The 57671-nt window shown below is 41.3% G+C and carries 49 protein-coding genes (2 of these 49 cut by a window edge); 23 read left to right on the plus strand and 26 right to left on the minus strand.

Annotated elements, in window-relative coordinates:
- A protein-coding gene (locus QTN47_RS00585) for a hypothetical protein (protein ID WP_369327354.1) crosses the window boundary here: on the minus strand, positions 1 to 262 show its 5' portion. It extends 257 nt beyond the left edge of the window; only the first 262 of its 519 coding nucleotides appear in the window; it begins with the start codon at positions 260 to 262; its stop codon lies off the left edge, out of view.
- Between the two features lie 513 nt (positions 263 to 775).
- Between QTN47_RS00585 and QTN47_RS00590 the strand changes: the two genes are divergently transcribed.
- Complete coding sequence (locus tag QTN47_RS00590; RefSeq protein WP_369327355.1) at positions 776 to 1819, plus strand: NAD(P)-dependent alcohol dehydrogenase; 1044 nt, start codon at positions 776 to 778, stop codon at positions 1817 to 1819.
- 69 nt (positions 1820 to 1888) lie between these two features.
- Here QTN47_RS00590 and QTN47_RS00595 read toward each other — a convergent pair whose 3' ends face one another.
- Both QTN47_RS00595 and QTN47_RS00600 read right to left on the minus strand, forming a co-directional pair.
- The gene (locus tag QTN47_RS00595; protein ID WP_369327356.1) at positions 1889 to 2287 is read right to left on the minus strand and encodes a hypothetical protein; all 399 of its coding nucleotides are present in this window, start codon (positions 2285 to 2287) and stop codon (positions 1889 to 1891) included.
- 102 nt (positions 2288 to 2389) lie between these two features.
- The gene (locus QTN47_RS00600) at positions 2390 to 2917 is read right to left on the minus strand and encodes a DUF8685 domain-containing protein (protein WP_369327357.1); all 528 of its coding nucleotides are present in this window, start codon (positions 2915 to 2917) and stop codon (positions 2390 to 2392) included.
- 298 nt (positions 2918 to 3215) lie between these two features.
- On the opposite strand from QTN47_RS00600, the gene htpG reads away from it, so the two are divergent.
- Entirely contained in the window at positions 3216 to 5030 is a 1815-nt protein-coding gene (gene htpG, locus QTN47_RS00605) for a molecular chaperone HtpG (RefSeq protein ID WP_369327358.1), read from the plus strand.
- Between the two features lie 96 nt (positions 5031 to 5126).
- Here the strand turns inward: htpG and QTN47_RS00610 are convergent, their stop codons facing one another.
- The 3 genes from QTN47_RS00610 to purU form a co-directional block, all read right to left on the minus strand.
- The gene (locus tag QTN47_RS00610; RefSeq protein WP_369327359.1) at positions 5127 to 5507 is read right to left on the minus strand and encodes a DUF6496 domain-containing protein; all 381 of its coding nucleotides are present in this window, start codon (positions 5505 to 5507) and stop codon (positions 5127 to 5129) included.
- Positions 5508 to 5718: 211 nt separating this feature from the next.
- Entirely contained in the window at positions 5719 to 6114 is a 396-nt protein-coding gene (locus tag QTN47_RS00615) for a cupin domain-containing protein (protein WP_369327360.1), read from the minus strand.
- A 302-nt stretch (positions 6115 to 6416) separates the two neighbouring features.
- The gene (purU, locus tag QTN47_RS00620; protein ID WP_369327361.1) at positions 6417 to 7256 is read right to left on the minus strand and encodes a formyltetrahydrofolate deformylase; all 840 of its coding nucleotides are present in this window, start codon (positions 7254 to 7256) and stop codon (positions 6417 to 6419) included.
- A 410-nt stretch (positions 7257 to 7666) separates the two neighbouring features.
- Here purU and QTN47_RS00625 point away from each other — a divergent pair, with 410 nt between their 5' ends.
- Positions 7667 to 12502, plus strand: coding sequence for an MBG domain-containing protein (locus QTN47_RS00625; RefSeq protein WP_369327362.1), 4836 nt, complete (start codon positions 7667 to 7669; stop codon positions 12500 to 12502).
- 240 nt (positions 12503 to 12742) lie between these two features.
- Positions 12743 to 13975: a 4-hydroxy-3-methylbut-2-enyl diphosphate reductase gene (locus tag QTN47_RS00630; RefSeq protein ID WP_369327364.1), complete on the plus strand. Its 1233-nt coding sequence runs from the start codon at positions 12743 to 12745 to the stop codon at positions 13973 to 13975.
- Between the two features lie 217 nt (positions 13976 to 14192).
- On the opposite strand, the gene QTN47_RS00635 is transcribed toward QTN47_RS00630, so the two are convergent.
- The 3 genes from QTN47_RS00635 to QTN47_RS00645 all read right to left on the minus strand — a co-directional run bounded on the left by QTN47_RS00635 (position 14193) and on the right by QTN47_RS00645 (position 17345).
- Positions 14193 to 14612, minus strand: a complete 420-nt coding sequence (locus QTN47_RS00635) for a thiol-disulfide oxidoreductase DCC family protein (RefSeq protein ID WP_369327365.1) — start codon at positions 14610 to 14612, stop codon at positions 14193 to 14195.
- Between the two features lie 240 nt (positions 14613 to 14852).
- The gene (locus QTN47_RS00640) at positions 14853 to 15575 is read right to left on the minus strand and encodes a YebC/PmpR family DNA-binding transcriptional regulator (protein ID WP_369327366.1); all 723 of its coding nucleotides are present in this window, start codon (positions 15573 to 15575) and stop codon (positions 14853 to 14855) included.
- 168 nt (positions 15576 to 15743) lie between these two features.
- Positions 15744 to 17345, minus strand: coding sequence for an amino acid permease (locus QTN47_RS00645; protein WP_369327367.1), 1602 nt, complete (start codon positions 17343 to 17345; stop codon positions 15744 to 15746).
- A gap of 259 nt (positions 17346 to 17604) precedes the next feature.
- Between QTN47_RS00645 and QTN47_RS00650 the strand changes: the two genes are divergently transcribed.
- From QTN47_RS00650 to QTN47_RS00665, 4 genes are all read left to right on the plus strand, one after another.
- Positions 17605 to 19011, plus strand: coding sequence for a dicarboxylate/amino acid:cation symporter (locus tag QTN47_RS00650; RefSeq protein WP_369327368.1), 1407 nt, complete (start codon positions 17605 to 17607; stop codon positions 19009 to 19011).
- 116 nt (positions 19012 to 19127) lie between these two features.
- Positions 19128 to 19781, plus strand: a complete 654-nt coding sequence (locus tag QTN47_RS00655; RefSeq protein WP_369327369.1) for a DedA family protein — start codon at positions 19128 to 19130, stop codon at positions 19779 to 19781.
- Between the two features lie 15 nt (positions 19782 to 19796).
- Positions 19797 to 21044, plus strand: a complete 1248-nt coding sequence (locus QTN47_RS00660) for an MFS transporter (RefSeq protein ID WP_369327370.1) — start codon at positions 19797 to 19799, stop codon at positions 21042 to 21044.
- A 120-nt stretch (positions 21045 to 21164) separates the two neighbouring features.
- Positions 21165 to 22157 carry a glycosyltransferase family 9 protein gene (locus QTN47_RS00665; RefSeq protein WP_369327371.1) on the plus strand — a complete coding sequence of 331 codons (993 nt, stop codon included), beginning with the start codon at positions 21165 to 21167 and terminating at the stop codon, positions 22155 to 22157.
- Between the two features lie 240 nt (positions 22158 to 22397).
- Here the strand turns inward: QTN47_RS00665 and mdh are convergent, their stop codons facing one another.
- The 10 genes from mdh to QTN47_RS00715 form a co-directional block, all read right to left on the minus strand.
- The gene (mdh, locus tag QTN47_RS00670) at positions 22398 to 23327 is read right to left on the minus strand and encodes a malate dehydrogenase (protein WP_369327372.1); all 930 of its coding nucleotides are present in this window, start codon (positions 23325 to 23327) and stop codon (positions 22398 to 22400) included.
- Positions 23328 to 23405: 78 nt separating this feature from the next.
- A complete protein-coding gene (locus QTN47_RS00675) occupies positions 23406 to 23909 on the minus strand; it encodes a TlpA family protein disulfide reductase (RefSeq protein WP_369327373.1) in 504 nt (167 codons plus the stop codon).
- A 408-nt stretch (positions 23910 to 24317) separates the two neighbouring features.
- Positions 24318 to 26498: a type 1 glutamine amidotransferase family protein gene (locus QTN47_RS00680; RefSeq protein ID WP_369327374.1), complete on the minus strand. Its 2181-nt coding sequence runs from the start codon at positions 26496 to 26498 to the stop codon at positions 24318 to 24320.
- A gap of 124 nt (positions 26499 to 26622) precedes the next feature.
- Positions 26623 to 27714, minus strand: a complete 1092-nt coding sequence (locus QTN47_RS00685) for an acyltransferase family protein (RefSeq protein WP_369327375.1) — start codon at positions 27712 to 27714, stop codon at positions 26623 to 26625.
- 300 nt (positions 27715 to 28014) lie between these two features.
- Positions 28015 to 28461 carry a 50S ribosomal protein L9 gene (rplI, locus tag QTN47_RS00690; protein ID WP_369327376.1) on the minus strand — a complete coding sequence of 149 codons (447 nt, stop codon included), beginning with the start codon at positions 28459 to 28461 and terminating at the stop codon, positions 28015 to 28017.
- 210 nt (positions 28462 to 28671) lie between these two features.
- Positions 28672 to 28938 (minus strand): 30S ribosomal protein S18, encoded by a 267-nt coding sequence (gene rpsR, locus QTN47_RS00695; RefSeq protein WP_369327377.1) that lies wholly within the window; start codon positions 28936 to 28938, stop codon positions 28672 to 28674.
- A gap of 3 nt (positions 28939 to 28941) precedes the next feature.
- The gene (gene rpsF, locus QTN47_RS00700; RefSeq protein ID WP_369327378.1) at positions 28942 to 29295 is read right to left on the minus strand and encodes a 30S ribosomal protein S6; all 354 of its coding nucleotides are present in this window, start codon (positions 29293 to 29295) and stop codon (positions 28942 to 28944) included.
- Positions 29296 to 29874: 579 nt separating this feature from the next.
- Entirely contained in the window at positions 29875 to 30309 is a 435-nt protein-coding gene (locus QTN47_RS00705; RefSeq protein WP_369327379.1) for an FKBP-type peptidyl-prolyl cis-trans isomerase, read from the minus strand.
- A gap of 80 nt (positions 30310 to 30389) precedes the next feature.
- Positions 30390 to 32333 carry a DUF5689 domain-containing protein gene (locus QTN47_RS00710; protein WP_369327380.1) on the minus strand — a complete coding sequence of 648 codons (1944 nt, stop codon included), beginning with the start codon at positions 32331 to 32333 and terminating at the stop codon, positions 30390 to 30392.
- A 20-nt stretch (positions 32334 to 32353) separates the two neighbouring features.
- Positions 32354 to 34894, minus strand: coding sequence for a TonB-dependent receptor (locus tag QTN47_RS00715; protein WP_369327381.1), 2541 nt, complete (start codon positions 34892 to 34894; stop codon positions 32354 to 32356).
- Between the two features lie 70 nt (positions 34895 to 34964).
- Here QTN47_RS00715 and QTN47_RS00720 point away from each other — a divergent pair, with 70 nt between their 5' ends.
- The 7 genes from QTN47_RS00720 (at position 34965) to QTN47_RS00750 (ending at position 41945) form a co-directional block, all read left to right on the plus strand.
- Positions 34965 to 35999, plus strand: coding sequence for an endonuclease/exonuclease/phosphatase family protein (locus tag QTN47_RS00720; RefSeq protein ID WP_369327382.1), 1035 nt, complete (start codon positions 34965 to 34967; stop codon positions 35997 to 35999).
- A gap of 206 nt (positions 36000 to 36205) precedes the next feature.
- Positions 36206 to 37495: an aminopeptidase P N-terminal domain-containing protein gene (locus QTN47_RS00725; RefSeq protein ID WP_369327383.1), complete on the plus strand. Its 1290-nt coding sequence runs from the start codon at positions 36206 to 36208 to the stop codon at positions 37493 to 37495.
- A 189-nt stretch (positions 37496 to 37684) separates the two neighbouring features.
- A complete protein-coding gene (locus tag QTN47_RS00730) occupies positions 37685 to 38437 on the plus strand; it encodes a CDP-alcohol phosphatidyltransferase family protein (RefSeq protein WP_369327384.1) in 753 nt (250 codons plus the stop codon).
- A 14-nt stretch (positions 38438 to 38451) separates the two neighbouring features.
- On the plus strand, positions 38452 to 38700 hold the full coding sequence (gene purS, locus QTN47_RS00735) for a phosphoribosylformylglycinamidine synthase subunit PurS (RefSeq protein WP_369327385.1): 249 nt from the start codon (positions 38452 to 38454) through the stop codon (positions 38698 to 38700).
- A gap of 161 nt (positions 38701 to 38861) precedes the next feature.
- Positions 38862 to 39530 (plus strand): 16S rRNA (cytidine(1402)-2'-O)-methyltransferase, encoded by a 669-nt coding sequence (rsmI, locus tag QTN47_RS00740; protein ID WP_369327386.1) that lies wholly within the window; start codon positions 38862 to 38864, stop codon positions 39528 to 39530.
- 23 nt (positions 39531 to 39553) lie between these two features.
- The gene (locus QTN47_RS00745; protein WP_369327387.1) at positions 39554 to 40000 is read left to right on the plus strand and encodes a PepSY-like domain-containing protein; all 447 of its coding nucleotides are present in this window, start codon (positions 39554 to 39556) and stop codon (positions 39998 to 40000) included.
- Positions 40001 to 40085: 85 nt separating this feature from the next.
- Positions 40086 to 41945: a M1 family metallopeptidase gene (locus QTN47_RS00750; protein WP_369327388.1), complete on the plus strand. Its 1860-nt coding sequence runs from the start codon at positions 40086 to 40088 to the stop codon at positions 41943 to 41945.
- A 594-nt stretch (positions 41946 to 42539) separates the two neighbouring features.
- Here QTN47_RS00750 and QTN47_RS00755 read toward each other — a convergent pair.
- The 5 genes from QTN47_RS00755 to cysQ all read right to left on the minus strand — a co-directional run bounded on the left by QTN47_RS00755 (position 42540) and on the right by cysQ (position 46874).
- Positions 42540 to 42944 carry a GxxExxY protein gene (locus QTN47_RS00755; RefSeq protein ID WP_369327389.1) on the minus strand — a complete coding sequence of 135 codons (405 nt, stop codon included), beginning with the start codon at positions 42942 to 42944 and terminating at the stop codon, positions 42540 to 42542.
- Positions 42945 to 43086: 142 nt separating this feature from the next.
- Positions 43087 to 44343, minus strand: a complete 1257-nt coding sequence (cysN, locus tag QTN47_RS00760; protein WP_369327390.1) for a sulfate adenylyltransferase subunit CysN — start codon at positions 44341 to 44343, stop codon at positions 43087 to 43089.
- Positions 44344 to 44471: 128 nt separating this feature from the next.
- Positions 44472 to 45377: a sulfate adenylyltransferase subunit CysD gene (gene cysD / locus QTN47_RS00765; protein ID WP_369327391.1), complete on the minus strand. Its 906-nt coding sequence runs from the start codon at positions 45375 to 45377 to the stop codon at positions 44472 to 44474.
- A 6-nt stretch (positions 45378 to 45383) separates the two neighbouring features.
- Positions 45384 to 45983 (minus strand): adenylyl-sulfate kinase, encoded by a 600-nt coding sequence (gene cysC, locus QTN47_RS00770; protein WP_369327392.1) that lies wholly within the window; start codon positions 45981 to 45983, stop codon positions 45384 to 45386.
- Positions 45984 to 46016: 33 nt separating this feature from the next.
- Positions 46017 to 46874, minus strand: a complete 858-nt coding sequence (gene cysQ, locus QTN47_RS00775) for a 3'(2'),5'-bisphosphate nucleotidase CysQ (protein WP_369327393.1) — start codon at positions 46872 to 46874, stop codon at positions 46017 to 46019.
- Positions 46875 to 47139: 265 nt separating this feature from the next.
- Here cysQ and QTN47_RS00780 point away from each other — a divergent pair, with 265 nt between their 5' ends.
- From QTN47_RS00780 to QTN47_RS00805, 6 genes are all read left to right on the plus strand, one after another.
- Complete coding sequence (locus tag QTN47_RS00780) at positions 47140 to 47817, plus strand: acylneuraminate cytidylyltransferase family protein (protein WP_369327394.1); 678 nt, start codon at positions 47140 to 47142, stop codon at positions 47815 to 47817.
- Positions 47814 to 48284 carry a NanQ anomerase/TabA/YiaL family protein gene (locus QTN47_RS00785; RefSeq protein ID WP_369327395.1) on the plus strand — a complete coding sequence of 157 codons (471 nt, stop codon included), beginning with the start codon at positions 47814 to 47816 and terminating at the stop codon, positions 48282 to 48284. The genes QTN47_RS00780 and QTN47_RS00785 overlap by 4 nt, the downstream gene beginning before the upstream one ends.
- The gene (locus tag QTN47_RS00790; RefSeq protein WP_369327396.1) at positions 48265 to 49047 is read left to right on the plus strand and encodes an HpcH/HpaI aldolase family protein; all 783 of its coding nucleotides are present in this window, start codon (positions 48265 to 48267) and stop codon (positions 49045 to 49047) included. Before QTN47_RS00785 ends, QTN47_RS00790 begins: the two co-directional genes overlap by 20 nt.
- Positions 49048 to 49057: 10 nt before the next feature.
- The gene (locus tag QTN47_RS00795; RefSeq protein ID WP_369327397.1) at positions 49058 to 49939 is read left to right on the plus strand and encodes an NAD-dependent epimerase/dehydratase family protein; all 882 of its coding nucleotides are present in this window, start codon (positions 49058 to 49060) and stop codon (positions 49937 to 49939) included.
- A gap of 173 nt (positions 49940 to 50112) precedes the next feature.
- On the plus strand, positions 50113 to 50757 hold the full coding sequence (locus tag QTN47_RS00800; protein WP_369327398.1) for an HAD family hydrolase: 645 nt from the start codon (positions 50113 to 50115) through the stop codon (positions 50755 to 50757).
- Positions 50758 to 50796: 39 nt separating this feature from the next.
- Positions 50797 to 51789, plus strand: a complete 993-nt coding sequence (locus QTN47_RS00805) for a phosphoglycerate dehydrogenase (protein ID WP_369327399.1) — start codon at positions 50797 to 50799, stop codon at positions 51787 to 51789.
- Between the two features lie 105 nt (positions 51790 to 51894).
- On the opposite strand, the gene recJ is transcribed toward QTN47_RS00805, so the two are convergent.
- Together recJ and QTN47_RS00815 are read right to left on the minus strand one after the other, a co-directional pair.
- On the minus strand, positions 51895 to 53595 hold the full coding sequence (recJ, locus tag QTN47_RS00810; protein ID WP_369327400.1) for a single-stranded-DNA-specific exonuclease RecJ: 1701 nt from the start codon (positions 53593 to 53595) through the stop codon (positions 51895 to 51897).
- Complete coding sequence (locus tag QTN47_RS00815) at positions 53596 to 54558, minus strand: polyprenyl synthetase family protein (protein ID WP_369327401.1); 963 nt, start codon at positions 54556 to 54558, stop codon at positions 53596 to 53598.
- A gap of 186 nt (positions 54559 to 54744) precedes the next feature.
- Between QTN47_RS00815 and QTN47_RS00820 the strand changes: the two genes are divergently transcribed.
- On the plus strand, positions 54745 to 56352 hold the full coding sequence (locus QTN47_RS00820) for an OmpA family protein (RefSeq protein ID WP_369327402.1): 1608 nt from the start codon (positions 54745 to 54747) through the stop codon (positions 56350 to 56352).
- A 111-nt stretch (positions 56353 to 56463) separates the two neighbouring features.
- Positions 56464 to 57671, plus strand: the 5' portion of a protein-coding gene (locus QTN47_RS00825) for a serine hydrolase (RefSeq protein WP_369327403.1). It continues 40 nt past the right edge of the window; only the first 1208 of its 1248 coding nucleotides appear in the window; it begins with the start codon at positions 56464 to 56466; its stop codon lies off the right edge, out of view.

The raw sequence follows: 57671 nt of genomic DNA on the forward strand, positions 1-57671 counted from the left end.
AAAGTATGGTAAAAGAAAATGCGATGATATAATGAAATACAATTCCGGCTACAATAAAAGATGCGCCGGAATACGCTGCTTTTCCAAATGCGGCGCTGGCAATATATTTAAACACGATCATCGGATCCTTGTGGGTTTTCATGTAAAACATGATCAGGGCCGTTACAATATCAAGCGTGCCTGCTATTAATCCGGCCTTTATTATGGTCGCAATTGGTTTGGATGGTCTGTTATTGGTGAACACTGTTTGTGTAGATGCCATGATAAAGTGTTTGAGAATATTTACTGATTAGAATGCTTAGTCAAGATATTTTTTAAAGCATATCTTCTATAAATAAAATGGTGCAAGCTGTAGCAGTATCGTCGCCTCGATGAATAATTTGATTAACCAAAATCAAAAATGGAATGACAGTACGCTTTTCGTCGATAGCCCGTAGGGCTTAAAGTTCAATAGAAAATCCAACGTTCTGGATTCCTTTGTCCGTAGGACATTAACCTTTTATTGGTTAAAGCCCTAACGGGCCAGGATGCTTAGAATCCAATCCCTTCTATTGAGCTTAATTCCCTACGGGAAAATCTGTTGCTGTCATGACAGTCTGCACAATTCTAAATATACTCAAACCCTCGCGTAATACGTAGCAGTCACTAACTTTTTAAGTAGTGTGATGCCTTGTCGAAAACAGGGTGAATTCTTCACTTCAATCTCTACATTTGTACCCGAAAAAAATAAGCGCATTATTGTGCGCAATGTTCAATCAGGTAAACAGAAATTTTTATGATAGCAACAAAAGCATATGCTGCGCAGAAAGCGAATGCGCCTTTGACTCCTTTTTCATTTGAACGCAGAGATGTTGGCCCGGACGACGTGCAGGTTGAAATACTGTACTGCGGTGTTTGTCATTCAGATCTTCACCAGGTAAAAGATGAATGGGGTGGCTCTATTTTTCCAATGGTGCCCGGACATGAAATTGTTGGCCGCGTTGTTAAAGTTGGTTCTAATGTTACAAAGTTCAAAGAAGGTGATTTTGCCGGCGTGGGTGTAATGGTCGACTCCTGCAGGGTTTGTAAAAATTGTGCACAAGATCTCGAACAATACTGTGTGGAAGGAATGACCGGCACTTACAATGCCATTGAGCGTGATGGCAAGACCGTTGCCCAGGGCGGTTATTCATCCCAGATCGTTACTGACCAAAAGTATGTATTGAAAGTATCTCCGAAGCTTGATCTTAAAGCAGTAGCGCCGCTGTTGTGTGCCGGTATCACTACTTATTCACCGCTTAGGTATGTTGGTGTAACCAAAGGAACAAAAGTTGGCGTTGTTGGATTGGGTGGACTTGGTCACATGGCCGTAAAATTTGCAGTTTCATTTGGAGCGGAAGTGACTATGCTTAGTACATCCAAATCAAAAGAAGCCGATGCAAGAAAGCTTGGCGCACACAAATTCGCGCTTACTACGGACAAAGAAGCGATGGAGGAGTACAAAAGCTATTTCGACGTAATTCTGAATACGGTATCAGCAAATCATAGCTATGAGCAATATCTCGATCTGCTTGACCTTAACGGCAAGATGGTGATAGTTGGTTTGCCGCCAGAAGCTTCTCCGGTTGGTGCTTTTACACTGTTGAACAATCGCCGCAGTATCATTGGTTCAATGATTGGCGGTATAAAAGAAACGCAGGAAATGTTGGATTACTGCGCCGAACACAATATTGTGGCCGATGTAGAACTCATCCCCATGAATTACATTAACGAGGCTTACGATCGCATGTTGAAAAATGACGTGAAGTACCGTTTTGTACTGGATTTATCTACTATCTAAATAACAAGAGCTGGAGGGTTGATTTCACCCTCCAGCTCTTACGTATAACATGCAACGTATAACTTACAGCTAGTTAATAATTACCGAACAAGCCTTAAACTTCCCCGAAGCCTCCTCCAGTTGTTGTATCTCCATATAGGAAATCTTTTCCGTAACAAAATCTTCAAAAGTCCTTTCACTGTTTTTCAATGCATATTGCAATTGGTCACTTAGCGTGCGGGCTTTTTCTTCGCCTACAAGATGCTGGGAAGATTCGAATAGATCATTGCATAAATCACTTAACCTGTTACACTGTGTGCGGGGATAGATTTTCTGCTTCATTTTGATGTAAACATCATTTAAAAGATCTGAAATTTCAGAAAGGATCTGAGACAGTTTGTCGCGATCCGTTCGTGGTCCGGCTTTGATTTCCGACGACAGGCTTAGCATTTCCTTTGAAACATCCCAGGTATCCCTGATCAGACTCATATCTAAAAAATTTAAACAAACTAAAATAATTTCTTTTTGTGGTTATTTTTTGGATATCGGACAGGTACGGATATTATCAATGTTTTTTTAATGGATTACTAATTACTTTTCAGTTTTTTCGCCTTCAAAGTAATCCATTCTGTGCTTGAACAACACATTGAAGGTAGTTAATGAACCATAAATACGGGTAATATATTGCTGGATGTTAATTTTATCTTCATCAGTCAGTTTATCATGGCTGTTAATGCGCTGTTCCAGCACACGCAGCCTGTCACGCAGCATCACAATTTTATGAAAGAAGGTTTCGATCGGAATTTCTTTTTCTTTAAGAGAGCTATCACCGGGCTTTAGGATCATCAGACCATTTTGCCATTTCTCTCCGAGGGGAATTACTTCGGAAACATCGCTCCATTCGCGCAGGATTTTCATTAAAGCCTCTTCTGCCTCATTAAAACTGACATTGTATTCACTCTCGACTTTCTCAATGATTTCAAGATTGTTTTCTTTGCTCAGTGTTTTAATTCCGCCTTCAATAAAACAAATGTCGTAAGCTCTTTTATGAACATGAATTATAACACCTTTCCCATAAGTAATGTGGTTTACCCGGGAACCAACACCTAATACATCCATGAATAATAAGATTTGAATTAAGGGCCTAAAAATAGTAAATAAAGCGTGTTCAGCGTTCTGACGTTAGCTGCTAAAGTTAAATCACATTCGGTAATCGGCGTGGGACTACAATGACACGGTATTTTCAATGCGGTGGATGTTGTTAGGAAAAGGTTTGTTTAACCGGGGCATTTGTCAACCTGTCAGTGTATTAGCTTTGGTATTTGGTTTGTGTATTTCTCAGGTTTAAAAAATGAAGCCGGGTACAGGTATTTTGCCGTATTTCCGGTAACGATTGACATTAAAAAAAGTTTTCATTATGCAAAAAGGACAGATAAGAGTTCAAACAGAAAACATTTTCCCTATCATTAAAAAATTTCTCTACAGCGAGCATGAGATTTTTCTCCGTGAATTGGTAAGTAATGCTGTAGATGCCAGTCAAAAATTGCAGACGCTGGCCAATACTGGCGAAGCAAAAGGTGAGCTGGGCGAATTGCGCATTGATATTAAGATTGATGCCGACAAAAAAACATTAAGCATTATTGACCGTGGTATTGGTATGACCGCGGAAGAAGTGGACAAATACATAAACCAGGTTGCTTTTAGCGGGGCGGAAGAGTTCCTGGATAAATATAAGGATGCAAACATCATCGGGCATTTTGGTCTCGGTTTCTACAGCTCGTTCATGGTGAGTGACAAAGTGGAAATCTTTACAAAAAGCTACAAGGATGCTCCTGCAGTATTCTGGAGCTGTGACGGCAGCCCTGAATTTGAATTGCACGAGACGGAGAAGGCTGACAGAGGAACTGAAATAGTGCTGCACATTAATGACGAAAGCACTGAATTTCTTGAAGCAGACAGAATTCGTGGTATTCTCGAGAGATTCTGCCGTTTTCTGCCGATACCTGTTTATTTTGAAGACAACCAGATCAACAATACCAACCCGATCTGGACAAAAAAACCTTCAGATCTTACAACTGAAGACTATCAGAAATTTTACAAGGAGTTATATCCGTACGGTGAAACCCCGTTGTTCTGGATACACCTGAATGTTGACTATCCTTTCAATCTTACTGGGATCCTGTATTTTCCTAAAATAAAGCAGTCATACGAAATACAGAAAGATAAGATCCAGCTGTACAGCAACCAGGTATTTGTTACGGATGAAGTGAAAGATATTGTTCCGGAATTTTTAATGCTGCTACAGGGAGTTATCGATAGTCCGGATATTCCGCTTAACGTTAGCCGTAGCTACTTACAGGGGGATCCTAACGTTAAAAAGATCAATGCACACATCACCAAAAAAGTTGCTGATAAGCTTGACGAGATCTTTAAGACAGACCGCGCTTCTTTCGAAGAAAAATGGGAAAGCCTTGGCCTGTTTGTGAAGTATGGGATGATGACTGACGATAAGTTTCTTGATAAGGCAAACAAGTTCCTGCTGATGGAAGATGCTGAAACCAGGAAGTTCTATACGTTAGAAGAATACAAAATAGAAACAGAAACGCTGCAAAAAAACAAAGAAGGGAAGCAGGTTATTCTGTACACTACAAATCCGGTACAGCAGGATGCCTATATCAAAGCATCTGTAGCCAAGGGATACAAAGTGGTTAAAATGGAAACCATTGTGGATGCAGCCTTTATCAATAACATGGAGCTGAAATGGGAAAACATCCATTTTACGCGCGTGGATGCAGACATTGTTGATAACCTTATTGACAAGCAGGAGGATACAGACTCTGTTCTTAATAGCGACGAAACAACCCAATTAAAAGAGTTATTTGGCGTGCAGATCCCGGATCTTCATGTAACCGTGGAGGTAAAAGGGCTTAGTCCCGAAACTGCTCCGGTTGTAGCTACCCGTCCTGAACTGATGCGTCGTATGAAAGATATGGCTGCTATGGGCGGAGGAATGAGCGCATTTTATGCAAACATGCCGGACGAAGTAACATTAACAGTGAACGGTAATCACCCGATCTACCAGCACTTATTGAAAGAAGAAGACAAGTCAAAAAAGGAAAAGCAGGTTCGAAACCTGGCTGATCTGGCACTGTTGTCACAGGGTTTGCTGAAAGGGAATGATCTTACCAATTTTATTAGCCGCAGCGTGGAATTGATGCAAAATGGTAATTAAGAACTTAGTCGTATAGCGACAGGCTTATTTTAATATAAAAGAGTGGTGATGGATATGCCTATATCAATCGCCACTCTCTTTTTGGGTCTCACATAGTCAGGATTTTTTACTGGCAGACTTTCTACGAGCTGCCTTTTTGGGTGCGCTTCTTTTTGCTGCTTTCTTAGGTGCAGCTCTTTTTGCTGCTTTTTTGGGTGCAGCGCGCTTAGCTGTTTTTCTTGGCGCTGCTTTTTTTGCGGTTTTAGAAGCAGCTTTTTTAGGAACTTTCGCTCCTTCTTCTCTTGCTTCAGACAAGCCAATTGCTATAGCTTGTTTGGGATTAGTAACTTTTCTACCACTGCGTCCACTTTTCAGTTTCCCTTCTTTCATTTCGTGCATGCTCTTTTCTACCTTTTTCTGGCTTTTTGCAGAATATTTCGCCATCTGGATATTTTTAAGAATGAATAATGGGTTATCACTGATTCTGCCACAAATCATTTGCCATGACTAACGAATATTAGGAAGTAAGCCTTTTCAAAGAAAAAAATGGTGAAAAATGGCTGCAATCTCTTCAAATAAACCTTTTTGCGTGTACTGCACCTTTGGTTTTGCTGTAAATACTGTTGCCGAATCGCTGCAAATGAGGAATGTATGCCACATTGGAAGACCGTAAGACAGTAAGATCGTAAGACCGTAAGATCGTAAGAGGTTACTCTTTGCCGTTGATGGTTAACAAGAGAAAGCTGTCTTCCGTTGCTTTTATATGATGGCTTACCTGCCGCTCAATGGCCAGCATCTGGCGCTGTGAGATGCTTTCTGTAGTTCCGTTTACTACAACTTCCACACTTCCTTCCAGCACCTGCAAGGTTAGGATGCCATTCACAACATTGTCATTGATTTCTGCGTTAGCATGCATTGCAACCACCACCACCGTCACACCTTCAGTTTTAAAGACGGTTATGGCATTGCGGTCATTTTTTTGCCAGGCTTCCTCAGATTTTAGCTGCTTAATATAAGATTGCAGGTTGATAAAAACATGCGGAGCTGCTATTAGCCTATCGCCCTGTGGCCGGTTGTTTGTCGCTTCGTTCATTTTTACATCCATCTCTTGCACTTTTTATTTTAATAATGCAAGAAGCATGCAAATTGTTCGCCTTAAGTGGCCGTAATTATATTAATCAGGATTAATAATATGGTAAATCGGTTGCATGCAATAAAACGTTTATTTAGCAACTTTTCGACAAAGTAGTTAAGCTTTAAATAATTGGAAAAATGTTACATGTGTAACAAAACAACAACCCGGGTGTACCTATTCTGCAAACCCATCCTCCACTACATACCACCTATGGCCGGCCCAACATTTTCACATTTGCATATTCGCACATTCTCGCATTCCATTTTCAATTCTCAATTAAATATGATCGTCTTATTCCGCACCACAAACACCCTGTCTTCCAACACAAGTTTGAGCGCATCAGCAAGAACGGATTTTTCAATTTCATGACCAGCTTCAATCATTCCTTTTACATCGTATTCATGGTCAACCGGAATTATTTTTTGGGTGATGATTGGTCCTTCATCAAGATCGTTGTTTACTATATGAGCAGTAGCGCCAATTAGTTTTACACCGCGCTCATAAGCTTTTCGGTAAGGATTTGCGCCGATAAATGCGGGCAGGAACGAATGGTGTATGTTAATGATGCGTTCTTCATACTGTGCGACAAATGAAGGCGACAGAATCCGCATGAACTTGGCCAGCACCACGTAATCCGGAGCGTACTGATCTATGAGTGATGACAGCTTTGTTTCAAAATCGTTTCGTTCAATATGCTCGTGACTGAGGAAATGGAACGGGATGCCGAATTTCTCTGTGAAGGCTTCTAGAATATCGTGATTGCCGATAACAGCCTTGATGTTGGCATGCAATTCATTAAAGTAATAGCGTATGAGGAGGTCGCTTAAACAATGATGTTCTTTTGTAACAAGTATAACAATGTCTTTTTTTCTTTTAGGGTTGATGGAGATGCGTGTTCCTGCGGGTAAAGCGTCTTCCAGTTGTGTATGCAGTGTTTCTGTATTAAGCTCACCGGAGAGTTCAAACCTGGCAAAAAAAGTATTGGTTTCCGGTTCAACAAATTCCTTCATCAAAAGAATGTTGTGGTTATTCCTGAAAAGAACACCCGTGATAGCTGCAATCAGTCCTTTCTGGTCGGCGCATTTGATAAGGACCACGTGATTTTTTTCCATGACTAAATATAGTGATTCGGAAAGTACCAGGTGTGGCTGCCGTGAATTTTCAGCATTCGATGCAATGAGCAAAGGTCAAAAATCCATTTATCGATAGTCAGTGTTGCGAATCCATCTTTCATTTATCTTTATGGCCTTAATAAATGCGGTGCTGTTGCTTTTTCGGCTACTGATTGTTAGCAACAACCACATTCCAATAACCAATATCCTAATTGTATGAAACCTATACAATCAACACTAACGCGGTTTGATTTTTCCGTCGTAGTGCATCTGCGCAATTCAGCCATTCTTTCGAATGAGTACAGTTTTCGCGACCCAATTCTTTTTGAATAGATCCCGGATAGTTTGATGGATTTATTTTAAAAACTGCTTCACGAACTGCAGGCCCTGCAGTGTGTACACTATCTATTATGAAAAACACCATCCTTGCTAAGTCTGGCCGGTTACGCCAGGTGCTCATCATATTTTTTGTACTGTTGTTATCCAATCAGGTTTATACGCAGCTTCCAATAATTTTCGGCATCGGCGTGGGGTACAATGAGCCGGCGGCAGAGGCGGATAAAGAAGTTCCTGCAAACACAGCTGGCGTGCGGGAACAAAATTCCGCTGCACAATCGCCGTTATCAGGCCTGGCGGCTACAGACTGCAGTGATCCGGGAGTTGTTTTTCCGTTTGCATCTCCCGCAACAGTTTCGCCAAAATTTGTTTGTCCGTCGTCAGGTATGGTTAACCTGAACATTACGGCTGTTATGCCAAATGTGACAGGTCTTACTTACCAATGGGAATCGTCGGCGGATGGGGCTACGGGCTGGTCAAATATTAGCTCACCCTTGTCGAATCCCGCATTAGTATATACCAGTGTAACTGCTGATGGCTATTTTCGTTGTAAAGTGTATTGCACGGCATCTCCGTCGCCAGTATGGATATCAGGTGTTTCAGCTCATGTGAAAATGATCCAGGCGGCAGAATTTAGCTTACCGGCTTATATATGTTCTGGCTCGCCGATGCCAACATTGCCTTCGACTTCAGACAACGGAATTACCGGAACGTGGAATCCGTCAACGGTTAGCAATACTTCTTCGGGCACTTATACTTTTACGCCGGATGCGGGGCAGTGTGTGACTGCGCCGGTTACTGTATCCATAATGGTGACAAATGGGGGCATGTACGGACAGATTCCTTTACTGGCGAGTGATTTTAATGCTGATATTATTGCTGATGGAATCGGGCCGGCATCAGGGTCCACATCTGTAGCCGCGGACTTTTCTGATTTTGCGCTGGTGAGTCCTTCATTTGCGCCAGGAGGCAGTACTTGTGTTGACGCCAGTACGGGAGCATTGCCTGATGAGAATATTAGGCAAATAACATCCACAAATACAACAACCAATACAGGCATTACTTACACACTTCAGCCATATAATCAGAACAATGATATTTTCCTGGGATGGGGACAAAGCAAGACGTTGACTTTGCAAAATCCGTTCGAAGCATCTAAGCTATATTTTGTCGGAATGAGTGGAAATGGCCCAGTGGCATTTTCTGCAACCTTTACCTTTACGGATAACACTACGGCAGCTGTTAGCCTGAACATGCCCGATTGGTGTCTGCCTGATCCTATCAACGAAGCTCCCTTTGAACTTACCAGTAAACTGTACCGGATACCGAGAAGTTATGCTACTTGTAATGGAGAGATGTTTCCGTACTTGTTCGAAATGCCAATAAACATGCCTGCTTCAGGTCAGGGCAAACTAATCAAAAGTATTGGTATCAGCTCAAGTTCTTTTGGTATTTTGAACCTCATGGCCATTGGCGCCAAACTGGAGCCTCAAACACCTGTGTTTGATCCGGTAAATGATTTTTGTTATGGCTCAACGGCACCTGTATTACCAGCTGTTTCTAACAATGGGATCGGTGGTACGTGGAGCCCTGCGACAGTCGACAATACCGCTTCCGGGATGTATACCTTTACTCCGTGGTGTGGTGGTCCGGGAACTACACTTAATGTAACAGTTAATCCTTTAAAAACAAAGACTGAGGATATTACCATCTGTGCCAACGCGCTGCCTTATACCTGGAATGGAATAACCGTAGCAGCCGGAGGCAACGGTGTGGCTACTTATACGACTCAATCTTTATTGACGGGATGCGATAGTACGACTACTTTGAATCTGACAGTTAACCCATTGATCACAGCAACCGATAATGTAACCATATGCGCTGATTTGTTGCCTTACAGCTGGAACGGTATAACGGTGACTACAGGGGGCAACAATGTGGCGACCTATACAACGCCGTCTCTTGTAACTGGTTGCGATAGTGCTACCATATTGAACCTTACCGTAAATCCGTTAATAGCAGCCGTAGAGGATTTGACCATCTGCGCCGATCAGTTGCCGTATGTTTGGAACGGGATTACCGTAACCAATGCAGGTAATGGAGTGGCCACTTATGTAACTCAATCGCAAGTGACAAATTGTGACAGTACAACTACTTTAAACCTCACGGTTAATGCACTGAAAAGCGCAGTAGAAGATCTCACTATTTGTGCTGATCAATTGCCATACCTGTGGAACGGCATAACGTTGACGGCGGGGGGAAATAGCGTTGCCACTTACACGACGCCCTCCTTAATAACAAACTGCGACAGTACAACTACTTTAAACCTTACGGTCAATCCGTTGAGAAGCACAATAGACGACATAACCATCTGCGCCGATCAATTGCCATATGTATGGAACGGCTTAACAATAACCGCCGGAGGAAATAATATTGCTACTTATGTAACCCCGTCTTTAGTAACGGGCTGTGATAGCACAACCACTTTAAATCTTACGGTTAATCCGTTGAAAACATCAACGCAGGACATAACGATCTGTGCTGATCAGCTTCCTTATCCGTGGAACGGAATTAGTGTGATGTCCGGAGGTAACAATGCAGCAACTTATACTACACCATCTTTGGTAGCGGGTTGCGATAGTACCATCACTTTAAATCTTACGGTTAATCCATTGAAGAATGCAACGCAGAGCATCACCATCTGTGCGGATCAGTTGCCTTATTTGTGGAATGGCATAACGGTAACCACAGGTGGCAGCGCAGCCGCAACTTATACAACACCATCTATGGTTACAGGCTGTGATAGCACAACTACTTTAAGTCTTACGGTAAATCCGCTGAAAACAGCAACACAGGTCATTACTATCTGTGCCGATCAATTGCCATTCGTATGGAACGGTATAACAGTTAATGCCGGAGGTAGTAATGCTGCAGCTTATACAACACCATCTTTGATCACTGGCTGCGATAGTACAACTACCCTGGACCTTACAGTAAGTCCATTAAAAACAGCGACACAGGATATCACTATTTGTGCTAACCAACTGCCATTCATATGGAACGGCATAACTGTAAATGCCGGAGGTGTTAATGCGGCAACTTATACAACTCCTTCTCTGTTGACGGGCTGCGACAGTACAACGACCTTGTATCTCACTGTAAATCCGCTGAGGGCAGCAACGCAGGATATAACCATCTGCGCCGATCAATTGCCGTATGTATGGAATGGTATAACCGTTACAGCCGGAGGTAATAATGCGGCCACTTATACAACACCTTCTCTGCTTACGGGCTGTGATAGCACAACAACGTTGAATCTTACAGTAAACACTCTTCCATCAATAACTATACAGCCGCAGCCAGACAATATTGTAATCGGTGATAACACAAACTTTAATGTATCGGCAACAGGTACCGGACTCGCTTATCAATGGGAAGTGAATACCGGTGCTGGCTTTGCTGCCATTACAGATAATGGTACTTATAGCAATTCGACAACTGCTGCATTGCAGATCACAAATGCAAGTCTCAATATGGATGGCTACATCTATCGTTGTGTGATAACCGGCGTTTGTGCTACAACAACCAGCAACAATGCAGTGTTAACAGTGGGTAAGAAAAGCCAATCAATATCGCTGAATGCACAAACCCCGGGAGGAATAATTATGGCTACATATGGTGATGCTACGGTGGATGTGAGCGGTGCCTCTTCGTCAAACCTGTCAATTTCTTATTCCAGCAGTGACACGAATGTCGTCCGTGTGAACAATTCTGGCATGCTGACAATTAAAGGGGCAGGTACAGCGATAATTTCTATTGCTCAACCTGGAGATGCAATTTACCTCGCGGCGCCATCAGTTGCTATCGCCGTGCAAATAAACAAGAAAGACCTTGCCGTTATAGCCAATGATACCTCGAGGCCATATGGAGAAAACAATCCGGCCCTGGCTATTAACTATAGTGGATTTGTAAATGGCGAGGATGAATCTGCAATTCTAGCTCCAACTGCGGCGACCAGCGCTATATCCTCCAGTATGCCCGGCGATTACCAGATTTCAGTAAGTGGCGGCTCGGCGGCCAACTATAACCTCATCTACCAGGATGGAACATTGACTGTAACCGGTGCTGTAATTTCTGTGGATGTACAGCCTCAACCCAAAGCTGTATGTGTGAACAATAACGCCGGCTTTTCAACGCTTGCCACCATGACCGGCAAGTGGGGTTCAATAGCATATCAATGGCAACAAAGCAGCGATGGTGCTGAGTGGTATGATATTCCTGGCGCTACAAACAATACTTTCGATACAACAGGAGTATATACGATGTATATCCGCTGCATGATCTCGGCGCCGGGGACAACGGTATACACGCAAACGGTGAAGCTGAAAGTTAATGCGCTACCCAATATCAGTATTACTAAATCAAACGATCTTGATTGCAGTAATGGTAGTGCGCAATTACAGGTATCGGGCGCTTACAAATACAGCTGGTCACCCGTAACTGGCTTGGATCATGTAAACACTGCCAATCCTATAGCCAGACCAACGACGCCCACAAAATATGTGGTAACAGGCACTGATATGAACGGTTGCGTAAGCAGTGATAGCATTATGGTTGATATTTTGACGGTAAGAAAAGGAGAGAACCTGATGCCAAATGCATTCACGCCAAATGGAGATGGTTTGAACGATTGTTTTGGAATCCGTTATTGGGGAGTTGTTTCAAAGTTTGATTTTAGTGTGTTTGACCGTTTAGGTAACCTGGTCTTCCATACCAATAATCCCAATGATTGTTGGGATGGCCGCTACAAGGGACAGCTGCTGGCCGGCGGCACATATGTTTACTTCATCCGCGCCGAAAATAATTGTGGACCAATTGAGCGGAAGGGAACCGTGGTGTTATTGCGATAGGACTCCATGTAGCCATAAAAAGAATATCACTATATATAGCTCTGCGTCTACTTTGCTCTTTTCTCTGTGCAAATAAAAAATACAATTACACAGAGCCGCACGGAGGAGACACGGAGCAACACAGAGGCTTAGGTTCAGGCCTTCAAAGCGAATTTCGATCTGGCAAGGGCTGGTAGCTAATAGCTGAAAGCTGACAGCTCTTAGCTATTAGCTGCACGCTTCTTCGTACCTTTGCGTACCATGAAACAATTCAATGTTCCAAACATATACAGGAGTAGTTTGATCAGTGCAGTAAAGAACAAGCGGAAACAGAACGACAAATTAAAAAAAGATTTCACGCCTACTTTATTGAATTTCGGTCCCGTCCACATATACCTGGCTCGTCATTTCGGCTTTTGTTATGGTGTAGAGAATGCTATCGAGATAGCTTTTACAACTATCGACGAAAACCCCGGCAAACGCATTTTCCTGCTAAGCGAAATGATCCACAATCCACAGGTAAATGCAGATCTGCAGGAACGTGGGGTGCAATTTTTGCAGGATACTTATGGCAAACAACTGATTCCGTTTGATGAACTGAATGAAAATGACGTGGTACTCATTCCCGCATTTGGGACCACATTACAGGTTGAAGCGTTGCTTAAAGCAAAAGGAATCCAGACAGAGAAATACAATACTACCTGTCCTTTTGTTGAAAAAGTCTGGAACCGCAGCGAACAGATTGCAACCAAGGGCTACAGCATTGTAATTCACGGCAAACCTAAACATGAAGAAACCCGCGCTACATTTTCACATGCGTCATCCAACACCCCGGCAGTGATTGTAAATGACATGAAGGATACGATAGAGCTGGCGAAATTTATTACGGGCGAGAAAAAACCTGAAGACTTCTATACTGCATTCCAGGGCCGTTACTCAGATGGTTTTGATGTAACAAAAGATCTGCGAAAAATTGGTGTTGTTAACCAGACTACACAGCTGGCTACCGATACACAGGCAATTGCTGAATACCTGAAGCAGGCGATGAAAGACCGCTATATGCTGAATGACAGCAATATTAGCGAGCGGTTTGCCGATACGCGCGATACACTTTGTTACGCAACCAATGATAATCAATCCGCGGTAACCGGTATGCTACAAACTGATGCCGATCTGGCTATTGTTGTTGGCGGATATAATAGTAGTAATACTTCCCACCTTGTAGAGCTCTGTGAAGAAAAACTGAAAACTTATTTTATCAACAGTGCAGATAAGCTCCTTTCTAAAAACGAGATTCATCATTGCAATTGGGTAACAAAAGAAGAGAAGGTAACACTTGACTTTTTACCTGGAAAAGATCCGGTAAAAATTCTGATTACCAGCGGTGCCAGTTGCCCGGATGCAATAGTGGAAGAAGTGATTGCCAAATTATTAACCTTTTACCCAGAAAGTATTTCAATTGATGATATGGCTGAAAGGCTTGATTCTAATTGAAAATTGAGAATGAATGTGCGAGTGTGCGAATGGGCAAATGAATGCAAGTCGGCCTTCCTCAATAGATCATATGCAGATGGAATAAATAAAAGGTACTAAAATGCAGAATGATTTCGAGTCAAAATTCTCTGTGCCGCTCTGTGTCTCCTCCTGCCTTTCCTCCGTGTAATTATTATGTCCCATGGGGAAGAAGAAAGCCTCAGCTCAGATGGAATAACTATCTACTTTCGCTGGCAGACAAAACAAACCTGTTCTTCAATTCTGGTGTTGGTACCCAACAAGCCTCTTGTTTTCCAAACCATCTATAACGATTCTTTGCAATTAAATCATAAATCGCGTCGCGTATAAATCTCGGAATGACGATAAAACCATACAGCAATGGCCATCCGCCATCAAGTTTCCTTGCTACACGCAGCGCCGCAGTTGATCTTGTATAAATTCTTCCGTTTTCAATTAGAATAAATGAACGCAGGTCATCAACGGGTAGCTGCTCCTCTCTCAATATTTTCTGTCCAAACTCACTCTGCAGGGATGCGAATTTAAATCTCGCATCCTTATCATGCCTGATAACAAATTGCACCGAGCTGTTGCACAGATTACAAACCCCATCGAAGAGAATAATGTTGCTGAATTGCATAATGCAAAATTAAGACATGTAAGACATGTAAGACGTGTAAGACGTGTAAGACACGTAAGACCGTAAGACATGTAAGACGTGTAAGAAATCGCAATTCATGAGTCTGCTGCCCCCGCAACAGTACTCTTACATGTCTTACTGTCTTACGGTCTTACGATCTTCAAAAAGAAAGGCGCAGGATACTTCTTCAGCATCTTGCGCCTCTTACTATCTTACTTTCTTACGTCTTACGGTCTTGCTCTATCCCATGTTGTGGAATACCTTGCTCACATCTTCATCCTGCTCAAGACGTTCAATCAGCTTACTTACTTCTTCAGCCTGAACATCGGTAACCGGAACAGTGGTAGAAGGAATCCATTCAAGTTCGGAGCTTAATGGAGTAATACCTTTGTCCTCAAGCGCTTTTTGAAGCTTACCAAAGTCAACAAAAGCTGAGCGTAAAACTAAAATTGGGTTACCATTATCGTCAGTACTTTCACCCATTTCCTCCAGGCCGAAATCAATTAATTCCAGTTCCAGGTCCTCGGTATTAAGCCCTGCAGGGTTTAATTTGAACACACCCATTTTATTAAACTGGAAGCTCACGCTGCCGCTGTTACCTAAAGCACCACCGCCTTTGTTGAAGTGACTTTTTACGTTTGCAACGGTACGGACGTGGTTGTCCGTAGCAGTCTCAACCAATATGGCAACGCCATGAGGCGCGTAACCTTCATATAAAATTTCTTCGTAGTTGTCCATTTCCTTGCCCTGTGCTCTCTTAATAGCAGCTTCCACGCGATCCTTGGGCATATTAACACTTTTCGCATTCTGAAAACATCTGCGCAAAGCGGGGTTGGTTGCGGGATCAGGACCGCCGGCTTTAACAGCAATTGCAATCTCTTTTCCAATGCGGGTAAATTGTTTTGCCATTCTGTCCCAACGAGCGAACATGGTGGCCTTACGAACTTCAAAAATCCTTCCCATAGTAAACTATACGTTATAAAAGTTATGATATACGTTAATCAGCAATTCAGGCCGGTGTTTTAATCAGTTGCAACTCAGCACCTGAAGCTGTCTTTGTTTTTAAGCGAGGGCAAATTTAAACTTTCAGCTCCGTTCAACAAAAAACCGCCCGAAGGCGGTTTGTAAATTTTATTGGAAATCTTTTGCTTTTGGAAGAATCTCTGCCGGATTGCGAAGTTTGCTTCTTTTACGGCTGTAACCGAAGTAAACAAACAAACCGATGATCATCCATGTGAAAGCAACCTTAAGTGTTTGAGCATCAAGTGCTACAATCATGCCACCACAGATCACGATACCTAAAATAGGCACAATAGGAACGAGCGGTGTTTTGAACGGACGCTCAATGCCTGGTTGTTTTTTGCGTAAGATCCAAACACCCGCACTAACCAGCACAAAAGCGAACAAGGTACCGAAAGACGTAAGATCCCCTGCAACGCTTCCAGGAACAAAAGCAGCAAACAGTCCAACAAAAACGAACAGGATCCAGTTTGCCATGTACGGGGTTTTGTATTTGGGGTGCAGTTTACCGAATGTTTTTGGGATCAATCCATCATTACTCATCGTATAGAAAATACGGCTTTGTCCCATCAGCATCACCAGGATAACTGAAGAGAAACCGGCAAGGATAGCTACGGTAACACTTGTTCCCAACCAGCCATATCCTTTCATGTACGTCTGGATAGCGTATGCAACTGATGCTTCTTTACCTGCAGTTTTAAATTCCTGCCAGTTGGCAACACCGGTTAATACGTGACCGAAAAGGATATACAAAATGGTACAAACAACCAATGAACCAAGGATCCCGATCGGCATATCTCTTTTAGGATTTTTTGCCTCCTGTGCAGCAGTACTAACAGCATCAAAACCAATAAATGCGAAGAATACAATTGCAGCTCCGCCAAGAACGCCTCCCCAGCCGTGCTTGAAGAATCCTTCATGACCAGGCGCTCCATCAGGTATTAAATAAGGTGTATGATTTTCAGGTCTGATAAACTGCCAGCCCAGTGCGATAAACAACAATACAATTGCTACTTTAATAAATACAATGATTGCGTTAACCACAGCAGATTCCTGTGTTCCTCTGATCAGCAATAAGGTTAATAATATTAATATGATAAGTGCAGGTCCGTTAAACACACCTGTATGCGTTACTACAAGCGATTTAAGGTCGGCGGACAAGCCATTGAATTGTTCATCAGTTAAAAGAAGCACGCCTTCTTTAGCTGTTTTAGCAAGGTCAGCCGGGAAGCTGCTAATTGCGTTTCCTGCTACCATTCTTACATGTTCAAAGGGCGAGTGGCACCATTCGTACGGAATGCTCCCTCCCAAAAGCTTATTTAAATATTCGCTCCATGCAATAGAAACAGTTGCCGCTCCAAGAGCATATTCCATGATAAGTGCCCAACCAATGATCCAGGCAATCAACTCTCCCATGGTTACATATGAATAGGCGTAAGCGCTACCGGCGATAGGAATCATGGCAGCAAATTCAGCGTAGCATAAACCGGCAAATGCGCAACCTATAGCAGCTACTATAAATGAAAGTGTAACGGCAGGACCAGCAGCTTCAGCAGAAGCAGCAGCAGTTCTCACAAAAAGGCCGGCGCCGATGATGGCTCCAATCCCCAACGCAACAAGGTTAGCGGCACCAAGCGTTCTTTTCAGCCCCTTTTCTGAATCATCTGCCTGCTTAAGCAATTGATCCAGAGGCTTTCGTACGAATAAACTCATAGAGTTTTTATTGATTTTGATTTTAATAGATTGGGCAAAATAATCATTTATTCATTTTAGCAATCAAAAAACACGGTTTTTATCGGATTTCCTTTCATTTTTCCCGGTCAACTAATTGATTTTAAATCTCGTTTGTTCTTATGTATTATAATGTATATATGTGTGCGCATTGGCAAAGTCTTCAATCTTCAATTCTTCCCATGCATCGTAAACATTAGCTTATAAATACTATATTGCGCCATTAACAGTAAAGATAAGTATGGAAGGAGCCACCCCTGCGCGCAAAAACAGGTTGACTTTATTTATTATTCTAGCGTTGCTTGCCGGTATTATTCTTGGATTTATATTAAACACCACTTATGTTCATAAAGAAAATAAGCAGCTTGACAATCTTGAAGTAAAGATTGAGCAGATAAACACCAGCCTGAAAGGTGTGGACACCGGATCTGCAGCTTACAAACAACTTGAGGCAGAGAAAAAAGAGTTCAATAAAGAACGCACACCAATACTAACGGCCCGGGATAGTAAACTGGAACCGTTTTCCCTTATAGCTGATGTCTTTTTAAGACTGATTAAAATGATTGTGGCGCCGCTCGTGTTTTCTACACTGGTTGTGGGCGTCGCAAAACTGGGGGATATAAAATCTGTCGGCCGTATAGGTGGCAAAACGCTGCTATGGTTTTTGGGCGCATCATTCACCAGTCTTTTTCTTGGAATGTTGCTGGTAAACATATTTAAGCCGGGATTGGCCATGCACGTTCCCCTGCCAGAGGCTTCGGATTCTCCGGGAATTGAAAAAGTCGGCTTTTCTTTGAAGCAGTTTTTACATCACGTATTTCCTGCAAGCGTAATCGAATCAATGGCCACAAACGAAATATTACAAATTGTTGTGTTCTCTTTATTCTTTGGTGTAGCCACTGCAGCCATTGGTGAGCAGGGCAAAATTGTGATCAAGGCCTTTGACGCAATTGCGCATGTTATATTAAAAGTTACCAGTTATGTGATGAACCTGGCTCCGCTTGCCGTGTTTGGCGCCATGACAGCTATTATTGCAAAGCAAGGTCCCGGAATTTTAAAGACCTACTCCTTATTTATATTAGAGTTTTACCTGGGTTTACTTCTTTTATGGGGCATCCTGAATTTTGCCGGCTTCCTAATGGTCGGTAAAAGAATACTGAATCTTGCAAAAAGAATTAAAGAGCCGGTGTTACTAGCCTTTACTACTGCGAGTAGTGAAGCCGCATTTCCAAAAACCATGGATGAACTGCAGAAGTTTGGCTGTAAGGATAAGATCGTAAGTTTTGTACTTCCGCTGGGATATTCTTTTAATCTTGATGGCAGCATGATGTACATGACTTTTGCAGCATTGTTCATTGCCCAATCTTACGGAATACATCTTGATTTTGGCACACAATTAAGTATGTTACTCGTGCTAATGCTCACCAGTAAAGGTATTGCCGGCGTGCCCCGTGCGTCATTGGTAGTTATTGCCGGTACATTAGCCACTTTTAAAATTCCGGAGGCTGGTCTTGCATTATTACTTGGAATAGACCCCTTGTTGGATATGGGCCGAAGTGCAACAAATGTTGTAGGCAACAGCATTGCAGCGGCAGCGGTAAGCAAATGGGAAGGAGCGTTGGAAGAAGAGGAAGCGGTAGCTTATTAAGTTATGGTTTAGTTAAGAAGCACAATATAAATGATCTTGTTTCGGATTAAGTACATCGTACAGCTAAATTCGTACTCGTCATTCATGGAACTAATTTCACTAAAATAAACTTACTTATGCACGATTTTACTGAGTTCTTAAGGCAACTGATAGATCCCGTCTGGATTCATGAACATGGTGGTTTATATCTTGTGGCGCTGATCATCTTCGCGGAAACCGGTTTGTTTGTTGGCTTCTTTTTGCCCGGTGATTCGTTGCTGTTTGTTACAGGCATGCTGATTGCACAACATCAGGCTCCGTTCTTAAGCGATCCCGCGAACTTATTTTATTGGATCATATTAATATCTGTCTGCGGCATTATTGGAAACTTTGTAGGCTACTGGTTCGGCCGAAAATCAGGTCCGTTACTCTTTGAGCGAAGAGATACGCTGCTCTTTAAGCGTCGCCATATTGAGCAGGCAAAAGAATTTTATGAAAAGAAAGGCGGTACTGCCATTATTCTTGCCCGTTTTCTTCCTATCGTGAGAACATTTGCTCCAATTGTTGCCGGTGTTGTTGCTATGGATCGTAAAAAATTCCTTTTCTACAATGTTGTTGGTAGCATTGCATGGGTGGGAAGTATGATCCTGGCCGGATACCTGCTGGGTGAAGTTGCCTGGGTAAAAAACAATCTTGAAAAAATAATTATCGCGTTAATTCTGGTCACAACAGCTCCTGTACTGCTCAAAATGATCTTCGGGGGCAAAAAGAAAAAGGAAACTACTGTCTAAAACACCATTGCTTATATGAAGCAAAAATCTACGTCACTATTTAATATAGTGGTTATTGTTGCTGCCTTAGGTTATTTCGTTGACATTTTTGACTTACTGCTTTTCGGGATGATCCGTACTTCCAGTTTAAAAGACATTGGAATTACGACTAAAGAAGCCATCGAACGTTATGGACTGATGCTGGATAACTGGCAAATGACCGGAATGTTGGTCGGCGGACTTTTCTGGGGGATCCTGGGTGATAAGAAGGGACGGTTATCCGTATTATTTGGTTCCATTCTTACTTATTCTATAGCCAATATTTGCAATGGTTTTGTAAAGGATGTGCATGTTTATGCCATACTTCGCTTTGCCGCGGGATTCGGCCTTGCCGGAGAATTGGGCGCCGGAGTTACCATGGTGAATGAGGTACTTGACAAAGAAAAACGTGGACTGGGTACTGCTTTTGTTGCGGGAACTGGTATTCTCGGCGCTGTTGTGGGAGGCTTTGTTGTAAAATGGCTGGGCGACTGGCGTATGTGTTACTTTGTTGGTGGCGGCATGGGATTAATGTTATTGCTGCTGCGTATAGGTGTGCTTGAATCGGGCATGTATGACACAATGAAAAAGCAAGATGTAAAGAGAGGAAGCCTGTTGCTGATCTTTCAGAAAAAAGAACGCTGGACAAAATACCTGGCGGTGATACTGATCGCAATTCCCATCTGGTACATTATCCAGTTATATGCCAAGTATTCTCCTGAGTTAGCGGATGGCATGGGGCTTATTTTCAGTGATACAGACAGAAAAGCTGTTCCCATTAATGCCATTATGCTTGCTTATTTTGGATTGACACTGGGTGATTTTGCCTGCGGACTTCTGTCTCAGAAGCTAAAAAGCAGGAAAAAAGCAATCATCATTTTCATGTCGATGGCGATAACATTTATCGCATTGTTCTTTATTGTAGGAGCCACCAATAAGTACTTCTTTTATGCAGGTATAACTTTGCTCGGTTTTGCGGGCGGTTATTGGGCTGTGTTTATGAGTACTGCGGCAGAGTCATTTGGTACAAATATCCGTTCCACCGTTACGAATACTGCTCCCAATTTTGTTAGGGGGGCCGTAGTGTTAATAAACCTGATGTATGAATTTTTCAAGTATTCCATGCACTTCAATTCAGTATACGCCAATATTTTTGTAGGTATTATTGTTTTCACCGGTGGCATTTGGGCCTGGACAAAGCTGGAAGAAACATTTGGAAAGGATTTGGATTATGTGGAGGCGTAGGACGAGGTATCAGGTGTGAGGTATGAGGTATGAGGCGCAAAACTAGTAGTATAAATATCAAACAAGTTTTAGGCTTTAGGCTTTGGGCTTTAAGCTTCGACTTACAACGTACAACGTATCATGAAGTTTCTGATCATCCGCTTTTCTTCTATTGGTGATATTGTTTTAACAACGCCGGTTGTGCGTTGCCTGAAGCAGCAGGTGGAAGGTGCGGAAGTCCACTATCTTACCAAAAAAACTTTTAGCGGAATTCTCAAGACCAATCCACACGTTGATAAAGTGCACGAACTGGGCGACGACTGGGATGCAATGATTGCTGAACTAAAAGAAGAGCAGTTTGATTACGTTATCGATCTTCATCACAATCTTAGAACACTGCGCGTAAAGCGCGCTTTAAAAGTACAAAGCTTTTCCTTCGACAAATTAAATGTAGAAAAGTGGTTGTTTACTGCGCTTAAAATAAACAAGCTTCCAGATGTTCATATTGTAGACCGCTATATGGCCACAGTTTCTGCGTTCGGTGTAAACAATGATGGCCGGGGGCTGGATTATTTTATTCCCGGAACGGACGAGGTAGATATCAATGACTTGCCAACCAGTCATCACGCGGGCTTTATAGGTATAGTTATAGGGGCGGCGCTTAACACCAAAAAACTGCCTGTAGAAAAACTAAAAGAGCTGTGTATTAAAATCAAACACCCGATTGTTTTATTAGGAGGCCCTGAAGACAAAAACGATGGTGATGTAATTGCAGCTGTAGATGATGTAAAGATTTACAACGCCTGCGGCAAATTTAGATTGAATGAAAGCGCTGATCTTACGCGCAAAGCAAAATACATTATCACACACGATACAGGATTGATGCATATTGCATCCGCCTTTAACAAACCTGTTGTTTCCGTTTGGGGAAACACTGTTCCCGCATTTGGGATGTCGGCGTATTATGGCGAAAATGAAAACAAAGACACACGTTTCGAAATAGATCATCTAAGCTGCCGCCCTTGCAGTAAGATAGGCTACAAAAAATGTCCCAAAGGTCACTTTAAGTGTATGAATGATCAGAATATTGATATGATTGTGGAAAGGGTGGAGAAGGGGCTGAGGCGGAGGTAACCGATTAAGTCAAAATTCAAAATTCAAAAGTCAAAACTTTCAGTTCGATCCTTTTTTGGTTTATCGATCAGGTTTTGTTCTTAAGTCAATTTGTTTAAAGGACCATTATTTCATCTCAAAATAAAAAAGCCAAAATTCAAAAACTCGCACAAAGCTCTGTTTAAATTAGTAGAGCTGTCGCATCCGTTTTTTGAATTTTGACTTTTCCTGCTTGACTGATGTCAGTCAGGCGGGGAATTTTTATAGCGTTTTCAATACATCATTCATGCTTCTAACTGCATCTGCGCTTTTGTTGAAAGCTGCTTGTTCGTCGGCATTCAATTCAAAATCAAGGATTTTTTCCCAGCCATTTTTGCCGATGGTAACAGGAACGCCAAGACAAATATCTTTTTGTCCGTATTCGCCATCCAATGCTACACAACAAGTGAACAGTTTCTTTTCATCGCGCAAAATAGATTCAACCAAAGCTGCGCAAGCTGCTCCTGGTGCGTACCATGCTGAAGTCCCGATCAGTTTGGTAAGAGTAGCACCGCCAACCATTGTATCATTAACGATCTGCTGTTGTTGTTCTGCGCTTAAGAATTTAGTTACAGGTACACTGTTCCACGTAGCCAGTCTGATCAAAGGAATCATTGTAGTATCGCCGTGTCCGCCAACAACTACTGCGTTAAGATCAGCAGGGCTGCAACCTAAATGCTGGCTCAGTTGATATTTAAAGCGGCTGCTATCCAATGTACCACCCATACCGATAATGCGGTTTTTAGGTAAGCCTGTAGCTTGTAAAGCCAGGTAAGTCATTGTATCCATTGGGTTAGAAACCACAATAATGATAGCATTCGGAGAATATTTCAGAATATTTTCAGCAACGCCTTTTACGATACCTGCATTTACACCAATCAACTCTTCGCGGGTCATGCCTGGTTTACGAGGTAAACCTGAGGTTATAACTACTACATCACTACCTGCAGTTTTAGCATAATCATTAGTGCTTCCTACAATACGTGTATCAAAACCCAGCAATGCTGCTGTTTGCATCATATCCTGGGCCTTACCTTCTGCAATGCCTTCTTTAATATCTAATAAAACTAGTTCCTGGCAAAGCTCTTTCCTGGCAATATTATCGGCAGCGGTTGCTCCAACTGCACCGGCACCTACAACTGTTACTTTCATTTGATATAATTTATTGGATTGAAAAATTATTTTTTGCGCATCAAAGGTAGGGGTTGAGACTTTGTTTGAAATATGATTTTAGTGTTTATGCACGAGTTTTTCCAGTGTGTCAGGATCCGTCCCTTCAGGGTAAGACTGAAAGAATTTTCCTTTTTTATCATATACAGCCATAAACGGCGTGAATTTCACCTCAAAAAAGGATGGGATAAAATATTGCGGATCGCGGCCAAAGCGGATATTGCTGTATTGGCTGAGATTAAAATCGTCGGCAAATTTTTGAATCTGTGCCGGAGTAGCATGATAGGTAACCCAAACCATGAACACATCCTTCAGCTCATCCATCTTTTTAGAAAATGCATCAGCCGTAAGTTGGCAGTGGCCGCATTCCGGGTTAAAATAGACAAATAAAACAGTCTGATTTTTGGGAAGGTCAGCTTTGGTGAACCAGGAACTATCGCTCTGCATTATTTTAAATGCCGGGATGTTGGGATTTTTCTTGAACCCGGGAAGTGTGTCGTTTTTTTGGGAAAAGGTGTTGATTGCCAGCAGGCTGAAAAGCAGGATGAATGCGTATTTATTCATAAGCCATCGTGTATTTAAAGTGGGAGTGAAGGTAAGGCCTATAGCCTAAATGATGGTTAACAAAAATTAAATTTATGGGAAAAAACATACTGTTGCCGGAACGGTTCCGGCATTGATGAGTACTTCAATCCTTCAATGAAGCCGGTTGCGGGAACTGTCGAAATAAAAAATGAATAAAAGAGTTTTTTCGGGATGGTTCGTATTTGATCTCACATTTCGTAATAAGATCAAAAAGCAGACCCCGGTTGAAGCAGAGGTTCGTTAACTGCGCGCAGTTCGTCATTTCGTTTGAGTAGATAATAGAAAATAGCCGGTTTCGTACCGGCTATTTTTTGCTGAAAACTTTGTGTGACTTTGTGCTTCTCTTGTCTTTTTCTCTGTGTAGCCAAAAAAACATTCGATCAGGGCTTACCACTTCAAACTTATTTTTGTTCCCTCCGGATCATTTTCAAAGCTCAGATAAACTGTTTTCGAAGCGTTATCCCAGGAAGATTTTACATCTGCTATCTTATTTCCATTCTTATCAGTCAACAAAATTTCCGCTGGTTCTTTTGGTAATAGGATCCGCATGCTGTTGGTTGTGTTCAGCGGACTTTTGGAAACAAATGAATAGGAGCTAGCCTTAATAACTTCATCATAGACTCTTGATGCAGACGCAAGTACCTGCGGTTGCTTGTTCTCAAGCCTGCTGAGATTGTACAGCAGCGCTTGTTTTCCCGGTTCAACCGACCTGGATGTTAATACCGGCAATTTCGGATCGAACAGGTCGATTACCGGCTCATTAACAATGTAAGGTTTATTATCGGCATTTTCGTCTAATACAGAAATGATATCGTATGGTCCTCTTTTCAGATAGAAAGAATTTTTAAAGATCAATTTGCCCGCACCGGCATCCTGTTCAAATGCTTGCTTAACTGTATTTACAAACATGGAGTCGTTGGTCTGTTGCATAACAAACTCTTTAGGATCATCGCGAATAATATAAACAGTTCCTTTTCCTGCTTTGTATTTTCCTTGTGACGGGCTATTTATTTGTAGCAGTTTAAATAAATGTTCTGATGGAGCTGCGTAATGATTGTCTTTTGTATTCCACCATTCCATTACGGATTGATAAGGATCATTATCCTTACCGCAATAGATTAAAACACCACCACTTTTTACCCATTGTGCGAGTTGCTCGTGAACTTCTGCGGATAAAGGTTTCATGTTGGAATAGCTTACAATCAACACTTTGATATCTTTCAAAGTAGCAGTGTAAGCCAGGTTTTCCATGTGTACCGTTTCAACCGGAACTCCTCTCTTCAACAGTGGAAATGTTTGTCCGTAAAAATTCGAGAACTGGGGATCTTCAAAACCGTTGTGTGTTGGAAACCGCTGGAACATTAATGAATTTCCCATTAGAACACCGATACCTTTTGAACCGGATACACTATTGGAAGACAGCGGCATCTTGTTCAGCACATTGATCATCACCTGCATTTGGGTGGAATAGTCGCGGGGGATCAGCACTTTCTCATTACTGTTGGCTACCTTATAAGGATGCGTATAAATACGTTCAGGCCAGGGCATCACCTCATAATCAGCCACCATTGGATAAAGCAATTTTGCAGTAAAAGTTGCCTGGTAATTTTGCTTGTAATCTGCCCAATCACGCGGCCAGTCTTCTATAGGATCTGTAAGAAAATAAACTTTCCGCTTTGTCGGGGCGGTCATAGAAACCATCGATCCATATTCCAGAAATGCATTTTCAAAAACGCGCTCTTTCTTCAGTCCGTTGAAGTATGTAGGCTCTCTCGATGTGCCGGTCCACACCTGGGCGATGTACCCGTCAATTCCGGGAAGTGAAGCCAGGCTTGCTTCAGGGCTCACTATCTGCCAGGATGAATAATTCACCAGCGAATGCGTAGGAATGTACACTTTTACATGTAGTCCTTTAGTTTTTCCGTATTCTTTGGCATAAGAAGACACTTCTTTTATAGCGTTATAATATAACTGATACTTGAGCTTGCTGGAGAGGTAAGTATTTTCGGCACTTTCGTGTTGTGGCCTCCAGGGGAAGCCGTAATATTTTTGCCATTCCTGCTTAAATCCTTCACTGTAGCCGCCACGTGCCCAGAACTCAGGCTCTTCGAGGAATATTGATGTAATTCCGGCATCGATCACTTTTTTTACAACCCCTCTTTTCATATAGTCGATAAACGATGCGCCGGGTACAACATAGGGAATGTTTTTTCCATGCCAGATGGTATCTCCATTACGCGTTACCTGCCCATCACCCAAATGATTTTTTCCATCCCATTTTCCCAAAAAATAATCATCATAGCTGCCCCATGCTATGCCAGTCATGAATTGCACATTGTAGCCTTTCTCTCTCCAGGATTGTACTCTCTGCTCAAAGGTCATTCCCGGTCTGTCGCCTGCGCCATATACGATGGCGATATCTGAACGTACATCAATTTGTGGGATCCAGGGACTGCCCGTTTGAAAAGCAGTTTTTTCTTTACTAAGATGATTGGTAGTTGCTTTTTTTTGCGCCAGGCACAATACAAAAGCAAACGAAAAAGCAATGAGGAAAAAAGGCTTTCTCATGTTGGACTTATTTGGTTAATGTATTAAGTGGTGCCTAAAGATATGACCGATTGGCTAATATGTAATTGATTTTAAACCATATTGGCTTTTAGAAGTGTGGATGATTTACAAAGAAAGATCGCTTTTATTGGCTAAGCGTTGCAGGGTTATCAGATACCAGCACCGGCGTTTTGAGCCTGTTCTTGAGATTTTGTATGGGCTGTTCAAAGTATTTCCATGACAACGTAGCGATGATCATTAGCAGGCAAAAGTTTTCTGCCAAAAACAAGTAATGATTGTATTTGATACTGTCGGAGAAAGGTAGTTGCTTATTTAAATGAAAAAATGGCTTTTGCGTATAATAAAGGAGGATATGGTGAAATAAGTAAATGCCATAGCTCATTTTGCCCATCTGTATCAACGTTTTGTTCCGGAAAACAAAAGACCCATAAGTATTTTTGTTTCCGTTAATTGAAAAATAACTGATAATAAAGATTGTTATAATTGCAGCAAGTGTACGATTAGGTAAATAATAGAAGCCGCTGTAAAAAATATGGAGTAAGAGTGTTGAAGCACTTATAATGGCGGCAATAGTAATAAAGGGGTATGTTTTTACAAGTAATTCAGGCTTCACCATAATTACCCATGCTAGTAAAGCGCCCAGAGATAACGCGTCCAGGCAGGTGAAGGTAAGAATGGGAAAAAACTCCGGATTTTTACCAAAATACTGCGACACGACACCCGTCAGCAGAAACAGGCACATTACAAACGGCAATTTCCTAATGCTTACAAACAAAATTACCCAGGGCCATACAAGGTAGAATTGCTCTTCAACAGCCATTGTCCACAAGTGCGTAATCTGTCCCCAAACACCTGTTTGAAAAATGTGAATATTGCTGGTGAAAGTCAGGTAATATACGTAATCGATTTTTTCAAAATGATTCAAGAAAAACACGATCATCAGCAGTAGATAATATCCCGGAAATATGCGAAGTATTCGCTTGATGTAGAAGTTTTTGAAAATAACTTTTTTGCCGAAGCCAGCCCGTTCAGCTTTTAGTCTGTCTGAAATCAAAATTTTCGTTATTAAAAAGCCGCTGATGGTAAAAAAAATATTGGGTGCATTGATTGTCTCTGCTATATCATACAACAGCGTATCCTGGGGGAACCAGTGCGAGATAATTACAAGTAATATTGATAAAGCCCTTATGCTATCAAGTTGGGGTATATATTTCATCGTACGGCAAGCTGCTTTTTCGTTTGCAATAAGGTTGTGTCAGCACAAATTGATAAGCTGGTTAAAAAGTAAACCAAAAAAATTACATTGTCAATGCCCGATATTGTGCTGTAATGAAATTTTCGGTGAAGTCAAACCAAATTTTCGGTGATTTCTGCGTATAGAAGTGAAGAGCGAGAGTGGTATAGGGATCTCATTTAAATAAAAACCGGCAGGAGCATTAAATTGAGGCTTGTTGTAATTCACCGGGCACAAAAAAACCGCAGCTATGCTACGGTCTTTTATCTGGAGTACGTTTGATTATTCACCCACTACTTCAAATTCAACTTCGGTAGTGTTGTTGTTACCGAAATCGATAGAAGCTTTGTATGTGCCTAATTCTTTCACTTCGTCAACAATAGAGATGCGTTTGCGATCAATATCGTATCCTTTCTGATCACGGATGGCGCGAGCTATTTGTAAAGCTGTAACGCTACCAAAGATTTTACCGCTGGTACCGGTTTTAGCACCGATTTTAAGAGGAGATTGACCTAATACGTTGATCACACTCTTAATTTCAGCCAGCATAGCAGCTTCTTTCTTAGCCTTAACTTTCAGCTTTTCCTGCAGTTGCTTTAAGTTAGAAGGGTTAGCTTCTACAGCAAACTTTTGAGGAATTAAATAGTTACGTGCATAACCATTTTTTACGTTTACCAGTTCATTCGCCTGGCCCAGGTTATCTACATCCTGAATTAAGATTACTTGCATTTTGTTCTTGTTTTAGTTCCCAAGAGCCCAATCTTGTTAAGATTCAGACTGTCATCAGGCTGCCGCCGGAATTAGGGATGGTTACTAAGAAGTTTTACGTTGTACGTTATAAGTTTTACGTGAGTTGCCTAATTTTCGAAAGCGTCACAAATGGTGACTTCTACTACTTGGGAAACGTACAACGTATAACTTAAAACGTATAACTTTTTCTTATTTCAAAAGATCTGTTACGTAAGGTAACAAACACATCTGACGAGCTTTTTTCACAGCATCAGATACTTTACGCTGATATTTTAAAGAGTTACCAGTTAAACGGCGAGGTAACAATTTACCCTGTTCGTTAACGAATTTCTTTAAGAAATCAGTGTCTTTGTAATCTACATACTTGATACCGTACTTTTTAAAGCGGCAGAATTTCTTCTTGGGCTTCTCAGTTTTAATCGCGGTCAGGTACTTAATTTCATTTGCTTTTGCCATGGTTTAAGCCTCCACTTTTTCGGTTCCTGTAGAAACGCCACTTCTCTTCTTAGCATTGTACTCAACGGCGTATTTATCAAGTACAGTAATCATGTGACGCATTGGATTGTCGTCACGTAAAAGCTGAATTTTCAGCTTCTCATTGAAGTTGGATGGCGCACTGTATTCCAGAACCCAGTAGATACCTGTGGTTTTTTTCTGGATAGGATACGCCAGTGATTTTAATCCCCAGGGATTGCTGTGCACAATGCTTCCACCGTTTTCGGTAATGAAATCAGTGTACTTTTTCTGAGCGGCTTTGAACTCGTCATCAGAAAGCACAGGGGTAAAAATCACCATCAATTCATAATTGTTCATTATTCCCTGATTTTTGGTAAAAAAATAAATTTGGGCTGCAAAGGTAGTAAAATAAAGGATTTGAACAGCATTTCAGCTAATTTTCTTGAGGAATAAAAGGGCTGATATTTTTGAAAGATACCTTCCTGAGAACCAGCATTATGTAAAGCAAACCATTGATAAATGCTAATTCTATGGTGTTCCAACCCTGCACAATACAATGTGTATTAAGTACATATACTAAGAAATTTTTTTTAGATCATTCTTTGTGGATTGAAAAATTTATCTACATTTAACAAATGTTTCGCTAAGAAATAACATAGCCAACATAATCTCAACGGTCCTCTTCGATTGCTATTTTCTTGAACCTCACCTCGTTCTGATGGTGGGGTTTGTTTTTTGTAGCTGTCAGCTATCAGCTATTAGCTGTCAGCTAGAACTGCCACGGTCGGTGCGCAACGCATAATCGAAAAGGCTTGTTCACTTTAATAATTGGTTTAGGTTTTTGATGTAAGGCAAAAAAGAAACCGCAAAGAAACGGGCCGAAATTCATTGCCCGGTCTTTGTGGTTTTAATTTAATGTTATGTTTGGAAGACTGACTATTTAAATCCAAGCAACTCTACATCGAAGATGAGTGTGCTGTTTGGTCCGATCTGGGCACTAACTTGTCTATCGCCATAGCCCAAATGTGGTGGTATAAAAAATCTGAATTTGCTGCCAACGGGCATTAACTGTAAGCCTTCAGTCCAGCCTTTGATAACCATATTTAATGGAAAAGAAGCTGGAGTGCCACGTTTTACTGAGCTGTCAAATACAGTTCCGTCGACCAATGTGCCATGGTAGTGGCAAGTCACGGTATGTGTGGGAAATGGTTTATCACCGTCACCCATTGTAAGCACTTCATACTGCAAACCGCTTGGTAATTCAGTTACGCCTTCCTTTTCTTTATTTTTTGCAAGAAAATCCTGGCCCTCTTTCAGATTGGCTGCAGCTTTCTCTGCCTTTAGCTGTGCTAATTTGTCTGATACGCTCATAAACTATTTTTTGCGAAGATAGCCTGCATTTCAGATAACCAAAATTTTAGGGGCGAAGAAGGTTAATCGCTAAACAGCGTTCATCTGGCGCCGAGATTAGATACATCGTCCTTTCCGAAAATCAGCCATTCACTTGTAGCTGATTGCTGCCAGTTTGTATTTCCTTCAACTATTCCGCTTTTTCTTCTTACAGTTTTGTCAACTGCCGCGTTGTCATTTCCCGCAATTGTCCATGATTTTCCAGGATTAATACCAACCTCTCCAAATACATCAATCACCGTTCCATTCTTCTCAAGCGTAATAGCATCATTGCCGGTAAAGTTGCATACATCGGATATATAAGCAATTACGCCGGGAGGAAGAATCGCTTTGGCCGAAGGATGTTTTATTACGATGATTCCGTTAGGAGCCAACGATGGGGTTCGTATCAACGTATCGAGCTTTGAGCTGCTTTTTGCTTTTACAGCACCATTCAGGTACAATCGAACAATGTATTTTGAGAGATCTGCAGAAGTACTGCTTGCATTATAAATTTCAAGGTATCGGTTATATGAGCTTCCCTCAATGTATTCTGAAATAATAAGATCTGCCCTGGTAACCGGAACCGGAAGGGTTGAGTCAACATCTCCCATATTTCTAATCATCAGCGTTTGTTCCTGGTTAACAGATAGCGCTGCGCCGGTTATTGATTTTAGTTGTGTCTGCGGATAAGGTTGATCTACAAATTTTGCTGTTGACAAAGCAAAATGCCTGAGTGTTGCGTCCTGGCTGGTTAGTGTTAAAAGGCCATTCCATTGTTTGTTTGTTTTGTCGCTGATTGTTGTGTTAGGCAGAGTGATCAACGTTGCTTCCCGGTTTTTGAAATTATTGACTAATTCTGAAATGCTGGTAACGCGTGCTGTAATCTGGCCTGTCCCGGTTTTTACTGCATTTTGCAAAGGCACATCACATACCTGCAAACCATAATTTTTATTATCAAGCGTGAGGTTGGAGATATTGATTTCAACTTCGTCTCCACAAGAATAATTATGTGCTGCTGTAAAATGAATAACGATCCCACAAAGATTATCTCCCTGCTGGATCACCAGTTTATCATCTTCAAAATTGCCATTGCTTTTGTCTGTTATTACAATGCCTTTTATTTTTTTGCCGTCCGGTATTGTGACGGGTGCAGTTTGATACATTGCCCGCAGATCTGCGATGTTTAAAGATGCGAGGGTAGTACTATTGCATCGTTTGCCTGTAAATTGTATATCTGAAGTGTCACGTATTAACAATTGCTTTGTCGCACCAAAAATCGAGTAAATGGCTGTGATGCTTCCTTTGCCAGATGCGGCTTTAATTCCACAGAAATCGGCATAGCTGCTGTTGCGCAATGTAATGCTGCTGCCTGCACAATTCTTAATCGTAAAATTTCTGGCGGATGAAGCAAGTGAAACATCCCCGTACGTTTTTGATGTATCTGCCGGTGCAAACTGAAAATCTTCCAGCTTAATCAACATACTTTGAAAATCTTCTGTCAGTTGATCAACTGTAACAAGTATTGGCTCAACTGTATTTCCTAAACTTCCTTTAACGACATACTTATTGAAAAGAATGGAGGGGATAGGTGTAACGGCGAGAGCGGCCGGATTGCTATTGTCTTTCCCGGCACCTATCTGCAGCATTCTGTTATAATCGCCAATGAACAAACCTTTCAGTCGCACAAATACTTTTCTTCCAATAGGGTAATCTGTATACAAGTTACTGCCATCCATTTTTATCACAATGCCTCCCGTTTCGTCCTGAATGGTTATTTGCTTATAGAAATTTCCGCTCTTGTCATCTGCAGTTACAATGCCGCTGATTATCTTATCGTCAGTTATGGCTTCAATGTTATTGTATGCATGAATCTCTCTCAATTGCCTGATGGTAAAATTTGCAGTTATGGTTTCAATTTCAGATGTAGGTGGTTCGTCAAATTTTTTATTGCAACAGAAACTGGCAGTAGTAGCCAACACAAAAAATAACAGAATTTTTTTCATGTAGATGGGTTTAGTGGTAACTAAAATATGAAAGCTGTACTTAAGAAATACATCCTTCCGAAGGCGTGATAGTATTTGGATGGAAATTTGTTAACGTCTCTGTCCGCTGCATCAAAACGAAGCTGTTCATATCCTCCGGAGATAAGATGCTGATTATCCAGCAGATTGTTTACACTGGCATAAAATACCAAAGCTTTGCTCTTTTTATGTCTATTCCTCAGCGACAAAGTATATCCTGCAAAAGCGTCGATGGTAAATCGAGGTAAAGTTTTTTCCTGATCAATAATTGAATGGAATAGTTTGTCATCATTGCCCAATCCGTCAACTGTTGAAGTTGTCCTTCTTAAGGGGTTAAAACTGATCCACGACTGATCAAAATAATTTGCAGTTGCAGTAATAAACCAGTTGTGTTGTGACCGATACGCAAGGCCTGCGCTATAAGCTTCCTGGGGCGTTGATGCTACTCTGAATCCATTGGTATAAATGGTAGTTTCTTCCAGGATTGTTGTTGTGTTGTCAGCGGTAACGATTGCTTTTTGCCTGCCGTTGTAATAATAACGGCCCAGGGCTGCCGCAGCATTGAATGAAACGTTTTTTGATAATTTGATGTCCACACCAAGCTCACTTCCAAAATGCACTTCATTAATGTTTTTAAGAGAATAGTTGACAAAGCACTTGAATTCGTCATGATAAAAACGCAATACATCCATTCCCCGGTTGATGGTTGTATAGTAACCTTTTAATCTTATTTTGGCTGCAGGTGCATTAAGAACATATCCGGCCTCCGCAGCTTGTATTTCCTTTGAAGAGATATCCGTTTGAATTTGATTTCTTGTCGCGGGCGAGATAAATACATCTTCCATGTAGGGCGCTTTTGTAAGCCATGAACCATTTACGAAAAAATAATTTCTCCCGTTTATTTTATATGTGATTCCGGCTTTAACGGCACCATTTAGAAAAGTATTCGTTACAGACTTGCCAAATGAGTTATCAGCAAATAAGCCATTGCGGACATTCCCATTTCTATAAAACCGGGTGAATGAAAAATCACCTGCGACAAAAAAATCGATATGATTGAATTTAAATAACAACTGCATCCATTCAGATCCTTTGGATATGTGCATGTTGTAGTCATAGCCAAATTTGTTATTTGCATATAGTATTCTGTTAGGATGGGTAATATCATTTTGAATTGCGTTTTGATTGGTGTTGTATTCGGATTGGGCAAATTGATTGAGATTTACATAGAAATCGCCACCCAGTAGATCATTGACCGTCTTATAATAATGGTTTATCTGCAATTGATATTCCAGTCCCGCAATCAATGCGAGGTGCCTTCCGACAGAAGTATTGATCGTTGAATTAAAGACGAATCGCTTGCTGTCATTCACACGATTCTCAACAATGTAGTTTGAGCGTTTGCCAGCTATATTATTTCCTTTAATTCCGTTCGCGTCGTGAACCGTTTCAAACGAGTTGCGGTTAACATCATAGAAACGTTGCCAGTTTATCTGACGGGCATTTTCATCATTACTTAAGCGTTCCTGGATTTCCTGATATAGCGTCGAATCAGACTGGTAATACGACGGAAGATATTTATAGTAGTCAGGCCGCGGATCCGGTGCATTGTACCAGTCGATGCCGGTGTTGATCCTTTGTCCGATCGATACTCCTGCAGCTGTAACAAGCGATGTTGTATTGTTTAGGCGGAGGTCATGTGTGAGTATCGCATAGGGTTGATGGATGAATGATTCATTTGCATTTCTTTTTTTACCATTTTGATAACCCCAATAGGGATTGTAATAATTTGTTTTTGCCAGCAGCTGCATTTCATTAACAGAGGCTCCTTGACGCCCGGTTGTTGTAGGCGCACCAAAAACTATCACCGAGAGAAGTTGATTGTTGCCGATTCTTTTGTCAATACCAATATGGTAGCTGCTGCTATAATAATAGGTTCCCGGTACGTATCCTTCTGTTGCATACCGGTAACTGCCTGACAAAGAGAATGCCCAACCTTTTGAATTAAACCCTGTATTATGTGTAAAACTAATCCTGTGTTGATATGACCTGTTGCTATAGGAATACCCTACAAGCGTCTGCCTGCGTTGTTTACTTGCTCTCGCATCAATGAAAGTAGTTGTGCCAGGCTCTCCAAAACAGAAAGTGTTTGGAGCAAATCCGACAGAAACATCTTTGCTGCGCATCACATCATTTAATCCGCTCCACGATGAAAATGCGATGATTCCGTTATCCGCGTTGTTCATCGGAATGCCATTCATATACAAGGATGAAAGATCCGCGGAATAACCGCGCATCCTAAATCTGGCTATGTTGAAATTGAATGAAGCAGCATTTAAAAAAGGATCGCGACCTGCAGTTAGGAGAGAAGCAACATTGCAGGATGAGCTTTCTGAAACATTGTCGTCATCTAATTCAATGGCTGTATTGTCTACCGCGAGTTGTAGGTCCTCAAGCGTTAAAGAGTCTTTCATCATCATTTCTTGCCCCTGGACAAAAACTGGCAAGACGACTAATGAAAGAACAAATAGTTTTTTCATCATGTGGTTTATGGGTTGGTAAATAAAGAGTAAATATATGAATTTTAAATAAATTAAATATATTTGTAATCTTATGAAGCCTAGCATATTGTGGGTCTTAACCCTTTTACCCTTGATTTCCCTTTGTCAGCCGAACTATAAACGTGCCGTCGTTGGCTTTTATAATCTCGAGAATTTTTATGACACAGTAAACAATCCGGCTATTAATGATGATGAATTTCTGCCAGACGGCCCTCGTCGTTACAATACTTCTGTTTACAGAGATAAGGTTGAAAAATTAGCAACCGTAGTTGCCAGGTTAGGGAAAACATTTTCTATTGATGGACCTGCTTTTCTCGGCGTTGCGGAAGTGGAGAATGATACTGTTTTAAATGATCTGGTTCGTCATCCATTTATACGCGAAAGAGATTACCGTTTTGTTCATTACGATTCAAAGGATCAAAGAGGAGTTGACGTTGCCTTGTTGTACAATCCCGGATATTTTGATATGCAACAAAGTTTTAAACTGAATGTGCAATTACCAGGTGGATCTAAAGAGTCTGCTTTTACGAGAGATGTTTTGTGGGTGAAAGGACTTTTGTTTGGAGAAGAAGTGCATGTATTTGTTAATCACTGGCCGAGCAGGCTGGGTGGTGAGGCGAGGAGCGAACCCGCGAGAATCGCTGCGGCGAATGTAAATCGCCAGATCATCGATTCTTTGTTACAATCAAATGCAGACTGCAAGATTATCGTGATGGGTGATTTGAATGATGATCCTGTTAACAACAGTGTCACAAAAGGGTTGCGGGCGAATGGTCATGCAAACGCGCTGCGGGCCGGTGAACTATATAATCCCTGGCTGGAAAAATACAGAAAAGGTATCGGTACGTTAGCTTATCAGGATGCCTGGAGTTTGTTCGATCAGATTATTCTTTCACAAGGTTGGTTAAACCAGCAGCAAGATGGAATTTTCTTTTATAAGGCGCATGTATTTAATGAATCCTTTTTAACCGAAAATATTGGTAAGTACAAAGGTTATCCCATGCGTACCTGGGACGGCCTCAGTTATCGCGGTGGATACAGCGATCATTTTCCTACCTATGTTGTTATTCTGAAAAAAGCGAACTAGGGATTTGCACGGATCAAATTATTTTTTATTACACTGAGAAAAGACAAAAAGGAGAGACTAAGCGTCACTGAGTTTTTGCTCACGGTCATTTTCAATTCTCCATTTTCAATTGTCAATTATTCTTCCCGCTTACTCCCCAAAGTTTCTTTAATATTGCGCACGCGGTTCGCGGGCCTTACCCCGGATTTGCTCTAAAAACGTGAAGGATGAAACATTTGCCCATCAATCCAAAATTATTTGTCGAGAACAGGAAGCGTTTTGTAAAGGAGATGCTGCCCTCAAGTATTGCCATATTCAACAGTAATGATGAATTTCCGTCCAATGGAGATGCATTACACCCATTTGTTCAAAATAGTGATCTGTATTGGCTTTCCGGTGTTGAACAGGAAGATACCATGGTAATTTTGTATCCCGATGCAAAAGATCCAAAATATAAAGAAGTGCTGGTATTGGTAAGACCAAATGAACTAAAGGAAAAATGGGATGGCAAAAGACTTCGTGCAAAGGAAGCAACAGAAATTACGGGCATACAAACCGTTGTCTGGCTGGACCAGTTGGATAGCGTTTTGCAAACCTGGATCCACCAGGTTGATAACATCTACTTGAACACAAACGAAAATGATCGCAAGTCCGTGCGAATAGAAACCCGTGACTATCGCTTTATAAAGGAAATGCGTGACCGTTACCCGTTGCATACATTTCAGCGCAGCGCGAAAATTATGAATAAGCTTAGGGCAATAAAAACGCCGCTTGAAATAGAAGTGATGCAAAAGGCAATGGACATAACCGAAAAGACGTTCAGGCGACTGTTACAGTTTATTAAGCCCGGTGTAATGGAATATGAAATAGAGGCAGAAATATGGCATTCGTTCCTGAGCAACAGAAGCAGCAGGCCGGCCTATGGAAGCATTATCGCCAGTGGAGACAGGGCTCGAACACTGCATTATGTTTTTAATAACGAGGAATGCAAAGACGGAGAACTGGTATTGATGGATTTTGGGGCGTTATATGGTGGATACGCAGCCGATTTGACCAGGACTGTTCCGGTCAGTGGTATATTCACAAAACGGCAGAAAGAAGTATACAACGCATGTCTTCATCTGCATAATTATGCAAAAAGCATTCTGAAGCCAGGGATCAATCTTGCAGACTATACCGAGAAAGTCGGTACGGAAGCAAATAATACCTTTATAAAGATTGGGTTGTTGACCAAGGGCGATGTAAAAAATGAGGACAAAGAAAACAGGGCGTTCCGCAAATATTTGTATCACGGGATTTCCCATCACCTCGGCATAGATGTGCACGATTTGGGCACCAAGACAGAACCACTAAAAGCTGGAATGGTGTTAACTGTAGAGCCCGGTATCTATATTGAACAAGAACAGATTGGCATTCGTATAGAAAACAATGTGTGGCTGACAAGGAGCGGCAATGTAGATCTAATGAAGAACATTCCTATTACGGCTGAAGACATCGAGGCGCTAATGAAACGCTAGGGGAGAACGGTAATGAATCCGACGGTTTTAATAAAAATGAAGTAAGTTTAAAATTGGGTACTTCCTAACCGTATTAAATAAAAAGAAACAACACGAGCTGTCTCGACAATTAGCTCTAAGCTTTGGGCTTTGAGCTTTCAGCTTAAAAAACGTACAACGTATAACGTAAAACTTACAACTTATTAGCGCATGAAGCAAATTCCTAACCTGTTTACACTTTTAAATCTTTTTCTCGGTTGCATTGCCATTGTTTGTGTGTTGCAATCAGGTATAACGCTTGTTGATGATGTGAATGGCGGTTTTGCTTCCGTAATTCCCGAAAAGATTTACCTGGCTTCTATATTTATTGCCGCTGCCGGCATAGTAGATTTTCTGGACGGATTTGTCGCCAGGCTGATGAAGGCATCATCTGAAATGGGGAAGCAACTGGATTCTCTTGCAGATGTGGTGAGCTTTGGCGTGGCTCCGGGAATGATCATTTTTCAGTTTCTGAGGCTTTCTTTTGCACAACAACCAGGCGGCCTGGATGTTTCTGCTGCCTGGCTGCTTCCGGCATTTATTATCCCCTGTGCCGGAGCATATCGCCTCGCCCGGTTCAATATCGACACCGAACAAAGCTATGGTTTCAAAGGGATGCCAATTCCGGCTGCGGGCTTATTAATCGCTTCCTTTCCTTTGATTTACTGGTTCTCTGACCAGGAATGGATTATACGTTTACTGGTGAATAAATGGTTCCTTTACGGCGTAATTGCTGTAGTCAGTTACCTGATGGTGTCAACTTTGCCAATGATGGCCTTAAAATTTAAAAATGCGTCTTTAAAAGACAACTGGCCCAAGCTGGTATTGGTTATCGCAGCCATTATTTGCGCGCTTTTATTCCATTGGCTGGCAGTTCCGCTTGTCTTTATTGTGTATATCGCATTATCTTTGGCGCTCAAATAACAAAAGCAGCAGCTATGACCTATAACGTTCAGATTAAAGTAATGCCCCTAAAAGATTTATTGGACCCACAGGGAAAAGCCATTTTAGGTGGATTAAATAACCTGGGAATCAACACAATACAGGATGTTCGCGTGGGAAAACACATCACCCTGCAAATTGATGCTGCTTCAGAAGAAGAGGCTCGCAAGGCTGCAGATGAAGCCAGCAAAAAGCTGTTGGCAAATCCTGTAATGGAGTTCTACGAAATCGAATTTGTTAATTAAGTTGGAATACAGTTTTACGTTATACGTTATAAGTTGTACGTGCCCGTGATCAGTCGGAATTCTTTAAGGAGTTTTCATCAGATCCAATTTTAAGCGTATTTCTTGATTTGCACAACTGCAAGAAACGTATAACGTATAACTTACAACTTACTACGTAAGTCATGCTATACCTCGTTCCCACACCTCTTGGAAATTTAAAGGATATTACATTCAGGGCGCTCGAAGTATTACAAAGCGTTGACGTTATCTTATGCGAGGATACCCGGACCTCATCCAAACTGCTCAATCATTACAATATCCACAAACCCTTAGCTCCCTATCATCAGCATAATGAACACAAGGTTGTACAACATTTAACGGATCAACTGGAAGCTGGCAAAACAATGGCGCTTATTACAGATGCAGGCACGCCTGCAATTTCTGATCCCGCATTTTTGCTGGTGCGTGAATGTGTAAGGCGGAATGTAAAAGTTGAATGCCTGCCCGGAGCTACAGCTTTTGTTCCTGCTCTCGTTAATAGCGGCCTGCCAATCAACAGATTTGTTTTTGAAGGATTTATCCCGCAGAAAAAAGGCAGGCAAACATTGCTCAAACAACTTGCTACCGAACCCCGCGCGATGGTTTTTTATGAAAGCCCGATGAGGCTGGTAAAGACTTTATCAGAGTTTACCGAATATTTTGGTGCGGACCGGCAATGCAGTGTTAGCAGGGAGTTAACAAAGATGTTTGAAGAAACAAAAAGAGGTACTTTGCACGAAGTTTGCCAATATTTTGCGCAGAAAGAAGTTAAGGGTGAGATTGTTATAGTTGTACAGGGACTTGACCGATGAGACGTTTTCCGAAATAAACCTACATGAAAAAAGTACTATCTCTTATTGCACTTGTGTTGTTATCTCTATCTGTTGTAAGTGCGCAGCTCAGGAAAATTCCTTCCGAAGTTACCAATGCATTCAAAGAAAAATATCCTGATGCAACCAGTGTATCATGGAAAGATAAAATCACCGTATTTCAGGTGTCGTTTATAAATTATGGATTGGAAATGAAAGCTGACTTTTCTTCCAATAACGGCTGGCAGGAAACTTCGATAAAAAGATCATTCGATCAACTGCCACATGAAGTGCAGGACGGATTAGATAAAAGTAAATACAATGGTTGGACGCATGGGGCGTTTTATTCTGAAATACAAAAAAAAGATAACACTGTCTGGTTTCGCATTTATGTCGAAAAGAGTGCGTTACAAAAGAGATATCTTTTCTTTAATGACCAGGGGCAGCTTGAACGGGAATCAATAACGATGTAATGTGATCCATGCAACTCAGAGATCAGAACATCAGAAATCTACTATATTTGGCGTTTGCAGCAGGATTTAAATCTTTTATAGAGACATGAGAACACTTATTGCTATTTTTTTTACTTTATTAGTTACGCAGCTCAGCGCGCAACCTGACCGCTGGCAGCAACGCATTAAATATGCCATCAATGTTAATGTAGATGCGAATGCGAATCAATTTTCAGGGACCGAAAAGATTGATTACTGGAACAATTCTCCCGACACGTTAGATCGCGTGTTTTTTCATTTGTACTGGAATGCTTTTCAGCCAAACAGCATGATGGACGTGAGAAGCCGTGAGCTGGGTAAAGTGTTGATCGGAACAACCAAAAGCGGCGAAAATGTATATGATTGGGATACCCGCGTTAAAGACCGTATTAGCAAATTACAGCCCAACGAGATCGGATATCAAAAAGTTAAGTACGTAAAACTGAATGGCGTTGATCAGAAACTGGTAGAGCACGAGACAGTTCTGGAAGTAAAACTAGCTAAGCCTATTTCGCCGAAAAGCAAAGTAAGTTTTGATGTTGCATTTGATGCACAGGTGCCGTTGCAAATTCGCAGAAGCGGTCGCGATAACGCAGAAGGCATCCGTTTCAGCATGAGCCAGTGGTATCCTAAACTAGCTGAATACGATTACCAGGGCTGGAATGCAAATCCCTATATAGCAAGAGAGTTTTATGGTGTGTGGGGTGATTACGATGTAAATATCACTATCGACAAAACATACATGATCGCGGGAACAGGCACACTGCAGAATGCCAGTGAGATAGGCTTTGGTTACGAGGATGCCGGCGTTAAAGTAAAGCCTGCAACAGGTGCAACCTTAACATGGAAATTCGCTGCTCAGAATGTGCATGATTTTATGTGGGCAGCTGATCCAACATACACTATGATAAAGCGCCAGGTGAAGAATGGCCCGTTATTGTTTGTAGTTCACAAGAAGGTAGATTCACTGGAAGCAAGATGGCAGAAGGTAATGGATACGGTTGAGCTTGCTTATCCTTACATGGCTAAAACATTCGGTCCTTATCCATACAAAAATTATTCTTTTGTTCAGGGAGGAGACGGTGGAATGGAATACCCTATGGCTACATTGATCAAAAACGCAAGTGTGGGAACGGCGTTGCACGAATGGATGCATAGCTGGTACCAGGGTATGATGGGTTCAAACGAAAGCCTGTATCCATGGATGGACGAAGGTTTTACTTCTTACGCAACAAGCAGGATTCAGGGTTATTTGAGAAAAGATACTTCTTTCTGGTTCAGCGGCGATTATAATTCTTATTACGCATTGGCTAAAAGCCCCCGCGAGGAACCAATGAGCACACATGCTGATCACTACAATACGAACTATGGTTACTCCAGGGCGGCATACAGCAAAGGTGCAGTGTTCATGGAACAGCTGGGTTATATTATCGGACAGAATAATCTTGATAAAGTATTGTTGACTTATTACAATACATGGCGGTTCAAACATCCGAATCCGAATGATTTCATTCGTGTTGCTGAAAAGGTTAGCGGTATTGAGTTGCAGTGGTACAAAGAATACTGGGTATACACAACAAAAACAATTGACTATGCGCTTGGCGACATCAACTATGATGAAGGCAAAACTAAAATAACATTGAAGCGATTAGGGTTGATGCCAATGCCGGTGGATGTGTTGATCACATATAAAGACGGAACAAAAGAAATGCACAATGTTCCGATGAATTTGATGTATGGGACAAAAGAAAGTGAAGATTCAACTATTCCGTATATAGTTCATCCCGAATGGAAATGGACGCATCCGCAGTACAGCCTGGAAATATCCCGCAATATATCTGAAATAAAAGAAATTAATATTGACCCAAGTTTACGCCTGGCAGATATGAACAGGGTAAACAACAAGCTTGTTGTACCGAGTAATTAATAAGTTTTTATGACGATTGAAAACACGAAGTAGTAAAAAAATCACTTCGTGTTTTTTTTGTTTTAAACCATATAAGGCATATAAGGAAATATAAGAGGGACGCTTTTGCAAAGCGTTATGCGAGCTGCTGATATAACTCGTTCATCCCGCAATATTTCAGAAATAAAGGAGATTAATATTGATCCAAGCTTGCGTTTGGCAGATATGAACAGAGTAAACAACAAGCTTGTTGTACCGAGTAATTAATAAGTTTTTATGACGATTGAAAACACGAAGTAGTAAAAAAATCACTTCGTGTTTTTTTGTTTTAAACCATATAAGTAAGGTGTCGGGTGCCAACGTTTCTTTGTAAACAACTGATAAAGCTTAAAGCCCAAAGCCCAAAGCCTAAAGCCTAAAGCTGACCGAAGCGAAGTTTTTTAAGCCATTTAAGAAATATAAGAGCAAATAAGAGCTTTTGCCCAGGATGTTAATAACACTTAAACGACATATATTTACTTAACCGGCTCGGACCTTCACCATTGACCATTCACTATTCACTAGTTGTATATAAGGCATATAAGGAAATATAAGAAGGAACGCTTTTGCAAAGCGTTATGCGAGCTGCTGATAAAACTCGTTTACATAAGTTTTTTGGCCTTCCCGATAAATATTGTGGCAGTTAAAATTGATAAGAAGACCCATCGGAGATCTAAGTAGTCGCATGTAGGTCATTATCTGCGCTTCATAAACAGGAATTATTTTTTCGACCGCCTTGAATTCTAAAACCAAACAGTCTTCAACGAACATATCTGCCTTTAAATCTGTATCTATTTTTAAACCCTTGTAATGTACTGGCACAATCATTTCTGAAATAAAAGAAATGTTTCTCGTTGAGAGTTCTTCTGCCATACAGCTATGATAAACACTTTCCAGTAAACCTGGCCCTAACGCTTTATGTACTTCAATAGCCGCTCCATTTACTTCATAGACAATTTGTTTGAGGGTTGTTTTTGTCAATATCATTTTTTAAGGATTTACTCAAAGATAGTCAACCCACTTATATGCTCTTACATCTCTTATATGGTTCAAAAAATGCCTTTTGTGGTTCAAAAAAAAGCCCGGCGTTAGCCAGGCTTTCTTTACTCATATACTTAATTGGTTAATTAACATGTGAGTCAACAATCATCCCCGCCGCAACAGTTTCATTTGTTGCTTCATCAACCAGCACCAGTGACCCTGTATTTCTGTTTTTGCGGTAAGCATCAAACATGATCGGTTGTGTTGTGCGCAATCTTACACGTGCAATGTCATTCATGTTGATGGTATTGTCGTTAGATACTCTCTGTAGTGAATTAATATCCATTTTGTAAACCACTTCTTTTATTACGCTGCGTGCCTCCCGGCTTGTATGGCGGAGGTAATATTTGGCACCCGGTTGCATTGGCTTGTTATTGAGCCAGCACATCATCATGTCGATATCTTGTCCAACCTGTGGCTGATTGTTTTGTTTAACGATCATATCACCACGACTGATGTCAATATCATTTTCCAAAGTAATGCTCACACTCATTGGTGGAAATGCTTCTTCAACAGGTCCTTCAAAAGTGTCGATAGATTTTATTTTGGATTGTAATCCCGAAGGCAAAACAGTCACAGCATCACCCGGTCTGAAAATGCCACCGGCTATGCGGCCCGCATAACCTCTGTAGTCATGATATTCATCGGAGTGAGGACGGATAATGGTCTGCACAGGAAACCTTCCGTCAATATGATTATAATCGCTTGCTATGTGAATTGTTTCCAGTGTATTCAACAATGTGGCGCCCTGGTACCAGGGCATGTTGGTAGAATGGTTTACTACGTTGTCACCATTCAATGCGCTAATAGGAATGTAGCGAATGTCTGTGACATCCAGTTTGCTGGCAAACTCAGTATATTCTTCTACAAGCTTGTTAAACACTTCCTCTGAATAGTCAACCAAATCCATCTTATTTACGCAGACGATCAGGTGAGGAATTTGCAATAAAGAAGCGATGAAAGAATGGCGGCAGGTCTGTTCAACAATACCTTTTCTTGCATCTACCAATATCAATGCCAGGTTGGCTGTTGATGCGCCTGTAACCATGTTTCTTGTGTACTGTATATGACCGGGAGTATCAGCAATGATAAACTTGCGTTTTGGTGTTGCAAAATATCTGTATGCTACATCAATTGTAATGCCTTGTTCTCTTTCCGCACGAAGTCCGTCAGTCAGCAAAGAAAGATCTACATGCTGCAGTCCTTTTCTTTCACTGGAAAGCTGTACTGCTGCAAGCTGATCTTCAAAAATGGATTTGGAATCATATAATAAACGGCCGATCAGGGTGCTTTTACCATCGTCTACACTACCTGCCGTTGTAAAGCGTAATAACTCCATTGTTATGATTTAAAATTTGAGATTTGAAATTTGAGATTACCACAGTTCATCACCGTGATTTTTTTGTACTTTATGCATCCAGACGTCTGGACTCTGATAGCTAATAGCTAACAGCTGATTGCTCACAGCTAGAAGTACCCTAGCTTCTTCCTGTCTTCCATTGCTGTTTCGGAGCGTTTATCATCACCACGATTACCGCGCTCGGTACTGCGAACTGCTGATACTTCATTCACTATTTTCTCCAATGTATTAGCTTCAGACTCGATGCCTCCTGTAATCGTAATATCGCCAAGCGTTCTAAAACGGATAATACGTTTTTCAACGGCTTCACCCTCACGCAATGTCAGGAATTCAGAAGCCGGCAACCAGGTATTATCCCTGTACACAACTTCTCTTTCATGAGCGAAATACAAAGAAGGGATCTGTATGTTTTGTTGCATGATGTAGTTCCAAACATCCATCTCTGTCCAGTTACTTATTGGGAATACCCGGAAATGTTCTCCCTGGTGCTTGCGGCCATTAAAGATGTTCCACAATTCTGGACGTTGATTTTTAGGATCCCATTGTCCGAAATCATCACGGTGCGAGAAGAATCTTTCTTTCGCCCTGGCTTTTTCTTCATCTCTTCTGGCGCCTCCAATGGCAGCATCAATTTTATGCTCTTCGATGGTGTCCAGCAACGTTGTTATCTGCAATGCGTTGCGGCTGGCATTTAAACCGGTTTCTTCCTTAACCCGGCCTTTACGAAGTGACTCTTCCACTGAACCAACGATAAGCTGAACGCCAAGTGCCTCCACCAGGTTATCGCGGAAATCCATTGTCTCAGGGAAATTATGACCTGTATCAATATGTATAAGCGGCATAGGAATCTTTGCCGGCCAGAAAGCTTTTTTTGCAAGATGGGTAACTACTATAGAATCTTTTCCACCAGAAAACAAAATGGCTGGCCTGTCGAATTGTGCCACAACTTCACGGATCACAAAAATGGCCTCCGACTCCAGTTCCTGTAAATGATTGAGATAGTATTTATGCATTGTTCATCAATTGATTTTGATCTTTGGTATTATATAGTTTAAAATTTTATGTACCGATTCGTCAATCGTTTCCTCTTGGGTTACGATATGAATATCCGGATGCTCTGGTCGTTCAAAAGGTGACGAGATGCCTGTGAAATTACTTATTTCCCCGGCACGGGCCTTTTGATATAATCCTTTAATATCGCGTTGTTCACAGATTTCAATCGGCGTATCAACGAAGATCTCCACAAAGTTCTCTCCAATCACTTCCCGCAACATGCGGCGGTGCTTTTTTAACGGTGAGACAAAAGCTGCCAATACAATAACACCCGCGTCGCATAAAATTTTGGATACTTCCCCAATGCGTCGCATATTTTCTGCACGTGCACTTTCTGTAAAGTCGAGATCCTTGTTCAACCCCTTTCTGATATTGTCCCCATCCAGTGAATAGGTTAAAAATCCATTAGAGTAGAGTTCCTGTTCTACCAGGTTGGCTAGTGTACTTTTCCCTGAACCGGATAACCCGGTAAACCACAGACATGCAGGCAGGTGGCCGTTCTTTCGCATACGGTCCATCTTGCAAATTTTATAAGCATGTTCTATTGTGTACACTTTTTTGCTCATGTCTACTCCTGGTTAGCTACGCTGGTTTGTAGCTCAAATATTCATATTTTTTTCATTAGATAATGCGGGTTGCAGATCATTATACAGTTCGTCAGCTGTTTTTTCTACAATGAACCAGGGGTTGAGCAGATTTTCTTTGTTATAGGCCAGTTCCACACCTGATTCATACTGGTACACCCTGCATCCTGCAAACTTGGCAACAGCGTGCCCTGCTGCTGTATCCCACTCCATTGTGGGGGCCAGTCGCGGGTAAATATCGGCATTGCCTTCAGCAACCATGCATAATTTTAATGAACTGCCGGCTTGCATCAACTCAATATTGGTGTGCAGCCTGGTTTTTTCTTCAATAAAATAGGTTGTTTCTACCGATGAGTGCAGGCGGCTGGCTACAATTGTATAAACCGGTGTTTGTGTGAAAGGTAGCTTCTGAGCGCTATCTGCGAGAGATTTTATATCAGTGATAATGTTGTGATCAACAATAGTGGCAATAAAACTTCCAGCCGCTTCAGTTGCATAGTACAATTTGCCGCTTACGGGTGCATAGACAACGCCTAAAACGGGCAAGCCTGATTCTATCAACGCAATGTTAACTGTGAAATCGCCATTCCTGCGTATAAATTCTTTGGTGCCATCAAGCGGGTCAATCATCCATAGTTGCTTCCAGCCCCTTCTTTCTTCAAAAGGAATAGATTTACCCTCCTCGCTAATGACAGGAATATTGAAATGCCGAAGACTTTCCGTTATGGCCTTATGAGATAACTTATCTGCGAGCGTTAATGGAGAATTGTCTTTTTTTATTTCTACTGCAAAATCTTGCCCGTAAACCTCTGCAATTAATGCTCCCGCCTTTAAAGCTGCGTTAATCGCAGTCAACAAATACTGATCGTTCATCTCACATAGAAATTATAGGAATGCCGCAAGATAAGACATTTCTATGCATTACCCTATTAAATTAGTCTGGTAATAGCTTTTCGGGAAATTTCAACTTTTCGGGCAGAAACATAACAAAAATCTTTTAAATTTAATTGAGCCCCTTATATTTGTATCAGCTTAAACCATTTTCCATTCCTGTAATAGACCTTACAAATTTTGAATCTTTCTATATCCTGTGATTGTTAAGCGATAAAAAATCAAATTTTCAATAGTATAACCAGATATGGAAATAGTTGCTTTATTGCCCATGAAGGGTAATTCAGAAAGGGTTCCCAATAAAAATTTAAGATTGTTTAATGGCCAGCCGCTGTATCATGTAATTGTTAAACAATTATTATCATCGTCTTATATCACCAAAATAGTGATCGACACAGACAGCGAGAAAATTAAAGCTGATGCACAGGCTAACTTTCCGACCATCGAAATTGTAGACAGGCCTGTAGAATTGCATGGCGATATGGTTCCGATGAACGATATCATTGCGTACGATATGGACCAGGTGCCGGGAAATCTCTACATTCAAACACACTCAACAAATCCGTTGCTAACTTTCGGTACACTGGATAAGGCGATTGAAAAATATCAGAACAATAAAGAAAAATACGACTCTGTATTTTCAGTAACCTGCCTGCAAACAAGGCTGTACTGGCAAGATGGCAGGGCGGTAAACCACAATCCGGCTGAATTGATCAGAACACAGGATCTTCCTCCGGTATACGAAGAAAATTCCAACTTTTACATTTTCACCAAAGATGCTTTTCATAAGGCAGGGAAGAAAAGAATTGGCTTAAGCCCGCTAATGTTCCCTATGGACAAAATTGAGGCTATAGATATTGATAATCCACAGGATTTTATACTCGCAGAAGCATTACATCAACAAAGACTAAATAACCAACTATGATAGTAGGAACTATAGAACATATTTTAAAACATGTGGATGATAAAGCAGGATCGCTTATCAGAGATTTTGTTGCAAGAGCTTCATCTGAAACGGAAGATGGCACTTATCCATTAATCGGTGATGAGGTTTTTGCCAAAGTTCTTTCGTACAACACAACCGCTGACAACAATAACCAGGTTGAGGCGCACAATCAGTATGTAGACATCCAGACGCTTATTTCCGGTAATGAAAAAGTGGAAGTGTACAAGAGAGGATTATTAAACACTACAGACCCTTACAGTGGTGAAATAGATTGCGAATTTTTTACGCCTTCGGTCAACGCAAAAATCGCAGACGTCATATTGAACAAGGAAAACAGTGCTGTTTTCTTTCCTAATGATGCACACTTGCCCAACTTAAATTATCAGACAGAAAACGGACCTATTAAAAAAATAGTAATTAAGATATATGAAAAATATTTCTCCTGATTGGTCTTTAAAAAAGAAACTACAGAACAGGCAGTTAACAATAGGTTCGTGGTTAACAATACCTCACCAGTCTGTTGTTGAAATTATGGCAACGGCAGGTTTTGAATGGCTTACGCTGGATCTGGAGCATGCTGCTATTGATATTTCGCAGGTAATGAACCTTACGGCTATTATCCAGGGAAAAGGCATGAAGGCATTGGCTCGCGTGAGCAAAAATGAGGAAGTGATCATAAAAAGAGTGCTGGATGCAGGCGTGGATGGGGTAATCGTGCCAACAGTGAAGAATGCAGAAGAAGCAAAAATGGCCGTTGAGTTTGTAAAATATCCTCCGGTTGGTAAACGTGGTGTTGGATTGAACAGGGCGCAGAATTATGGTATCGCATTCGATGAATATAAAGATTGGTTGACCAATGAGGCAGTGGTTATCGCGCAGATTGAACACATAGAAGCCGTGCAAAATCTTGAAGAAATTGTTGCCGTAGAAGGAATAGATGGCATCATTGTTGGTCCTTACGACCTGTCCGCTTCGATGGGTATGCCCGGAAACTACGAGCACCCGGATGTTCAGAAAGCCTTGGCAAGAGTAGACGAAGTAATGCTAAAATCAGGCAAGCCGCTTGGTTTCCACGTTATTCAGTCGGATTATAATAAGGTGATGGAAAAGGTGAATAAAGGGTATACTTTTTTAGCCTTTAGCATAGACTTTTTCTTTTTAGGCGATAAAGCCCGTGAGCAAATGGCCTTGCTGAAGCAGTCCGTTTAAACTTACTAAAATGAAAGTAGCTGTATTTGGCGGAAGCGGTTTCCTGGGACAATACCTTGTTGCAGAGTTATTAAAACGTAACTACGAAGTAACTGTTTTAGACCGGCAGCAACCTGTGCGACACAAGGAAAAGGTTAGATATGTGGAGACGGATATCCTTGACCGTGAAAGGGTAATTGCAGCAATTAACGATCAGCGGTTTGATGTTGTTTATAACCTGGCGGGCTTTGCAAACCTGGATAAGGCGATTAAATTTCCTTATCTGACCATGCAATTGAACGTACTGGGAAATATAAATGTGTTAGATGGATGTGTACAGGCGGGTGTGAAGCGCTTTGTCTATGCCAGCAGCGCTTATGCCATGAGTGACAAGGGCTCATTTTATGGCATAAGTAAATTGGCCTCTGAAAAAGTGGTTGAGGAATATTCTATAAAATATGGCCTGAATTTTACTGTATTAAGATATGGCTCTGTTTATTCGGAACAGGAATTCGACAATAACTATATCTATAATCTTGTGGAAAAGGCCATACGGACCGGTAAAATTGAGCATGGAGGAGATGGCAATGAGATCAGGGAGTACATACATGCAGCAGATGCCGCAAAGCTTTCTGTCGATGTAATAGAAACTGACGATTTTAAGAATGAGCATGTAATTTTTACCGGCACGGAAAAAATGAAACGTATCGAGTTATTTGAATTGATAAGGGAAATATTAGGTAATAGGATTGAAATATCCCTCCAGAGCGGAGAATATCACAATCATTACCAGTTTTCGCCATATTCATATACGCCAACTTTAAGCAGAAAGCTGGTAGCCAATCCTCATATTGACATGGGGCAGGGAATACTGGAATGCATTAAGGCGGTGTATAGCAAAAATCCGGACTAGTTTAGTTATTTTTGTTAGTAACGGTGTGGCAATAATCGTCGCCACTTATTATTAACTTGTAAATTCATATAAAGTAGCTTCTTTAAATATCCCTGAAAGATCTGTAAAATCTATCCTGAGAAGGCCAATTAATGAATTGGTAGCATATTTCGTAATTAAAACGAGCTTTCTCTATGGTAAGGAACATATTATTTGATTTTGACGGCGTTCTCGTCGAATCCGTACAGGTAAAGGCTGAAGCTTTTCGCCAGTTGTATAAGGAATATGGCGAAGAGATTGCCAGTAAAGTGGTTGAACATCATTTGCAAAATGGTGGTGTTTCCCGCTTCGAAAAAATTAAGTACTGGCACAAAGAGTACTTAGGGATAGATCTCACTCCGCAACAGGTAAACGAACTGGCCGATAAATATTCTGATCTTGTTTTACAAGGTGTATTAGATGCAAAAGAAGTAAGTGGCGCCAGCGATTTTCTTAAAGCATACGCATCATATTTTCACTGCTGGATTGTAACCGGCACTCCAACCTCAGAAATAAGAGATATTCTCGAGCAGAAAAAATGGAACAAATATTTCCTGGAAGCATATGGATCTCCTGAGAAAAAAACTTTTTGGACTCAGAAGATCATAAAGGATAATGCGCTTGACCAGCATGAAACTGTTTTTGTTGGTGATGCAATGGCCGATTATGAAGCTGCTTCGAATGCCGGGATCCCATTTATTTTGAGAAAGACCGACGAAAATGCGCCTTTATTCAATAATTACAAAGGCTGTACTATCAACGATATTACAGAGTTGGAGAAAGTGCTGAATCGATTTTAATCTGATAGAAACCGGACTAAACCCATTAAAGGATGTTGCATGGCTGCTCATAGTGGAGCGAAGCTGGCAGCTTACCATTTAATTCTTTTTTCACTTATGAAAGTATTGTTGACGACCACATCTTTCCAGGATACCCCGGGAAAGCATCAGGAATTGCTAAACAAGCAGGATTTTGAAGTAGACTCATTGCGCGGACCTTTAACTGAAGAGCAATTATTACCGATCATTGATCAATATGATGCCTTGATTTGTGGAGATGACGATCTTACTGCTCCGGTACTGGAAAAAGGTAAAAAAGGGCGACTGAAATACATTTCCAAATATGGAGTTGGACTTGACAGGATAGATTTGGTAAAAGCCAAAGAATTGGGAATTCCCGTAACCAATTGTCCCGGTGTTAACCAGGTTTCTGTATCGGAACACGTATTTGCATTGTTGTTCAGTTTTTGTAAGAATATCCACCTGGAATACAACGTTACAAAAGCTGGTGGTTGGAAAAGATACGTAAACCGTGAGATTTTTGGCAAGACCATCGGTATTGTTGGTCTAGGCGCAATAGGAGCGGAAGTGGCAAAAAGAGGAGCTGCATTTGGCTTAAATGTCATCGGTTACGATCCGTACGCAAAACCGGAGATAGCTGAAAAATACGATGTAAAGATGCAGGAGACTTTTAAAGATCTGGCAGCTCAAAGTGATATCATTACTTTACATGTTCCCCATACACCACAAACCGAAAAGCTCATTAACCTGGATCTGGTAGAAAATACGCTGAAACCCGGTGTTATTATCATAAATACTGCAAGGGGAAAACTCATCGACATCGATGCTGTAAAACTCGGCCTCGAGAAGAAAATCATTGCCGGTTATTTGGCTGATGTGTTGGATATAGAACCTATGCCCGAAAATTATGCCATGAAAGACTGGGATAATGTATTAATCACACCTCATATAGGATCACGTACTTACGAAAGCGTAGAAAGGCAGGGTAGTGCCGCCGTTGAGAATCTTATTAAAATGATCAATAATCATTAGGAGTTTTACGTTGTAAGTTATACGTTCTGCGTTTACCGGAGCGGAATAATGGATCGTTTACCTACCCCATTCGCTTGGAACAACGTATAACGTATAACTTACAACTTATAACGTTTCACGTACATCAATCACCCTCATCTGAATCGTTCTGTCGCCATTCCATTCATTCAGTTCGGCAGTAAAGACAATATCGAAGCTTTTTCCTGACTGTATAATAGGGAGCTTGTCAGCCATATCGAAACCAATTCCGGTAAGCCTGCTGTTGTTTTGTTTCACATCAAACCGGATATGTTTTTCTTTTACAAGCTTGGAATATCCCGTATCAAAAACGTTTCGGGCTACAAATACCGGACGCATGTTTTCTGGTCCGAAAGGCTCCATCTGGGAAACTATGTTATAGAAGTTGAGTGTAAGTTCATTTAATCCGGCTTCCGCATCAATCACAATTTCGGGAATCAACAAGTTGTCATCAATCATGCTGGAGACAACTTCCTCAAATTTGCTGCTAAAGGCTTCCACGTTTTCGGGAGCCATAGTCATACCAGCTGCAGCAAAATGTCCGCCATAACCCAATAAGTGCTCACGGCATGCGTGCACTGCTTCATATAAATTAAATCCAGCCACACTTCTTGCACTTCCTGCTACAATTTCGCCGCTTTTTGTCAGCACAACTGTTGGCCTGTAAAAACCTTTATCTATAAGTCTTGATGCCACTATGCCTACAACACCCTTATGCCAGTGCTCCTGGTAAACAACCGTAGTTTTTCTCGAGATTAGTTTTATATCTGCATTTATTATGTTCAACGCTTCCTCAGTTATGTTGGCGTCGGCTTCTTTACGGTCCGTGTTATCGCTATGAAGCATCTCTGCGAATTCCAGCGCTTTTTCAGGATCCTTCTCGATAAAAAGTTGGACTGCTTTTCTCGCATCATCCATTCTGCCGGCTGCATTAACTCTCGGGGCTATGATGAATACCAAATTGGTGATCAGCATTGGCTTTTGGGCAGCTGCGAGTTTCATTAAAGCCGCTATCCCCGTTGATGGATTTTCATTTACTTTTTTTAAACCATAATATGCCAGCACGCGGTTTTCGCCAACAATAGGAACAATATCCGCCGCTATGGCTGTCGCGACAAGGTCGAGGTACTGAAGGTAAGCTTCGTCAGAAAGCCCGAATGTCTTGGTAAGCGCCTGCATTAATTTAAATCCTACACCACATCCACATAGCTCCTTAAACGGATAAGGACAATCAACCTGTTTTGGATTTAGTATGGCTACTGCATTTGGCAACTCTTTTTCGGGTAAATGGTGATCACATATAATGAAATCAATTCCAATGCTCTTGGCATATGCAACAAGATCCACAGATTTTATACCGCAGTCCAAAGAAATAATCAGCGTGATATTTCTTTCGAAAGCATAATCTATCCCTGCTTTAGAAACGCCATATCCTTCTTTGTATCTGTGAGGAATATAAAAATCAACATCATTGTATATTGAAGAGAGAAACTGAAACATGCTAGCCACTGATGTGGTCCCATCCACGTCATAGTCTCCAAATACCAGTATTTTTTCTTTCTGCCGGAAAGCTTCTTGTATTCTGGCAATGGCTTTATCCATGTCCTTCATTAAAAAAGGATCATGAAGCTGGCTTAGCAGAGGTCTGAAAAAAGATCTGGCCTCATCAAAAGTCCGGATGCCGCGCTGTACAAGTATTTTGCAGATCGTACTATTGATACCTAAAGAAGATTGAAGTGCAGTTATTTCACTGTCCTCGGCCTTTAATATATTCCAGCGTTTGTTCATTTAAAATTCCCTGTCTGTTGTAAATCTTACTAAATCTTCCAGAGCGTCTCGTGCTTCAGTTTGTGGAAACCGGTACAAAATCTCCATGGCGCTATTCCTGAATTCAAACATCTTTTCAGTCGCGTATTTTATGCCACCAGCTGCTTTTACCGAGTCGATTACTGATTGGACTTTCTCCTTATCAGTATTTTCATTTTTTATTGTATAAATGATCTTTTTCTTAAGGTCCGGCGTACAATTATTCAGGGTGTAGATCAGGGGCAGTGTAAGTTTTTTTTCTTTGATGTCATTACCTGTTGGTTTCCCTACGTCTGCATTACCATAATCAAACAGGTCATCTTTGATTTGAAAAGCCATTCCAACCAGTTCTCCAAATTTTTTCAGGTCGTTTACCTTGTCTTCGTCGTTAAATGTGGTAGAGGCGCCAGCTGCACAGGCAGAAGCAAGTAACGAAGCCGTTTTGCCCTTAATAATATCGTAGTAAATGCCTTCATCCAGGTTTAGTCTGCGTGATTTTTCTATTTGAAGCAATTCCCCTTCACTCATCATTCTCACCGCTTCTGACAAAATTTGCAACACTTTGTGGTCTTTATTATCCAGAGAGAGCAATAAACCCTTTGACAAAAGATAGTCGCCCACCAATACTGCAACTTTATTTTTCCAGATGGCATTTAAAGAAAAAAAGCCCCTTCTTTCCATGGCTTCGTCAACAACGTCATCGTGCACAAGGGTTGCGGTGTGTAAAAGTTCAACCAGGGACGCCGCTCTATAAGTGGAATCGTTTACGTCAGCGCCCATTTTGGCACTTAGTAATACAAACATTGGCCTGAGCTGCTTGCCTTTTCTCTTTACAATATAAGCCATTATTCTATCCAGTAGTGCAACGCGGCTTTTGACCGCTTCTCTAAAATGCCCTTCAAATTCTTTTAATTCGTTTGATATTACTTTCAGTGCTTTTTCCATTGAATAAACTTAGCCGCAATATAGCTCCAATTGAAGAAAGTGGAATGATTTTGGAATGTTTATAAACGATAATTGCAAAAACTCAGAGGAAAATAAATTGTAAAAATTTGGTATTTCATGTTCAATCTATAAATTTGCCAATAAATTTACATGGGAAACATTAAACAAAAACTTTAAATTATACCTATGGCAAGCAAAAAGTACACTTTGATTGCAGGTTTATTGAGCCTGGTGCAGGTCGCGACCTACGCACAAACTCCGAATGATGCACAGAGCTATGCTTTAGATTCTTCTAAAGTATCAGTAAAAGGTATGCCTCAGTACAACGAATTTAAGAACAACCAATACCCTTATCCTGCGAAGCCGAACAGCCAGTGGGAACTTGGTGTGGGCCTTGGAACTTCTATGATTATCGGTGACGTAAGCCCTAAACTTGGCTACGGAATGAGCGTATCTGGCAGAAAAGCTTTGGGCCACGTATTGTCTGTTAGAGCTTCTTATGGCTGGGGAATCACTTCCGGTCTGGATTACAGGACAAGAATTGCGAGCAGCATTCCTGCCGCTGACGGTAATCCCTGGGCTGCTTACGGCAATGCTCCAATTGTTGCTAACTATAAAACAACCGCACATCAGGGATCTCTGGATCTGATTGTAAGCACTAACGCTGCTAGTCACTACAGAGGAAATCCTAAAATAGACCTATATGGTTTAGTGGGTTATAGCATCAATGCTTTCGACGTTGATGTTAATGCTCGCAACGGTAACGCGCTTTATAATTTTGCAAGCATTAACTACGACCGTTCAAGAAGCGATATCCGCAGTGATTTGAAAAGCTTATTGGATGGTTCTTATGAAAGCAATGCCCCTGTAACCAATGGTAACAGAGACAACGCCGGTCGTATTAAAGACAACTGGTTGTTACGTCACGGTGTTAACTTTGGGGCTGGTATCTCTTACAAGATTTCTCCAAAATTCAATCTTGGCCTGGAACAGAAGTTCACTTATGCGTTCAGCGATGATCTGGACGGTGTGAACGCTGGTAAGAGCAAAGACATTTGGAGCCAAACTCAGGTTCGCTTGAATTTCAACATTGGCAATCCGGCTAAGCACGTTGAACCATTGTGGTGGATCAATCCAAACAACTTTATCTACAACGAGTTGAACAGTCCAAAACACATGAAATTACCTCCTCCGGTTCTTCCAGATGCTGATGGTGATGGTGTAACTGATCAATTCGACCAGGAACCAAATACTCCGGCTGGTGCTCCTGTTGACACTCATGGTGTTGCTAAGGATACTGATGGTGATGGTGTTCCTGATTACAAAGACAAAGAATTACTTACTCCTCAGAGCTGCTTCCCTGTAGATGCTGATGGTGTTGGTAAATGCCCAGAACCTCCATGCTGCGCTGAATTGCGTGACAAATTAAAAGCTCAGCCTGAATGTGCTATCACTAGCTTACCTAGTGTTACCTTCAAGAGCGGTAGCGTTACAATCAGCAAAACAGCTCAAACTACATTGGCTAGCGCTGCTCAGCAGATCAACGCTAATCCTAACTGCCGTGTAGATGTTATCGGCTACGGAGCTTCTGACAAACGCGCACAACAGTTAAGCTGGGATAGAGTGAGTGCTGTTATCAAATACCTGGTTGAAAAACAAGGTATCTCTGAAAGCCGCTTCAACTTCAAGTATGGTCAGAACGGTGATCAAAACACTGTAGACCTACAAGGTACAACTGAAGTTGGTTCTGCAACAGTTCCTGCTCCGCATCCTCAGTACAAAAAGACAAAATAGTTTTTAATAATACTTTTTGCGTCCAAAACCGTCTCTCTTGAGAGACGGTTTTTTATTTCCTAAACTTAGAAGATCAATTATTTTAAATATATTCCGATATAAATAATTCGGATGAATAACAGAGCGCTGCTATTACCATTGCTGCTTTTGGTGAAATATGTAAGTTTTTCACAAGTGAAGTCTGATAAATGGCTGCAAGAGCTTCTCTATAAAAACGCTTCACCGTCCTTAAAAGGAGTATTGGATAGCGCTGATACCTACCAGTACCAGCTCATATATACGCGTATAGACCGGGATAAAAAGAATAACCCTGTCTTCAAAAACTATTATTTGAATGTAGATCGTACCCGTTATTTTAACCCTGCTTCAACGGTTAAGATGCCACTTTCATTTCTGGCCCTGGAAAAACTGCATTCATTGGAACAGTTTGGTGTTGATAGGAATGCGACAATGCTTACCGATAGTTCTTATTCGGCACAGACTACTGTGCTGACTGATACTTCATCGCAAAACGGAATGCCTTCCGTTGCTCAATATATTCGTAAAATTTTCCTTGTAAGTGATAATGATGCTTATAACCGACTGTACGAATTTCTTGGTCAGCAGGCAATAAACGAGACGTTATGGAAAAAGGGATACAAAGACGTAAGAATAACCAGGCGGTTCGTTCCCATGAGTGCTGATGAAAACCGCCATACAAACGCTCTCCGGTTTTTAAAAGGAAATGATTTTTTATATAAACAACTGCCTCTAACGAGTAACATATCATTCGATTTTAGCAGAAAAATACTGATTGGCAACGCTCACTTTGACAGGAATGATTCCCTTATAAAGGCACCTATGGATTTTACTACGCACAACAATGTGCCATTGGAAGATCTGCAGCATATGCTTCAATCTGTGATGTTCCCTCAATCGGTCCCCGAAAACCAGCGATTTAAACTTACTGATAGCGACTACAATTTTTTGTATCAGTACATGAGTGAACTTCCCCATGAAAGTGCTTTCCCCCGATACGACACCACGGAATTTTTTGACAGCTACACAAAGTTCTTTTGGTTCAAAGATGGGCGCCGAAAGATGCCCGCCTATATCAGATCTTTCAATAAGCCGGGATGGTCTTACGGCTTTCTCACCGATGTGGCTTATATAGTGGATTTTAAAAATAAAACAGAATTTATGCTCAGCGGTGTAATTTATGTTAACAGCGATGGAGTTTTAAATGATGATAAATATGAGTATGAGGAAACCGGATATCCTTTTTTCCGCGAGATTGGGGAGATCATATACAACTATGAGTTGTCGAGAAAAAGGAAGAA

It is taken from the genome of Danxiaibacter flavus, assembly GCF_041060425.1.
In the GTDB taxonomy this organism is placed as follows: domain Bacteria; phylum Bacteroidota; class Bacteroidia; order Chitinophagales; family Chitinophagaceae; genus Danxiaibacter; species Danxiaibacter flavus.

What these genes read in the sequence shown, in the direction of transcription:
- mdh (WP_369327372.1), bottom strand. Translation starts at nt 23,327, where the DNA reads ATGAAAGTAACAGTTGTAGGTGCCGGTGCAGTTGGAGCAACCGCTGCC.
- QTN47_RS00595 (WP_369327356.1), bottom strand. Translation starts at nt 2,287, where the DNA reads ATGAGTCTGATCAGGGATACCTGGGATGTTTCAAAGGAAATGCTAAGC.
- QTN47_RS00650 (WP_369327368.1), top strand. Translation starts at nt 17,605, where the DNA reads ATGGAAGGAGCCACCCCTGCGCGCAAAAACAGGTTGACTTTATTTATT.
- rsmI (WP_369327386.1), top strand. Translation starts at nt 38,862, where the DNA reads ATGCTATACCTCGTTCCCACACCTCTTGGAAATTTAAAGGATATTACA.
- recJ (WP_369327400.1), bottom strand. Translation starts at nt 53,595, where the DNA reads ATGAACAAACGCTGGAATATATTAAAGGCCGAGGACAGTGAAATAACT.
- QTN47_RS00715 (WP_369327381.1), bottom strand. Translation starts at nt 34,894, where the DNA reads ATGATGAAAAAACTATTTGTTCTTTCATTAGTCGTCTTGCCAGTTTTT.
- QTN47_RS00745 (WP_369327387.1), top strand. Translation starts at nt 39,554, where the DNA reads ATGAAAAAAGTACTATCTCTTATTGCACTTGTGTTGTTATCTCTATCT.
- QTN47_RS00665 (WP_369327371.1), top strand. Translation starts at nt 21,165, where the DNA reads ATGAAGTTTCTGATCATCCGCTTTTCTTCTATTGGTGATATTGTTTTA.
- QTN47_RS00730 (WP_369327384.1), top strand. Translation starts at nt 37,685, where the DNA reads ATGAAGCAAATTCCTAACCTGTTTACACTTTTAAATCTTTTTCTCGGT.
- QTN47_RS00610 (WP_369327359.1), bottom strand. Translation starts at nt 5,507, where the DNA reads ATGATTTGTGGCAGAATCAGTGATAACCCATTATTCATTCTTAAAAAT.
- QTN47_RS00655 (WP_369327369.1), top strand. Translation starts at nt 19,128, where the DNA reads ATGCACGATTTTACTGAGTTCTTAAGGCAACTGATAGATCCCGTCTGG.
- QTN47_RS00600 (WP_369327357.1), bottom strand. Translation starts at nt 2,917, where the DNA reads ATGGATGTATTAGGTGTTGGTTCCCGGGTAAACCACATTACTTATGGG.
- QTN47_RS00675 (WP_369327373.1), bottom strand. Translation starts at nt 23,909, where the DNA reads ATGAATAAATACGCATTCATCCTGCTTTTCAGCCTGCTGGCAATCAAC.
- rpsF (WP_369327378.1), bottom strand. Translation starts at nt 29,295, where the DNA reads ATGAACAATTATGAATTGATGGTGATTTTTACCCCTGTGCTTTCTGAT.
- QTN47_RS00625 (WP_369327362.1), top strand. Translation starts at nt 7,667, where the DNA reads ATGAAAAACACCATCCTTGCTAAGTCTGGCCGGTTACGCCAGGTGCTC.
- QTN47_RS00815 (WP_369327401.1), bottom strand. Translation starts at nt 54,558, where the DNA reads ATGGAAAAAGCACTGAAAGTAATATCAAACGAATTAAAAGAATTTGAA.
- QTN47_RS00640 (WP_369327366.1), bottom strand. Translation starts at nt 15,575, where the DNA reads ATGGGAAGGATTTTTGAAGTTCGTAAGGCCACCATGTTCGCTCGTTGG.
- QTN47_RS00710 (WP_369327380.1), bottom strand. Translation starts at nt 32,333, where the DNA reads ATGAAAAAAATTCTGTTATTTTTTGTGTTGGCTACTACTGCCAGTTTC.
- QTN47_RS00590 (WP_369327355.1), top strand. Translation starts at nt 776, where the DNA reads ATGATAGCAACAAAAGCATATGCTGCGCAGAAAGCGAATGCGCCTTTG.
- QTN47_RS00705 (WP_369327379.1), bottom strand. Translation starts at nt 30,309, where the DNA reads ATGAGCGTATCAGACAAATTAGCACAGCTAAAGGCAGAGAAAGCTGCA.
- QTN47_RS00785 (WP_369327395.1), top strand. Translation starts at nt 47,814, where the DNA reads ATGATAGTAGGAACTATAGAACATATTTTAAAACATGTGGATGATAAA.
- rpsR (WP_369327377.1), bottom strand. Translation starts at nt 28,938, where the DNA reads ATGGCAAAAGCAAATGAAATTAAGTACCTGACCGCGATTAAAACTGAG.
- QTN47_RS00615 (WP_369327360.1), bottom strand. Translation starts at nt 6,114, where the DNA reads ATGGATGTAAAAATGAACGAAGCGACAAACAACCGGCCACAGGGCGAT.
- QTN47_RS00720 (WP_369327382.1), top strand. Translation starts at nt 34,965, where the DNA reads ATGAAGCCTAGCATATTGTGGGTCTTAACCCTTTTACCCTTGATTTCC.
- QTN47_RS00805 (WP_369327399.1), top strand. Translation starts at nt 50,797, where the DNA reads ATGGCTGCTCATAGTGGAGCGAAGCTGGCAGCTTACCATTTAATTCTT.
- cysN (WP_369327390.1), bottom strand. Translation starts at nt 44,343, where the DNA reads ATGGAGTTATTACGCTTTACAACGGCAGGTAGTGTAGACGATGGTAAA.
- htpG (WP_369327358.1), top strand. Translation starts at nt 3,216, where the DNA reads ATGCAAAAAGGACAGATAAGAGTTCAAACAGAAAACATTTTCCCTATC.
- cysD (WP_369327391.1), bottom strand. Translation starts at nt 45,377, where the DNA reads ATGCATAAATACTATCTCAATCATTTACAGGAACTGGAGTCGGAGGCC.
- purS (WP_369327385.1), top strand. Translation starts at nt 38,452, where the DNA reads ATGACCTATAACGTTCAGATTAAAGTAATGCCCCTAAAAGATTTATTG.
- QTN47_RS00750 (WP_369327388.1), top strand. Translation starts at nt 40,086, where the DNA reads ATGAGAACACTTATTGCTATTTTTTTTACTTTATTAGTTACGCAGCTC.
- QTN47_RS00635 (WP_369327365.1), bottom strand. Translation starts at nt 14,612, where the DNA reads ATGCAATTCAGCAACATTATTCTCTTCGATGGGGTTTGTAATCTGTGC.
- rplI (WP_369327376.1), bottom strand. Translation starts at nt 28,461, where the DNA reads ATGCAAGTAATCTTAATTCAGGATGTAGATAACCTGGGCCAGGCGAAT.
- QTN47_RS00780 (WP_369327394.1), top strand. Translation starts at nt 47,140, where the DNA reads ATGGAAATAGTTGCTTTATTGCCCATGAAGGGTAATTCAGAAAGGGTT.
- QTN47_RS00685 (WP_369327375.1), bottom strand. Translation starts at nt 27,714, where the DNA reads ATGAAATATATACCCCAACTTGATAGCATAAGGGCTTTATCAATATTA.
- QTN47_RS00680 (WP_369327374.1), bottom strand. Translation starts at nt 26,498, where the DNA reads ATGAGAAAGCCTTTTTTCCTCATTGCTTTTTCGTTTGCTTTTGTATTG.
- QTN47_RS00660 (WP_369327370.1), top strand. Translation starts at nt 19,797, where the DNA reads ATGAAGCAAAAATCTACGTCACTATTTAATATAGTGGTTATTGTTGCT.
- cysQ (WP_369327393.1), bottom strand. Translation starts at nt 46,874, where the DNA reads ATGAACGATCAGTATTTGTTGACTGCGATTAACGCAGCTTTAAAGGCG.
- QTN47_RS00795 (WP_369327397.1), top strand. Translation starts at nt 49,058, where the DNA reads ATGAAAGTAGCTGTATTTGGCGGAAGCGGTTTCCTGGGACAATACCTT.
- QTN47_RS00725 (WP_369327383.1), top strand. Translation starts at nt 36,206, where the DNA reads ATGAAACATTTGCCCATCAATCCAAAATTATTTGTCGAGAACAGGAAG.
- QTN47_RS00820 (WP_369327402.1), top strand. Translation starts at nt 54,745, where the DNA reads ATGGCAAGCAAAAAGTACACTTTGATTGCAGGTTTATTGAGCCTGGTG.
- purU (WP_369327361.1), bottom strand. Translation starts at nt 7,256, where the DNA reads ATGGAAAAAAATCACGTGGTCCTTATCAAATGCGCCGACCAGAAAGGA.
- QTN47_RS00630 (WP_369327364.1), top strand. Translation starts at nt 12,743, where the DNA reads ATGAAACAATTCAATGTTCCAAACATATACAGGAGTAGTTTGATCAGT.
- QTN47_RS00800 (WP_369327398.1), top strand. Translation starts at nt 50,113, where the DNA reads ATGGTAAGGAACATATTATTTGATTTTGACGGCGTTCTCGTCGAATCC.
- QTN47_RS00645 (WP_369327367.1), bottom strand. Translation starts at nt 17,345, where the DNA reads ATGAGTTTATTCGTACGAAAGCCTCTGGATCAATTGCTTAAGCAGGCA.
- cysC (WP_369327392.1), bottom strand. Translation starts at nt 45,983, where the DNA reads ATGAGCAAAAAAGTGTACACAATAGAACATGCTTATAAAATTTGCAAG.
- QTN47_RS00790 (WP_369327396.1), top strand. Translation starts at nt 48,265, where the DNA reads ATGAAAAATATTTCTCCTGATTGGTCTTTAAAAAAGAAACTACAGAAC.